A 57671-nucleotide genomic window follows, 5' to 3' on the forward strand; every position below is an offset into this window, starting at 1 on the left:
TCGATCATTTCCTGGCTACCGCCTGCATCTTTTGGCCCAGGCATCAGCAGTACATTGAGTGAAGGGTGAGGGGGATGATCGATCAGGTATCGGCCGGGTTGGTAACCCATTTGAAACCAGGGTACGCCCACCCGGGAGCGGGTAGCCGCAAAGTTCAGCTCATTCACTACGGCAATCACCGGCGTGTCGCCAACGGAAGCCGCCAGATCGGGGAATTGAGCCAGGCTGCTGCCAAGCAAAATCGCATCGGCCTGCCATTGGCGACAGAGCGTTAATTGCTCGCGCTGGGCTTCAAGCTGCGAATACCCGCCGGCTTCAAATATCTTCAGCGTCACATTGGTGCGTTGGGCTTCCTGCACCATGCCGTAGTTGATGGAGAGCCAGTAAGCGTCTTTCAGACTGGGATAGAGGGCGCACAGTTTCCAACGACGTTCCGCCTGCAATACTGGCGTGGCGGCAGTTGGCTCAGATTGACGCTCGTTTAGCCAGCGCACCAGAGGGGCCGGTGAGACCGCCAATGCCGAACAGGTTATCGTGCCGCAGAAAAACGATACAAGAAAACGGAAAATCGCGTTGCGCATAATAGCCTCATAATTAATAAGCCTTTATGCTAGAGGTTTCGTCACTGATAAAACAACTTTAATTTCATCATCAGGATACCTATGGGGCACCCTTCGTTAACACGGCGACTTTGGTTGGCTTTTTTGCTGATGGCAGGGTTAGCGTTGATCAGTTCGTTGATAGGCTGGTTGGGCTTTCGCTTTATTGGCGAAGTCGAACAAAACAATACCCGGTCAGTGATCCCAACGATGAATATAGCTCGTCAACTCAGCGAGGCCAGTGCTTACGAATTGTTTTCCGCTCAAAGCCTGACGAATGCCGATACGCACGCAGATTGGATCGAGCAAGGGAAAATGCTCACGGTACAAAGTTTGCGTATCAGCCGGCTCTTGGAACGTTTACGCAGTCAAGGATTTGATACGGCGGCGATAGAGCAACAGGAGTCCGACATTACACACAGTTTAGGCCTGCAGGGCGAATTGGTGGGCCGGCGCCTGGCATTGCGCAAGCAGCAACGCGATCTTTCCCGTGAAATTATGGATGCGGCGGCCCGCATTGCCGAGTTGGCCAAAGGGCAGTTAAACAATGCTGCAACTGCCGCAGGCGTCACGCAGGCAGGGATTTACGATTTGATTGAGCAGCATCGCAATCATGCCGCAGAGCAGGCATTGGATCGCCTGATTGATATCGATTTTGAATACCAAAACCAAATGGCGGAGCTGCGGCTTAATGCGATACAAATTGAGCATCTGATTTTGCTGTTGGAGAAGCAACTTGCCGAGCGTGCGCCAGCCGAATTAATCTCCCGTATCGGCAGCTACGTTCGCATTCTCCAGCGCAGGCAAGAGCGCGTCGAAGATCCCCTCACCAGCGAGAAGATAGCGCGTGAATTGCAGACTCTGACACGTTATCAACAGCTTGCGACACTGTATAAGCGGGAAAGGGATATCCGCGCGCAGCTTCAGGCACTGTCACAAAACAACCTGGATATGTTTACTCGTTTCAGTGCTGAAATCAGTCGTCAGGTCGGTGATATTGAACGGCGCAATAGTCAGGCGTTAGAGACCCTTCGACAGGCTCGAGAAACGGGTAAGTTCTGGCTGATTATCTTGAGTTTGTTTTCGTTGGTGGCACTGTCGCTAATCTTGTGGCGCGTGGTTTGGCATTCGGTGACGTTGCCATTGGCGAAGCAAACCGCAGCTTTGCAAAGGTTATTGGAGGGCGATCTCAACTCTCCCTTCCCCGCAACATCCGGCGTGCGTGAATTAAATACCATGGGGCAGTTGATGGAGGCTTTCCGCGCAAATGCCGACGCCCTGCAAAATCAGCGGCAATATCTTGCGGCACAAGTTGAATTACGTACGGCCGAATTGGAAGCAATGGTGGTAGAGCACCATCAGGCTCGTGCTGAGGCGGAAAAGGCCAACCGGGCTAAGTCGGCCTTTTTGGCCGCAATGAGCCATGAAATTCGAACCCCGTTGCACGGTATTCTGGGCACGGCTCAGCTGTTGTCGGAACAGCCGCTATCGCTAAAGAACCTTTCCTACGTACAGGCGATCAATGACTCCGGTGAGAGTCTATTGGCGATCCTCAACGATATTCTGGATTATTCAGCGCTAGAGGCGGGTAAGGGCAGCGTGACGCTCAACGACGAGGCATTCGACCCACGTCAGTTACTGGCGAGTATCATGAGGTTAATCTCCGGGCGGGTACGTCATCGTGAGATTACATTGGTTCTCACTTGTGCTGATGAATTGCCGCAATGGCTGAAGGGTGATCCGCGGCGTATTCGCCAAATTGTGATGAATTTGCTGGCTAACGCCCTGCGTTTCACCGATCAAGGCCGGGTGGAGATTCGCTGCCATATTGATGGGCCGCGCTGGCAAATTGACGTTGCAGATACGGGGTGTGGCATTGCCGGTGAAGCACTGGCACAGATTTTCAAACCCTTTGTACAGCTGACGGCCAAGCGCGGTGGCACCGGGCTGGGATTGGCGATCAGCCGGGGGCTGGCGGAGGCACTGCAAGGCAGCTTAAGCGTCAACAGCACGCCGGGAAGCGGCAGTTGCTTTTCACTGAATCTGCCGCTGGTTGTTGCAGCCACGCCAATACAGCATCGGGCAGAAGAACGAACGGATCTTTCGGGTTACCGTCTGCTGCTGGTGGAAGATAACTTGGTCACCCAGCGTATTACTGCCGAAATGTTGCTGTCTTGCCATGCCATGGTTGAGGTGGTTGGCGATGGCCAAAGCGCATTGAACCTATTGGCAGTTGATGGCGCATTCAGCGGTGTACTGGTGGATTTGGATCTGCCGGATATGGACGGTGTGACGCTCTCTGGGCTGATTGCTGCGTTGCAGCCACAGTTACCCCTTATTGGTTTCAGCGCCCATGTTGCCGACGAAACGTTAAGGCTCCGCGTCGGCGAAATATTCTGCGGATTGATACAAAAGCCTATCGCCTGTGCAGCATTAAGCCGACTGATTGAGCACTATTTAACAGCAGAAAAACGCCCGATGCGGCTCGCTCCCAGTTTGGATTTCGTTCAGCTAACGCAGGATATGGCGGTGTTCGGTAAAGAGAAAATCAGCGAGTGGCGAGACTTGTTCGTAGAACATGCCTTGTTATGGGTTACTGAGCTTGAACAGGCCAGCGAAGCGGGCGATGTGCGCAGAGTTGTGCATTTGGCACATAAACTAAAAAGCAGCTGTGCCAGTTTGGGCATGCAGCGTGCGGTTGAGGCCTGTTCCGAGCTGGAGCAGACACCGGATAAATTGATTCCGCTGCGTCAAATCCTCACGGAGGAATTGACGCAGCTTTCGGCCTGGCTCGATGCGCAATAAGGTCGTGCCTTATCCCAGAAAGCAAAAAATCCAGCTATAGGCAGTTTTTTTAAATAGGGGTCATGATTATACGTTATCAAGTTTGAGTAATAATCTGTACTGGCTAGCTGAAGGTTCAACTTTCGGCCAGACTTCTATTTCATACCAGATATCTGCCCAGGGTCACCAGCGGCGTGGTTTCGAGGGGGCGAGATAATACAAAGGATTCACAGCGCTTGCTATCATGTTATTGATAATTGACAGCATCTGTAATTAAAAGACGATTAAATCGGTGTTTTGCTGCCAATGTGATCCTCGATAGCTATTTGTGCTAACCGATTTTGATAAAAGAATGTTTTTAAGTGGCTTTAGTGTGGCAACTGTATGAATGATAAATTAATGTCTCTGGATTTAAAAAAGTAATGTATTAGGTTCGTTTAGTTGATGACAAGGTATTTTTTGATCATCATACCTGCGGACGGTTTATCTACAAAAAATGTTGCGCACCCAGAAGCTTGAACGGCGGTTGAAAGAATTAATAAATAATCGGCTAGCCATTTACAGTGGGTTCACCGTTTTTATCGTAAGTTTCACACTGCCCCTGAATAAGGCACAAAAGTGTGAATGTCCGATAGCTATCATAATATTTTTTTCTCATTTCGGATTTCCCCTGTATCTATTCTTTTTGAGCTGGTTTATTAATAACAATCAGGCGGCAAATTATGAATGTTCATTGCGCCTTTTCCCCAGTCGAGCTTAATTCGCCACGTTAATACTTTATAAGGACTATTTCAACGACATGTATCGTCACCTTTCCCCCGTTTGTTATTTGTTGCCAGCCTGGCCGTGCTGCTCAGTGCCTGCTACTCCGATGGCAAGTCAGCCGATCAAACGCAACAACCGAAAGTCCCTGCCCCGCAACCATTTAACAGCGCCATATGTGTCAACGACAGTTGTGCCGTAATAGACCAGACGGCTGCGTTGCTGGTGCCATTTGATAGCGATCAGTATGACGCCTACGCCTCATTCCCCATGAACGACACCATGCTGCTGCAACAAGGCAACACATGGCAGTTGGCCGACGTCAAGACTAAGACGCCGATCAAGACGCTGGGTGAGAACATATATGACCTTGTACCCGGTTACTTCGCCTTCACCCATGACGGCAAGGTCGGGGCCATGGACTATCACGGCAACGAAGTGCAGCCCGCGCGTTACGACGATATGTTTTCCGTCCGCGACGGCCAGTACATTGGTTATGAGTTGAACGGCAAGAATGGCATCCTTGATGTTCACGGCAAGCACCTCACCGATGCGCTCTATGACTCCTTGACTTTACGCCAGGATTTCTCCAAACGTGGAGGTCTCGTCATAGGCAAGCGTGGAAACCAGAACTGGATCATTAACCTCAAAGACGGTTCGCAGAAAAAGGCCGATTACAGTGAAATAGGCGAGATGCAGGACGGCCATATGGTAGTGACTTCGCCCGATTTCAAGAGCAAAGGACTTATCGATGCCAGCGGTACACTCACTATACCTGCCAAGTACAACTGGTTAGGTATACCCAGCGAAGGCTTGGTGAGCTTTCGCGAAAAGTATGACAGCTCCTGCGGTTACATGGATTACACCGGCAAGATAGTGATCGAGCCACGCTTTGCCGACTGTATGCCTTTCAGCAAGAAAGGTGCGTTTGCCAAGGCCAGCGGGGGTGTCAACCGGGACAACTCCAAGTATGGCGTGATCGATCGTAGCGGCGCATGGATGATGCAACCCACCTATGACTATGCGCAGAAGGCAGGCCTCGGCACGTTGGGCATGATCAACTACGTACCGGGCTATGCCTCTGTGTTCAAGAAAGAGTCGACGTTCTCGTACACCGCTGGCATCTATGACCTGAACAACGGTCGCGAGTTGGTGCCCACTACCTACAAGCAGGTGGGCGTGCTTACGCCGGATCGTTTCGTGTTCAGCCGCGTTGATACACCGATGATCACCGTGACCATGTTGGGTCAGAGCGAATTGATTCCCGCCGTAGGTGTAATGGATGCCGCTGGTAAAGTGCTGGCTAAGCCGGAGCAGTTCATAAACATCAAACTCGATGAGAGCGGCCACTACTTGCGCGCGATTGACGGCCTGAACAAGAAGAGTCACGTAGCGCTATTGAATCTGGATGGTAAGCAGTTGATTGCCCCCGAGTGGCAGGAACTCGTCATCGACAGAGATCGCAATGTTGTCTTTGGGTACGACCAAGTGGGTGAAGGTGACAACGCCGTGAGAATGCTGCGTGCGGCCTACGACCTTCAGGGTAGGCCACTGTTCGCTATCAAGCATACCCATTGTGGCGCGGAACAATTGGTAGCCGGCAACGGTAAAGTGATCTGGCCAGTCGATCCTACACCTTATTGCCCGGTGGAGGAAACACAGGCCCAGGCTTCGAAGGCCGACTGAGTCCACGCGAGGTCGCTCTGCGTGGGGGCATGGCGGTACTGGCGCCGGGCAACATCGATTGTTCAACCGGCGCCAACTTAAACGCCCACGGGGATTTACAAAACTCGTTTTTAAATTGGTCAGAATTAAAAATAATTTATGGTTGATTTTTCGTGCTTTCTCGCGACTTTCAAACAGTTATTTAGGCGTTGAGATAAAAACTGAAAGTGTGTGTATCCATTGTCCCGAGCTCTCCAAGTCGCAGTCACGAAACTTCAACCTTTTGATCTATCAGTTCAAATGATGGTATTTCCATATTATTAACTCGGTGGACTACCAAAATAGTGTTGATGAGGTTTGCTGGTTTTTATTAAGTCGTGGGATCGAAGACAGGCGAATCATCTCCATTAAAGATCAGACATATCACTCCCGTGGCTAAGATTAGTGAACCAGGTTCCTTGTGCCATACCGAGTACATTCTCAAAAATCTGGATAAAGCATCAATTCCGGAAATTCGTTTTAAAGTATCGCGACACATGGTTGATATTGCCCCTAAGACAAGCCACTTTAGCAACTTCCGCTCTTGGCACATGCAACGGTCATAGTTTTCTTTAAGTGCAGGAGATGTGTCAATGCACGCCCATACTGTTTGCCAGAAGTGGCTGCGTCTATGCAAATAAAGCTCAGGTAAATGCAGAAGAGGGCCTGGCCAGATTCACTTGTTTCACATATCTGAAAGAGAGAGATGAAGCGAGTTTCCTAAGACCGGACAAAGATCGGATGCAGCCTGTCTTGATGATTTACCCAAAATATACACATCATGATGGGAATAATGGTTATTGGCAGTTTATAGCCGACCAGCTAAAGCCATAGAGACCGCAGGGGAGGGACACTAAAGAGAAATGCTCTGGCTGGATGGAAGAAGCAGGGTAGTGACTTCAGCGATCAACGCGACCAGAGATCTACCGAAACCCCAGAAAGCAAAAAACCGCCATAGGCGGGTTCTTCTAAATAGGGTGCCCGGACTCGGACAACAGGCGCTTGCGCCGGATTGAGCAACGCTTTAGCGTTGGCTCGCAGGGTGAGGCCTTTGGCCGAAAAATCGAACTTGTTCGATGAAGAGTCCTGTCTCAGAAAGCAAAAAAAACCGCCATAGGCGGGTTCTTCTAAATAGGGTGCCCGGACTCGGACAACGGGCGCTTGCGCCGGATTGAACAACGCTTTAGCGTTGGCCCGCAGGGTGAGGCCTCTGGCCGAATAATCGAACGTGTTCGATGAAGAGTCCTGTTTCAGAAAGCAAAAAACCCGCCATAGGCGGGTTCTTCTAAATAGTGGTGCCCGGACTCGGACAACGGGCGCTTGCGCCGGATTGAACAACGCTTTAGCGTTGGCCCGCAGGGTGAGGCCTCTGGCCGAATAATCGAACTTGTTCGATGAAGAGTCCTGTTTCAGAAAGCAAAAAACCCGCCATAGGCGGGTTCTTCTAAATAGTGGTGCCCGGACTCGGAATCGAACCAAGGACACGGGGATTTTCAATCCCCTGCTCTACCGACTGAGCTATCCGGGCAACGCGCAGCATTAAACCGTATTGGCCGAAGTCAGTCAACGGCTTTGTGAACGAAATAAGGCAAAACGCGTCCGGTTGCTGGCTTTTCAGTCAAAGGGAGCAAAAAAAGCGCGAGATGGGCGTAAAGTACCGTGGTTGCGCTCGCCGCCACGGTGTCATTCAGCTTAATGCGCCATTTCTGCGGCACTGAGCGACCTGCAAGATGTCTTCCGCCAAGCGCTTGGCAACGGATACGTCCTGGAGCTGACGTTTTATCAGCAGTTTGCTGAGGCAGCCCTCTTGGATCAGTTCCATCTGCTGCGCCACCATATCCGCATCGTCGGCGTCCATTTCTCGCAGCAGGTCACGGGTCAGTTCCAGCGAAGTCAGCTTCTGCTGCTCGGCCAGTTGGTGGATAGGGTGATCTACCTCAGGGAAGAAGCTACAGGCGGCAATAAACAGGCAGCCGGGATAGCGATCGTGTTGTACGTACTCTGCCAGCACGTCGTAGCGTGCCAGCAATTTTTGCTGTGGGCTCAGGGCTTCGTCCAGCAGCAACTGACGACGCCAGGTGTCAATTTGCTGGCCATGATAGCGCAGGCAGTCATACAGCAGCGCTTCGCGATCCGGCCAGAAGCGTTTAAGATCGCTCGGCTGTACGTCGAGTTTTTCTGCCAGCATTTCTAATGTGGTGGTTGCCAGGCCCTGTTGTTCCAACAGACCCAGTGCCGTATCAAGAACTTGTTCGCGTTGCACTTGTGCTCCCTCCAAATTCGGTTCTGAACTTCAGTGTTATTTATTGCACTACTTTCTGCAAATGCGCGTTGAACGTTGGAGCATCCATAAATCCAGTCACCCGCTGGGCCGTCAACTCTTGTCCTGCGCCGTTAAAAAATAGAATTGTCGGCAAACCCAGGACTTTCAAGTGCTTGAGCAGCGCTGCCTGTTCGGCATTGTTGGCGGTCACATCCGCCTGCAGCAGCACGGCATTGGCCAGCTTAGCCTGAACGGCCGCATCACTAAAGGTATACTTTTCGAACTCTTTGCAGGCGACGCACCAATCGGCATAAAGATCCAACATCACTGGTTTACCCTGTGCTTGCTGCAGCGCCAGGTTGAGCTGCTCCACATTACTGATCTGCGTAAAGTTCAGATGTGGTGCTGCCTGCTGAGTGCTGTTAACGCCAAAAGCCCAGTCTTGCAACGGCCGTGCGGCAATCACTGCCGCTGCCAGTAATAGCATCTGTAAAACACGGGCCCAGCCGCGGGAGGTTTTCAGGCTAAGGGCAAATGCCCAGCCGAAGAACGCCAGGCCCAGCAGGCTCCACAGCCGCAGCCCCCACAGATCGCCGATCACACGCTCCAGCAGAAATACCGGCAGGGCGAGGATCACAAAGCCGAAAGCCTCTTTGACATACTGCATCCATGGGCCGCTGCGCGGCAGCAGGCGGTTGCCGAACAGAGTGACGAGCACCAGCGGGATCCCCATGCCTAATGCGTAAAGGTACAAGGTACCGCCGCCGGCCCACATATTACCGCTCTGGGCAATGTAGAGCAGAATCGCGCTGAGTGGTGCGGTGGTACAAGGGGAACAGATCAATCCAGCCAGAGCCCCCATCAGGAACACGCCGGGCAGCGAGCCTCCTTTTTGGGTATTGCTCCAGCCCGCTAAACGCGTTTGCAGCGATGCCGGTAATTGCAAGGAATAGAGGCCAAACATCGACAATGCCAAGGCGATAAACAGCACTGAGAGGCCGATCAACACGTACGGATGTTGCAGTGCCGCTTGAAACTGCAGCCCGGCGGCAGCGACCACCAAACCCAGCAAGGTATAGGTCAGCGCCATACCCTGCACGTAAACCACGGCCAACGCCAAAATTCGACCGCTGCTATGCGGTTTTTCACGGCCCAGAATGATGCCGGAAATCAGAGGATACATCGGCAAAACGCAGGGGGTGAAAGCGATACCGATACCGATCAGCAATGCCCACAGCGGTGAAAACGGCAGATCATTGGGAGCCGGTACCGGCTCTGCCGCAGTAGGGAGTATCGGAGCGGCGGAGGCGCTCACGGCATTCAACGGGATCACGCGCGTTTCCGGCGGGTAGCAGAAACCGGCTTCCGCGCAGCCCTGGTAGGTCACGCTCAGGCTGGCATCTGCCGTTGCTTGTTGCAGCGGAATCTTCAGATTCAGCTGTTGCTTGAAAATGGCGACCTCGCCGAAAAATTCGTCTTTGTGGCTCAGCCCGGCGGGCAGTTCAAAGGCGCCCAGCGTGGCCTGCTTTGGCACCAGTTTGATCTGCTGGCGATAGAGGTAATAACCGGGACGAATTTGCCAGTCCAGCGACAGCTGATTGCCTTGCTGTTTGAAATCAAAGGGGAAGGCCTGATCGACAGGCACGAACTGGCTACCGCCGTTTTGGCCGAACAGCGAAGCCTGGGCCGCCTGCGGCAGAAAGAACAGGCTGCAAAGCAGAAAAATCAGTTTAATGAGGCGTTGATCCATAACAGGTAGTCTTTATCTCCGGCCATCACCGGCAGCACCAACAGTTCTGGCGTCTGGTAGGGGTGATGTTGTTTCAGGTAGCTGAGCAGGGCATCTTGATGGTGGCAATCGCTTTTGAACAGCATCTGCACTTCATATTCCTGTTCCAGTTTCCCTTCCCAGTAATATAACGACGTTGCGCCGGGTAACAGCGTGGCGCAGGCCGCCAGCTTTTCCCCCAGAACCCGGGCCGCCAGGTCTTGTGCCGTAGCCTCATCGGGTGCGGTGCAGAGTATGACGACAGCTTCGCAATCAGACATCTTCAGCCCTCTCATCCAGATTATCAGTGGGCACTATACCTTGAAGGGCGGTCAGCTAGAAGGCGAGTTTATCGCCAGTGGGGCAGGAGAGGGGAAACCGGGGCCGCAGCCCCGGGGTGAAGCATTACAGCATCACGCTGCCCAGCAGGAAGCCAAACAGCACCGCCAATATCACGCCGATGGTGCCGGGGATAAAGAACGGGTGGTTAAACACAAAACGCCCGATGCGGGTGGTGCCGGTATCATCCATTTGTACCGCGGCGACCAGGTTGGGTAGGTTGGCAGGATAAACAGGCCGGAAACGGCGGCGAAGGAAGCCACTGCGGTCAATGGCGATACGTTCAACGCCAGCGCCATCGGCATCAGCGCCTTGGCGGTGGCGGCCTGAGAATACAGCAGCGCCGAGCAGAAGAAGAAAATCACGGCCAACAGCCACGGATGCGATTGAATCACCGTGCCAGCAGTCTCTTTGATCCAGTCAATGTTGGCTTGAACAAAGGTATCACCCAACCAGGCTACACCCAGAATACAGATACAGGCGCTCATACCGGCCTTAAAGGTGCTGGAATTAAGCACCATATCGGTATCGACGCGGCACAGCAGGGTGGTCAGGGTAGCGACGCTAAGCATGATGATTAGAATGGCGTTGGTGGTGTTCATCAGCGGTTTTGCCACCAGGCCCAAGCCCGGGCTGTTGATGATGGCGTAGGCCACTACGCACAGCACACCTAGCAGGAACAGCAGCACCGACACTTTGGCGCGGGGTTTGATTTCCATGATCTTGTTGCCGCGCAGTGTTACCAAGCCTTCTTCCAGGCGTTTCAGGTAAACCGGATCGTCCGACAATTTGGAGTCGAACAGCCAGCTTACCAGCAGCGACATCACCAGTACGGCGCAGAAGGTAGACGGCATCACGACCATCAGCAGGTGCAGATAGCTGACGCCGTGTCCTTCCATCACTGAAGACATGTACACCACCGCGGCAGAAATTGGCGAGGCGGTGATGGCAATCTGGGCGGATACCACAGCGGTAGACAGCGGACGGCAAGGCTTGATGCCCTGTTCTTTCGCGACTTCAGCGATCACCGGCAGTGCGGAAAGCGAAATGTTGCCGGTACCGGCGAAGATAGTCAGAAAATAGGTGACGATCGGTGCCAGAATGGTGATGTGCTTGGGGTTCTTGCGCAGCAGTTTTTCCGTTTGCTGCACCAAATAGTCCATACCGCCGGCGACCTGCATCGCCGAGATCGCGGCAATCACCGCCATGATGATGGAAATGACGTCGAACGGAATACTGCCCGGTTTCACGCCAATCAACGCCAGGACCAAAACCCCCAGCCCGCCTGCAAATCCAATCCCGATACCGCCCAGCCTGGCCCCTAAAAAAATGGCCAGCAGAACGATAACCAATTCTACGGCTAACATAGTGTCTACTCCTTAAAATAAGTTTTTTTGAAAACGAAAAGTTAAAATTTTGTGGGCGATGGAAAGTAAAAAGGCACGCTATCCAGGGGGATTTAGCGTGCCTTTTTGGGCTACCGGGTGTGTCTGTTATTGTTCATTTTCATCCGTATAGCGTTTGGCTTTATAGGCCGGGTGCATCAGGTTCTCCACGGAGAAGATGTCATCCAGCTCGGCTTCGGTCAGCAGACCGCGTTCCAGCACGACTTCACGTACGCTCTTGCCGGTTTCGGCGCAGATCTTCCCGACGATGTCACCGTTGTGGTGGCCAATGAACGGGTTCAGATAGGTGACGATACCGATAGAATTGAAGACGTAGTGCTCGCACACTTCTTTATTCGCGGTGATGCCGTTAATGCATTTTTCCAGCAGGTTATAGCAGGCGTTGGTCAGGATGTGAATGGACTCGAACATCGCCTGGCCAATCACCGGCTCCATGACGTTCAACTGCAGTTGGCCCGCTTCGGCCGCCATGGTAACGCAAGTGTCGTTGCCAATCACCTTGAAACATACCTGATTGACCACTTCCGGTACGACCGGGTTGACCTTGGCCGGCATGATGGATGAGCCCGCTTGCAGTTCCGGCAGGTTAATTTCGTTCAGACCGGCGCGTGGGCCTGAAGACAGCAGGCGCAGGTCGTTGCAAATTTTAGACAGTTTAACTGCGAGGCGTTTCAGCGCACTGTGCACCATTACGTAGGCGCCGCAGTCGGAGGTGGCTTCGATCAAGTCTTCGGCCGGCACGACAGGCAGGTTGCTGACCTCTGCCAATTTTTGAACCGCCAGTTGCGGGTAGCCTTCCGGGGTGTTCAGCGCCGTCCCGATTGCTGTCGCACCCAGGTTCACTTCCAGCAGCAGCTCGGCGGTGCGATGCAGGTTGCGGGTTTCTTCTTTCAGCAACACGCTGAACGCATGGAATTCCTGGCCCAGTGTCATTGGCACCGCATCCTGCAACTGGGTGCGCCCCATTTTCAGGATGGTTTCAAACTCTTTTGCCTTGCGGTCAAACCCTTCACGCAGCTGGTTGATGGCGTCGATAAGCTTCTGATTGGAGGCGTAAACCGCAATGCGGAAACCGGTTGGGTAGGCGTCGTTGGTAGACTGGCACTTGTTGAGATGATCGTTAGGGTTCAGGTATTGGTATTCGCCTTTCTGGTGGCCCATCAGCTCCAGACCAATATTCGCCAGCACTTCGTTGGTGTTCATGTTCAATGAAGTGCCCGCGCCGCCCTGGAACACATCCACCGGGAACTGGTCCATGCATTTGCCTTTATCCAGCACTTCGTCACAGGCCTGGATGATGACATCAGCGATTTTACGTGGAATGGTTTTGAGTTCTTTGTTCGCCATCGCTGCGGCTTTTTTTACCATTACCATGCCGCGAACAAACTCGGGCACATCGCTGATTTTGCTGTTGCTGATATAAAAGTTTTCAATCGCACGCAGAGTGTGAACACCGTAATAGGCTTCTGCGGGGACTTCACGTGTTCCTAACAGGTCTTCTTCGATACGAATGTTATTTGACATGTGAACCTTCTTTGTATTGCTGCCGAATTAATTAATTGTCAGGGAACCAAATTATGTTGCCGAAGGCTTCAGGCATGAAACGATTAACCACTGTGCCCGTTGCTGCCCAGATCATATGCTGGTTAGTAATAAATGACTGAATCCAGATCACCTTCTGAGTCTTCTTAAATTGCCTGTTTCTGGTTCTGTGATCCCTTTCACGTTTATTAACTTTAGCAATAAAAAAGGGCCTTTGGTTGAAATGCACGCCGGCAGACCCCATTGTATTTAGGTCGGCCGTTAACCGGCCCCCTTTTCGCGCCGTCGCCAACGTGCGGTTGCGCAGATCTACCAGAGGAGAACCAGGTGCGCTGGTTACCGTTACTGCTGATATTTCTGTTGGCTTACATAGAGATATCCCTATTTATTAAAGTCGCCGCCGTATTGGGCGTGGCGATTACCCTGTTGCTGGTGGTGTTCACCTCCTGCGTCGGCATTTCGCTGGTGCGCAACCAGGGCATGAAGACCTTCATGCAGATGCAACAAAAGCTGGCTGCAGGTGAAAGCCCTGCGTCGGAAATGGTGAAAAGTGTTTCACTGGTATTAGCGGGCTTCTTGCTGCTGGTGCCGGGATTCTTTACCGATTTCCTCGGCCTGTTGTTGTTACTGCCCCCGGTGCAAAAATCGCTGACGTTGAAACTGATGCCGCATCTTTCCGTTTACCGCCCCGGCGGTTGGAGCCAGGGCGGTAATGCTGCCAACGGCAACACCTTCGACGGCGAGTTCCAGCGTAAAAACGACGATCGCTATACGCTGGATCATCAGCCCGACGATCATGACAAACGCAACGATCGTTGAAAAAACGCGGCCCAGGCCGCGTTTTTCGCATCAGTAGCTCAGTATTGCCATCAAAAGCGAAAATTTTTTTGGCCGCCCCCTTGAAGGGGGATGGAATGCCCCCATTTCAAATCCCACAAGCCGGTATTCACAATCCGGTGACAACCCTAAATCTGATAGAGACCTTCTTACAGGAGAGCGTTCAATGAGTATTCGTCCATTGCATGACCGCGTTATCGTCAAGCGCAAAGAAGTTGAATCAAAATCTGCTGGCGGCATCGTCCTGACTGGCTCTGCAGCGGGTAAATCTACTCGTGGCGAAGTTGTCGCAGTGGGTAAAGGGCGTGTTCTGGAAAGCGGCAACATCCAGCCGCTGGATGTGAAAGTTGGCGATATCGTGATTTTCAACGACGGTTACGGCGTGAAAGCAGAGAAGATCGACAATGAAGAAGTGTTGATCATGTCCGAAAGCGACATTCTGGCAATTGTTGAAGCGTAAGTGCGCTTTATCTTCTGAACTGAACGAGTTGAAGGGAAATACCAATGGCAGCTAAAGACGTAAAATTCGGCAATGACGCTCGCGTGAAAATGCTCCGCGGCGTGAATGTTCTCGCTGATGCAGTAAAAGTGACCCTGGGCCCGAAAGGCCGTAACGTAGTGCTGGATAAGTCCTTCGGCGCTCCTACCATCACTAAAGATGGCGTATCTGTTGCTCGTGAAATCGAACTGGAAGACAAGTTTGAAAACATGGGCGCACAAATGGTGAAAGAAGTTGCCTCTAAAGCGAACGACGCTGCGGGCGACGGTACCACCACTGCAACCGTACTGGCTCAATCCATCATCACCGAAGGCCTGAAAGCTGTGGCTGCCGGCATGAACCCAATGGATCTGAAGCGCGGTATCGACAAAGCGGTTATCGCCGCTGTTGAAGAACTGAAAAAACTGTCCGTACCTTGCTCTGACTCCAAAGCTATCGCTCAGGTAGGCACCATCTCTGCAAACTCCGACGAAACCGTCGGTAAACTGATTGCAGAAGCGATGGAGAAAGTGGGCAAAGAAGGCGTTATCACCGTTGAAGAAGGCACTGGCCTGCAAGACGAGCTGGACGTTGTTGAAGGTATGCAGTTCGATCGCGGTTACCTGTCTCCATACTTCATCAACAAGCCAGAAACCGGTTCTATCGAACTGGAAAGCCCGTTCATCCTGCTGGCTGACAAGAAAATCTCCAACATCCGTGAAATGCTGCCAGTACTGGAAGCCGTAGCGAAAGCCGGCAAACCACTGCTGATCATTGCTGAAGATGTTGAAGGCGAAGCGCTGGCTACTCTGGTGGTTAACACCATGCGCGGCATCGTGAAAGTGGCTGCGGTTAAAGCACCTGGTTTCGGCGACCGTCGTAAAGCCATGCTGCAGGACATCGCTACCCTGACTGCCGGTACCGTTATCTCTGAAGAGATTGGTCTGGAGCTGGAAAAAGCGACCCTGGAAGACCTGGGCCAGGCTAAGCGCGTTGTGATCAACAAAGACACCACCATCATCATCGATGGCGTGGGCGACGAAGCGACTATCCAAGGCCGCGTTACCCAGATCCGTCAGCAGATCGAAGAAGCGACCTCTGACTACGATCGTGAAAAACTGCAGGAGCGTGTCGCTAAACTGGCTGGCGGCGTTGCCGTTATCAAAGTGGGCGCAGCAACTGAAGTTGAAATGAAAGAGAAGAAAGCCCGCGTTGAAGATGCCCTGCACGCGACCCGTGCTGCGGTTGAAGAAGGCGTGGTTGCCGGCGGTGGTGTTGCACTGATCCGTGTAGCAAGCAAAATCGCTAACCTGAAAGGCGACAACGAAGACCAGAACGTCGGTATCAAGGTTGCACTGCGCGCGATGGAATCTCCACTGCGTCAGATCGTAATCAACGCCGGTGAAGAAGCTTCCGTGATTGCCAACAACGTGAAAGCAGGCGAAGGCAGCTACGGCTACAACGCTTACACCGAAGAATACGGCGACATGATCGCGATGGGGATCCTGGATCCAACCAAAGTAACCCGTTCTGCTCTGCAGTACGCGGCTTCTGTGGCTGGCCTGATGATCACCACCGAGTGCATGGTGACCGACCTGCCAAAAAGCGACGCACCTGATTTAGGTGGCGCTGGCGGTATGGGTGGCATGGGCGGCATGGGCGGCATGATGTAATCATCCCCCACGTTCGCGTGTGCAAAAGCCCCGGCCAATTGGTCGGGGCTTTTTTTTGCGTGCTTTGTCTCACTGCTTTTGATGATATTTATGCAGACCGGGCTGATTTAGCTGGTAAACTGATCTTTCATCAGCTGTCGCTCAAGACGTTGGCCAGCACCAGTGGCAACGGATGCTTAAGAGATAGCAACGCTTTCTGATAAGCTTTTGCGAAACTCTCAATATAGATGGGGAACAAGATGCGGATTAAAGCCTTACTGGGTCTTTCGGCAGCCTTGCTGCTGGCAGGTTGCAGCAGCACCAATGAACTTTCCGCCGCAGGTCAGCAGGTTAAATTTACCGATACCAAACCGGCGGCAGAATGCCAGCTGGTGGGCGAAGTGACTGGCACCCAGAGCAACTGGTTGTCCGGTAACGGTGGTGAAGGCAGCTCCATGCGCGGCGCGGCAAACGATCTGCGCAACAAGGCAGCGGCAATGGGCGGCAACGTGATTTATGGCGCGACCAGCCCAAGCCAGAACCTGCTTTCAAGCTTTGCCCCACTGGACAGCAAAATGGCCGGCCAGGTTTATAAGTGCCCGTAACGCAAGATTAATGCGTACGTCATAGCATAAAAAAGAGGCATGCCCAGGCATGCCTCTTTTGTTTTTGTCATTCCGCCGGTCAGTCAATCTTGCATCAGGCGCAGGTCGAGCGGCGTTTTGCTTGGCTTGCCGCCGACTTCACGGGTCAGACGCGGCACCATATATCCGGAAACCTTGCTCAGCAGCGCCTGCATAATGGCGCGCGCTTCATCGTCGCTGACCATAAAGTGTGCCGCGCCTTGTACCTTATCCAGCACGTGGATGTAATAGGGCAGGATACCGGCGTCAAACAGCGCATTGCTCAGCGCCGCCAACGTGTCGGCGTTGTCGTTGATGCCGCGCAGCAACACACTTTGGTTCAGCAAGGTGACGCCGGCCAGACGCAGTTGCGCCATGGCTCCCTGCAGTTCACGGTCAATCTCATTGGCATGATTGATGTGCGTGACCATCAGCACCTGTAGGCGTGAGGCCGACAGCCTGCGGCACAGTTCTGGCGTGATACGTGCCGGGATCACCACTGGCAAACGGGTGTGGATGCGCAGGCGTTTTACGTGCTCAATGGCTTCCAGTTCCTCGATCAGCCAGTCCAGCTCGTGATCTTTGGCCATCAGCGGATCGCCACCGGAGAAAATAATCTCATCCAGTTCCGGGTGTTGGCGGATATAATCCAACGCCTGACGCCAGTTGGCTTTATTGCCCTGGTTGTCCTGATACGGAAAATGGCGACGGAAGCAGTAGCGGCAGTTAACCGCACAGCCGCCTTTAACCAACAGCAAAGCACGATTACGGTATTTGTGCAGCAGGCCTGGCACCACGCTACGCTGTTCGTCCAGCGGATCGGTCGTGAAGCCGGGTGCATTGATGAATTCTTCGCTGGCGGTCAGAACCTGACGCAATAGTGGGTCATTGGCGTCGCCGGGACGCATGCGTGCGGCGAAGGCGCGGGGTACGCGCAATGCAAACAGCCGACGGGCTTCACGGCCCTGCGGCAGGTCCGGATGCGTATTCAGTGACAAAAGCTGCAGTAATTCATCGGGATCGGTAATAACATCGGCGAGTTGATGCAACCAATCTTCTCTATATGCCGTACTTTGGGTTATAATGTGTGCCATTTTTTTGGCTAAGCTACCAGTTTAAATATTCAGAGGGCCATCATGGCGACTTATTCTAGCAACGATTTCCGTCCGGGTCTTAAAATCATGTTCGAGGGCGAACCTTACGCTATCGAATCCAGTGAGTTCGTTAAACCGGGCAAAGGCCAGGCATTTGCGCGCGTTAAAATGCGTCGTCTGCTGACCGGCACTCGCGTTGAGAAAACCTTCAAATCTACCGACTCTTGCGAAGGCGCGGACGTGGTAGATACCAACATGAACTACCTGTACAACGACGGTGAGTTCTACCACTTCATGCACCCTGAGACTTTCGAGCAACACGGTGTTGAAGAAAAAACCGTTTCTGATGCGGCAAAATGGCTGCAAGACAACGCAGAATGTATCGTTACCCTGTGGGACGGTCGTCCAATCGCGGTTCAGCCACCGAACTTTATCGAAGCAGAAATCACTGACACCGATCCAGGTCTGAAAGGTGATACTGCCGGTACCGGCGGCAAGCCTGCCACCCTGAGCACTGGCGCCGTGGTTAAGGTTCCATTGTTCGTACAGATTGGTGAAGTTGTTCGCGTTGACACTCGCTCTGGCGAATACGTTTCACGCGTAAAATAAGTTTCAAAAGAAAGGAGCCCTGCGCGGCTCCTTTGTTTTACCTTCCGTATCTCGTTGGCAGAATCTACATAATGAAAAAAACTCTGTTAGCCGTTGTCTCCCTACTGTTACTGATGTCCCTCAGCGGCTGTAATACTTTCCGTGGTTTCGGTGAGGACGTTCAGCACCTCGGCGGCGCTATTTCGCGTACTGCCAGCTAATAACCATTAAAGCCTCTAATGTAATCGTGCGAAATAAAACCATTTTAAACAGCAACTCTCGCTAATATTTACTACGCTTAGAAAGCCGTACTTTTTCATCACTGACAAATAAGGACTTTCCTATGCTGAAGAAAAGTATTATCGCGATTTTCTCTTTGATGATCTTGACCTCATTGACCGCATGCAACACCACTCAGGGCGTGGGCGAGGACATCCAGGCTGGCGGCAAGGCTATCCAGCGTAGCGCGGAATAACTCCCTTTACTGACTTGCGGTATTCCGCGAAAAGCTGCCCAAAGGCATCGTTGTGGGATACCGCTTCCCCTGTTGACCTATCTCCTGCCGAAAGCTTTGTACTGTTATCCTCCCCGGCAGTGGGTATAATCCCCCGGCATATCACAACGCTAAATGGGACGACCCGTTTACGCATCTGCATTCGGGGACGACCCCACCGTTATGGAGCCTGTTTCATGGCTTGGATTATTCTGCTTATTGCCGGTTTGTTGGAAGTCGTATGGGCTGTTGGCCTGAAATACACCCATGGTTTTACTCGTTTGACCCCCAGCATTATTACTGTTGCCGCCATGGTGGTCAGCATGCTGCTGTTGGCACATGCGATGAAAACGCTGCCCGCCGGCACGGCTTATGCCGTTTGGACAGGCATTGGTGCGGTAGGCGCGGCAATTATGGGGATGGTGTTACTTGGTGAATCAACCAATATCGCACGCATCCTCAGCCTGTGCCTGATTGTTGTCGGCATACTTGGGTTGAAGTTCAGCAGTCACTGATGCTGCGTTTGTTTCACCCAGATTAGCTTATCCGTATCAAAGCCGTTGTTTTTCGCGGTTTGCACTAATCTGTCGCGCGTGGCGGCGTCCAGCGTCGGCGTGCGCGACAGTATCCACAAATACCCTCGGTTTGGGCCGCAAACCAGCGCGTAGCGATAATCTGCATCCAACTCAATCACGTTATACCCACCGTAGAAAGGCCCAAAAAAGGACACCTTGAGTGCGGCTACCTGCGGTGAGCCGGTAAAATAGGCCTTGCCCGTGCTTTCCTGCCATTGTTGTTTTTGCGTATTAAAACCCCGGTTCACCACTTTGAGGCCGCCGTCTTCGCGTGGGCTGTAGTTGGCGGTGACCTGTTCGAGGCCGCGTTCAAAACGGTGATCAAAACGCGCGATTTCATACCAGGTGCCGAGATAGCGCTGGCTGTCGAAATCATTCACTACTTTGATGTTCTTCGGCGGGGAAACGCTGCAAGCGGCGGAAAGGAAGGCGGGAATGATCGCGCATAGCTTTGACCGAAAACGCATTGGTTACTCCTGTTTACCGGGTTGGAATAAACAGTGTAGCCGAAAGGCAAAGCAGACGGCCAACGGGAGTTGGCCGCCAGAAGTGTTTTACAGCGTCACCACGCCGATAACGGTGACGACGCTGAGGATGGCCGCCAGGCCATAGAAGACCCATTTACCGGCCGGCACGTGGATTTTCAAATCGTGCATCGCATGGTGAATACGGTGCAGACCGCACCACAGCGGCAGAATAATCATCAGCAGCAGGAACAACCGGCCAATCAGGCTCTGGCAGAAAGCCAACACGCGGTCATAGCCCAGCGCATCGCCAGGGAACCACCCCAGCGGCAGCAGAATGCCGACCAGCAGCACGATAGCGGGCGCGATGATCGCGCCCCACATGCCGCCGGCGCCGAATAATCCCCAGAAAACCGGTTCGTCTGAGCGTTTAGGTGCTTGATTTATCATGTTTCCTCCGGATTACAGCAGGGCCACGGCCAGGATGACCACGCTGGCGACCAGCGTTACCGCCCACAGCGCTTTGACGATAGGCCCTGGCCCCATTTTTTCGCTGTTGACCACGATATTGGCGGCTTTCGGTGCCAAATCGAACCAGGTTTTGGTGTGCAGCAGCGCCGCCAGCAGGGCGACTACGTTAATCAGCAGCACCAGCGGGTTTTGCAGAAAACCGACGAACCCTGCCCAGCTCTCCGCACCGCCTTTCAGCGCAAAAACGCCGTAGATCAGCACGATGCTGAACCACACGGCCGGCACCGAGGTCCCTTCACGCAGCATATAGAAACGATAGAAGCCGAGCTTTTGCCACCAGGTTGGCGTCATGGTGCGCACATAGGGCTTACGTTGTGTTGTCATTGCGGTTTCTCTCCCTTATTGCGGCTTCAGCATGGCGATCATGAAGTCTTTGGCACTTTCCACCTTGCCCTGCTGGATAGCAGCGGCCGGGTCGACGTGCTTCGGACACACTTCAGAGCAGTAGCCGACAAAGGTACAGCTCCACACGCCGTTTTGGCCGTTGAGTTGCGCCATGCGCTGTTTCTGGCCGTGGTCGCGATTATCCAGGTTGTAGCGGTGCGCCAGGGTGATTGCCGCCGGGCCGATGAACTCTGGGTTCAAACCGAACTGCGGGCAAGCGGCGTAACACAGCCCGCAGTTGATACAGCCGGAGAACTGGTGGTACTTGGCCATCTGCGCCGGTGTTTGCACGTTAGGGCCGTCTTCCGGTTTGCGGTTATTGCCGATGATGTAAGGCTTAATCGCCTCCAGGCTTTCGATAAAGTGGGTCATATCGACCACCAGATCGCGTTCAATCGGGAAGTTACCCAGTGCCTCTACCTTCATGCCGTCGGTGTATTCGCGCAGGAAGGTCTTGCAGGCCAGCTTCGGTACCCGGTTGACCATCATGCCGCACGAGCCGCAGATAGCCATGCGGCATGACCAGCGGTAGGAAAGGTCGGGCGCCAGGTTATCCTTGATGTAACCCAGCGCGTCGAGCAGCGAGGTTTGTTCATCGTAAGGCACCGCGAAGGTCTCGAAATGTGGCTCTGCGTCGCATTCCGGGTTATAGCGCATGACCTCGATTTTCAGGGTGTTCATCTCAGCCATTTGCCTGCTCCTTATCCTTTTTGTCCTGCGCTTCGGCTTCAGCGCCGTACACACGTTTGGCCGGTGGCAGTTTGGTGATCTTCACGTCGCTGTATTCCAGGCGCGGTGCGCCGTTAGGGTTATGGAACGCCAGCGTATGCTTCAGGAAATTCACGTCGTCACGTTCGGTGCAGCCTTCATCCAGACGCTGGTGGGCGCCGCGGGATTCTTTACGGTTAAAGGCGGAGTGCGCCATGCATTCGGCGACGTCCAGGCCGTAGCCCAGCTCGATGGTGTACAGCAGGTCAGTATTGAACACGCTGGAGTTATCGGTGATTTTGACGCGCTTGAAGCGTTCTTTCAGCTCAGCCAGTTTATCGATGGTTTTTTGCATCAGTTCTGGCGTGCGGTAGATACCGCAGCCTTCTTCCATCGACAACCCCATTTCATCGCGGATCTTCGACCAGTTTTCGCTGCCTTCCTGCTTCATCAAATTGCTGAGTCGGGTTTCGACGTCGCGCCCTTGCGCATCAAGGGCACTGCCATTGGCCGGGCCAGATTCCAGCGAGCGACGAGCTGCATGCTCACCGGCCACCCGGCCGAACACCACCAGTTCCGCCAGCGAGTTGGATCCCAGACGGTTGGCACCGTGCAGACCGACGGAAGAGCATTCGCCGACGGCAAACAGCCCCTTGATGCGGGTTTCGCAGTTTTGATCGGTTTCAATGCCGCCCATGGTGTAATGCGCCGTTGGGCGTACCGGGATGGGGTCTTTTACCGGGTCGACGCCGACGTAGGCCTTGGCCAGTTCACAGATGAACGGCAGGCGTTCGAGCAGCTTCTTTTCCCCCAGATGGCGCAGGTCGAGATAGACCACGTCGCCGCGCGGGGTGGCGATGGTGCGACCGGCACGCCATTCGTGCCAGAAGGCCTGCGAAACTTTGTCGCGCGGGCCCAGTTCCATGTATTTGTTCTTCGGCTCGCCCAGCGGGGTTTCCGGGCCCATGCCGTAGTCTTGCAAATAACGGTAGCCGTCCTTGTTCACCAGAATACCGCCTTCGCCGCGGCAGCCTTCGGTCATCAGGATGCCGGAACCCGGCAGGCCGGTAGGGTGATATTGGACGAACTCCATATCGCGCAGTGGGATGCCGTGATGGAACGCCATGCCCATGCCATCACCGGTGACGATGCCGCCATTGGTGTTGTAGCGGTACACGCGTCCGGCACCGCCGGTGGCCATGATCACCGCATTGGCGCGGATCTGCACGCGGGTGCCTTCCATCATGTTCATTGCGACCAAACCGCGGACCTGACCGTCATCCACCAGAATATCCAGCACAAAGTGCTCGTCGAAACGTTGGATTTGCGGGTATTTGAGCGAGGTCTGGAACAGGGTATGCAGCATGTGGAAGCCGGTCTTGTCGGCGGCGAACCAGGTTCGTTCAATCTTCATGCCGCCGAAGCGACGCACGTTGACCGAACCGTCCGGTTTACGGCTCCACGGGCAGCCCCACTGTTCCAACTGGGTCATTTCCCGCGGGCAGTTGTGGACGAAATGGTCGACCACGTCCTGCTCACACAACCAGTCGCCACCGGCAACGGTGTCATTGAAGTGGTAGTCAAAAGAGTCATGATCCTGAGTGACGGCGGCGGATCCCCCTTCGGCGGCTACCGTATGGCTGCGCATCGGGTAGACTTTTGAGATGAGCGCGATTTTCAGTTGGGGGTTGGCTTCCGCTGCGGCTATTGCTGCACGTAAACCAGCACCCCCGGCCCCAATAATGGCAAGATCGGCGTTAAAGGTTTGCACTGCATTCCTCCAATATTCTTGTTAAGAACGGCAAATTAAATATCTATGCTTAATATTTATAAATATTCTTCGGGTGCTAACTAACTGAGTTCATTGTCGTTGCATAAAGCTTAAGGATAGATATCTCCCACCAATAATGTGGAATTAACTATACCTAAAGTTAAGTAGAAGAAATTTGATGTGATCGATTGTTTTGCCTTTTAACCGGCGGGCGGAAGGATAATTGCCTATGGGTTAGATTTAACGTTTATTCAACTTTTATTAACCTTTTTGCCAACTATTTATCAGGTAATGTCGAGGTTAAAGCGGCCGAGCTGTTAAGAATTTGTTTGCATGCCAGGATACGAGTAGACTGCATCCCCTGTTTGATTTCGGAGTAATTACCATGAGCGAAACGGCAAGCTGGCAGCCAAGTGCACCCATCGCCAATTTGTTGAAACGCGCAGCGATCCTGACTGAGATCCGGCGTTTCTTCGCCGATCGTGGCGTGCTGGAAGTTGAGACGCCAACCATGAGCCAGGCGACGGTCACCGATATTCACCTGTTCCCGTTCCAGACGCGTTTTGTCGGGCCCGGTGCGGCGGATGGCATGACGCTGTACATGATGACCAGCCCGGAATACCACATGAAACGTCTGCTGGCGGCGGGCAGCGGGCCGATCTATCAGATGGGGCGCAGTTTCCGCAACGAAGAGGCCGGTCGTCATCACAACCCTGAATTCACCATGCTGGAGTGGTACCGTCCGCACTACGACATGTACCGGCTGATGAACGAGGTGGATGATCTGCTGCAGCAGGTTCTGGACTGCGAGAGTGCAGAGACCCTGTCTTATCAGCAGGCTTTCCTGCGCCATCTGGATATCGATCCGCTGTCAGCGGAGAAGGTACAACTGCGCGAAGCGGCGGCCAAACTCGATCTGAGCAACATTGCCGATACCGAAGAGGATCGCGATACGCTGCTGCAATTGTTGTTTACCGTTGGCGTGGAGCCGTACATCGGCCGTGATAAACCGGCGTTCGTTTATCACTTCCCGGCCAGCCAGGCGTCGCTGGCGGAGATCAGCACTGAAGATCACCGCGTGGCGGAGCGTTTCGAAGTCTATTTCAAAGGTATTGAACTGGCGAATGGCTTCCGTGAACTGACTGACAGCCGCGAGCAGCGTCAGCGTTTTGATCAGGACAACCGCAAGCGAGCGGAACGCGGTTTGCCGCAGCACCCGATTGATAACAACCTGCTGGATGCGCTGCAGCACGGTATGCCGGAGTGTTCCGGTGTGGCGCTAGGCGTTGATCGGCTGGTGATGCTGGCGTTGGGCGCTGAAAGCCTGAGTGAAGTGTTGGCCTTCCCGGTCGGGCGCGCATAACCGCTAATTCAGTGCCATTGCGATAAAAAAAGGGTTCGGCCATGGCCGAACCCTTTTTGCATACGGCGGTTACAAACTGCCCGATTCGCGTTTGGTGTTGGGCGCCGGTGTGGAGGCCGGCGTGCGACCGTTGCTGGTCAGGCGGGACAGCGTCTCGCTGCGTACCTGGAATGGTGGGTACGGCAGCGTAATGCCGTGCTCGCGATAGCCGGACAAGATCAACTGATGGATCTCGTGGCGCAACGGCATGCGGTGGCCCATCTCGGCGGCGTAAATACGCAGTTCAAAGATCTGAATACCCTGCTGCAGATCGACCAGATAAACCTCCGGTGCCGGATTATCCAGCACCAGCGAACAGCGTTCGGCGGCATTGGTCAGGATCTTGGTCACTTCTTCGCTGTTGGCTTCTGCCGGTGCCGGTACGGTCAGTACCACACGAGTCAGGTTGTCCGACAGCGACCAGTTAATGAACTGCTCGGTGATAAACGCCTTGTTCGGCACGATGATCTCTTTGCGATCCCAGTCTGAAATGGTGGTGGCGCGGGTGTTGATCTTGGTGACGGTACCGGTCAGGTTGCGGATCGTCACGGTATCACCAATGCGGATCGGTTTTTCAAACAGGATGATCAGGCCGGAGATAAAGTTGGAGAAGATCTCCTGCATACCAAAGCCCAACCCCACGCTGAGCGCGGTCACTACCCACTGCAATTTCGACCATTCGATACCGATCCAGGAAAAGCTGAGGATGGCGCCGAACAACAACAACAGATACTTGGTAATAGTGGTGATGGCGTAGCCGGTGCCCGGCGACAGATCCAGGTGCTGCAGTACCGCCAGCTCCAGCAGGGCCGGCAGGTTACGCACCAACTGCATGGTAACGATCAGCACCAGGATGGCGATCAATACCGCACCCAAGGTGATTGGATGCGCGGTTTCCACGCCGTTGACCGTTGACGTCACGTCCCACAGGGAGATGTTTTCCAGGAAGGCGAAGGCCGAGTGAATTTCTGACCACAGCACGATCACCGACACCAGCGCGATCATCGTCAGGATCGAACGAACCAACCGGAGCGACTGGGCACTGATGGTATCCAGATCGATCTCTGAATCATCCATGTCCATCGATCCTTCGGTGCTGTTGGGCGTATGCGGCGTTTCTTCTTCACCGCGTGCGCGCTGAGCCAGAATATCGGCCCGGCGTTGCTTGGCGCGGTCAAAGGCGATACGTCGCCGTTGGATCAGCATCCAGCGGCGAATAATGTGGTAAATCACCAGCAGGAAGAACCAGATGGCCACCGACGTTTCCAACCGCGCCAACAGTGCCTGAGAGGTGGTCAGATAGCCGACGGCGGAGGCCAGCGCCGCCAGCAGCGGCGCGGACAGCAATAGCCCCCACAGCGCGGTGTTGACCATGTTCTCGCCGGAGCCTTTTTTATCCAGATACAGCGGAATGCCGGCGCGTTTCAGGCTATTGGTGACGATGGCCAAAGCCAGACACAGCAGGATAAAGCACAACCGCCCCAGGGTATTGGCAAACTCGCGTTCTTTCAGGCTGTCGAAGGTGATTAACGCCATGATCAGCGGCACTATCAGCCAGATCGACATTTTGTAATAGCGCATGGCGCGTGAAACCTGCTTCACCGGCCAGCGGAAATGCACGATAAACAACCCCTGCGGGTGGGCGAAGGCGGCGCAAATCATACATACCCACAGGATCGGCAGCGTGGCGGTGACACCCTTGCCGATCGCTTCGGCTACCGGGTAGTTCCAGGCGCTTTGCAGGCCAAAGCCGAGCGCTGCCCAGAGCACCGGCAGCGGCAGTGCCACCAAAATCGACCAGAATACGGTGCGCAGGGTCAGGAAGAATTCGTCCTGGGTCACTTTGCCAACCCGGCTGCTGGCGCGTGTCAGGAAGGCGTGGTAGTGCTTGCGAGAGCTGATGCTGAAAATAACCAGCAGCAGGGCGCCGAAGATGGGGATCAGCGTTTCGCGGCTGGTCACCATCATCATGAAGGCCCCACCGAGCTGTGACAGCGTATCCAGCGACAGCAGACGCGTCAGATCGTGCGCGACGTTAATCGGATAGGACAGGGTGATAGGATTGACGTCAGGCACCCAGAACAGATAGCGGTGGGTGGCGTCCTTGATTTCGTTTAACGCCTCGATCAACTGGGTGTTGGCCACTTTCAGCTTGGTCAGCTCGAGGATCTGCGTATCGCACCCGGACAGCAGTGAATTCAGCAGTTCCCTCTGAGTGCGTAACTGGGCGTCGACAATGCGTCTTTCCGCGCTGGTCAGTTCACTGCCGTCGTCACGTTTGAATTCGCGCTGTGACAGTTTTTCCAGTTGGCTTTCAAACTGCAGGCGCTGTACGCGCAGTTGGGCCATATCGCCATCGAGCTGCTGCGGCTTGGGCATTTCCGGCAGCGTGGCGACCTGAGCACGCAGGGTTTCTCCCAGCGCCGATGAGGAGCCGAGCCACTGGGCCTGTTCGATAATGGTGCTTAATGCCTGGCGCACCTGCAGCGTTTGCGCGGCGGCTTGACGTTGTTGGGATGAAATCAGATCCATGCGCTGGGCCTGATTGTTCAGCGCCGCAGACAGTTCACGGTTGATTTGCAACTGCTGACTGATACTTTTCGGCAGATCGCCATTTTGCTCGGCCAACTGCTCGGTTTTTTCCAGTGCCAGTTCGGCTTCGCGCTGTCGCTGGGCATTGAGGTTATTGCGCAGTGCCTGCAGTTGAACGTCAATCTTCTCGTGGCGCTTTTTGTAGACTTCGGCGCGCATCCGCGCCAGTTCCTGGCGGTTGTTGGCCGACAGCTGTGCCAGTTCGAGCTCATCGACTTTTGCTTTGCGTGCAGCGGCTTCCGCCTGCAATAACGCCAGCGCAGCCTGAGCATGCGGAGTGGTCGGGTTGGCGGGTTGGGCCTGCAGGCGACGTTGAATCTCGGTCAATGCACGGCGAGCGTCGGTTTGCTGCTGCGGCAATTGGCCGAGGGAATCGCTGATTTCCCGCGTGCGCTCCTGCTCTTGCTGCAGCAAACGCGCCTGTTCCAGCAGCAGGCTGCTGGTTTGCAGGATTTGCTGTTCCAAATCGCTGGCCGGCAGGTTATCGCCGTTCGGCAGGATTTTGCTGTCTTCCAGCGCTAACTGACGACGCAGTTCCTGCGTCATCTTGGGGAAATCGTCGATCACGCGCTGATACTGCTCAACGCGCGTTAGCGACTCTTTACGCTCCGACAGCCAGTTGAGGGCGCTTTGCAACGCCTCAGTGGTTTCCGCCTGATTAGGCGCGCTCTTGTTGCTCTCGGCCTGCTTCAGCTCCTGTTTGAGCTGTGTTTCGGTGGGCACCGTGGCGGCCAGCACCGGTTGAGCCAGTAAGCAACCGAGCAATAACGTGATAATCAGGCGCACAGCGTCAATTCCTTCAGATCTGCGGTGTTTCAACGGCAGCAGATGCGGCCGGGATTTCTGCGAAGGCTTCGCCCATGCGGGTCACGGTGCCGTTGTTCAGCTGCGGCGCGAACTGTACGCTGCCTGGGGTAAACAGGTTAATGACTGTCGAACCCAGCTTGAAGCGGCCCATTTCTTCGCCTTTCTCCAGCACGATAGCGCCTTCCGCACCTTCTTCAGGATAGGTCCAGCGTTTGATAATGCCTTCGCGTGGCGGGGTTACCGTGCCGGCCCAGACGGTTTCGATGCTGCCGACGATGGTGGCACCCACCAGGATCTGCACCATTGGCCCGACAGCGGTATCAAACACGCAGATCACACGCTCATTGCGCGCGAACAGGTTTGGCACGTTGGCGGCGGTCAATGGGTTAACGGAGAATAGGTCACCCGGCACATAAATCATTTCGCGCAGCACGCCGTTGCACGGCATATGTACGCGGTGATAATCCCGCGGAGCCAGGTAGGTGGTGGCGAACAGACCGTTACGGAACGGCTCTGCCAGCACATAGTTGCCGGCCAACAGCGCTTCCAGGCTGTAGTTGTGGCCTTTGGCCTGGAAAATTTGGTCGTCGTGGATCTGGCCGAGCTGGCTGATGGCACCGTCTGCGGGCAGGGCCAGCCAGTTGGCGTCGCTGATGATCGGGCGGGCGCCGTCACGCAGCGGGCGTACAAAGAATTCGTTGAAGCTGGCGTAGGCGCTCAGCTCTGGATGTTGCGACTCTTGCATGTTTACGCGGTAATAACGGGCAAAGCCCTTCAGAACCAATTGGGTCAACCAACCGGCCTGCTTGTCCGCACCCCAGCCCGCCAGGCGGGTCAGAGCCAGCTTCGGTAACCAGTACTGCAATTTAATTTTGATGCTATCCAGCACGTTTAACCTCTTGAATCAGGGTAAAGGGCGCGCATTGTAACGCTGGCTCTGCCACCGTCAACGCCGCCCGGCATTATCAGTCTGCGGCATCGGTGAAGTTCTTGCGAACCTTCACTTGCGCCATGCTTTCCAGAATACGGTGATAGTTGTCGAAACGTTCTTTGGCGATATCGCCTTTTTCCATTGCGGCACGGATAGCACAGCCTGGATCGGTATCGTGGCGGCAATCACGGAACTTGCAACCGCCTAAATAGTTACGGAATTCGACAAAACCTTGGGTGATTTGTTCCGGTTCCAGGTGCCATAGGCCAAACTCACGTACGCCTGGGGAGTCGATCACGTCGCCGCCGTGCTGGAAATGATACAGCCGTGCAGCGGTGGTGGTATGTTGCCCGAGCCCAGAGACATCGGAAACCTGATTTACCAGAATTTGCTCTTTGGAAGCTGGCAGCAGAGCGTTAAGCAGGCTGGACTTGCCGACCCCCGACTGCCCGGCGAAAATACTGATGCGGCCGACCAGCGCTTGTTCAAACGCTTCCATGCCTTCGCGCGTCTGGCTGGAGACTTCCAGCACCCGATAACCAATCTTGCGATAGGTATCCATCATGCCGTCGACCCGTTTGCGCGCTTCGGCATCCAACAGATCGATCTTGTTCAGTACGATCAGCGGCTCAACTTCCAGCGTTTCACAGGCCACCAGGTAGCGGTCGATGATGTTCAGCGAAAGCTCGGGTAATATCGCCGAAACGATAACGATTTGGTTGATATTGGCGGCGATAGGCTTCACGCCGTCATAGAAATCTGGGCGTGTCAGCACCGAGGTGCGTTCATGCACGGCCTCGACAATGCCTTTGACCCCTTCATGGGTACCGACGCCAGGGCGCCACACTACGCGATCGCCGGTGACCAGCGAACGCAGCGTACGGCGAATATTGCAGCGGTGTTGGGTGCCGTCCGCTGCCTCAACGTCGGCATGCATCCCGAAACGGCTGATGACGATACCGTCCTGCGGCTCGCCCAGTTGGGAATCATCCAGTTCCGGTTTTTTATCGGTGCGTTTCAGGCGACGTTGATGGTTCGCCTGTACACGGCGTTCTTGACCTTTGGACAGTTTGTTCTTGCTCACTGCGCCTCACTTGAATCCGCTTTATCGCTCATGGCGACCAAAAGGACTATGATACACGCTATTTTATATTAAATAACCGTTGTTAGCCGCCACGCGCAGCGCACCTTGGCCGCTGAACGGCCAGCGCCGGTCGCCGCCTTGCCTACAGTTTGTTTATCTTTTGGCTTTTACGCAGGAAATATCATGACAGGAAACGAAAATAACCTGATTTGGATCGATCTGGAGATGACCGGGTTGGATCCTGAACGCGATCGCATTATCGAGATCGCTACGCTGGTCACCGATGCCAATCTGAACATTCTCGCGGAAGGGCCGGTGATCGCCGTACACCAATCCGATGAACAGCTTGCCCTGATGGATGACTGGAACGTGCGCACCCATACCGGCAGCGGCCTGGTGGAGCGGGTGAAAGCCAGCCAGTTTGACGACCATGCCGCTGAGCTGGCCACCATCGCCTTCCTGCAGCAGTGGGTGCCGGCGGGCAAATCGCCGATCTGCGGCAACAGCGTGGGTCAGGACCGCCGTTTCCTGTTCCGCTATATGCCCGAACTGGAAGCCTACTTCCATTACCGTTATCTGGACGTCAGTACGCTGAAAGAACTGGCGCGCCGTTGGAAGCCGGAAATCCTCAGTGGCTTCAAGAAGCAGGGCACCCACCAGGCAATGGACGACATTCGCGAGTCGGTAGGTGAACTGGCCTATTACCGCGAGCATTTCATCCAGTTATAACGAATGCAGGGCCTCTTGATCGGGGCCCTACTGCCGAAAGCAGCCGATTCCGCCGCTTAATTAATCAGTTTGGCGCTTTAATCGGCAATCAAACAAAAATCGCGTTTTTTTGCTTTCAGGGGCTTGCGGCAAAAAGGATTTCTCGTATAATGCGCACCCCGTACCGATGAAGAATTTCGTTTAGTTCCGACATCGATACGCCGGGCGGGAATAGCTCAGTTGGTAGAGCACGACCTTGCCAAGGTCGGGGTCGCGAGTTCGAGTCTCGTTTCCCGCTCCAAATTCAACAATGCTGCTGATGTGGCGTGATGAATAAAAAAAGTATCAGGTAGTACCCATGCGACGCGGGAATAGCTCAGTTGGTAGAGCACGACCTTGCCAAGGTCGGGGTCGCGAGTTCGAGTCTCGTTTCCCGCTCCAAAAAATTCAAAGGCCATGTTGTTGTTTGATGGCCGGATGCCCAAAGCATCTCAATGCGGGAATAGCTCAGTTGGTAGAGCACGACCTTGCCAAGGTCGGGGTCGCGAGTTCGAGTCTCGTTTCCCGCTCCAATTTTCTCTTCGTTTTAAACTCAGTCCAACGCCTTTACCGGCGCGGTTCTTTGCCCCGTTATACATACCCTGTCGAAATGTTGTGAACAGACTTATCCACAGGTAGCGCTCATAATACCCGCAGCTCAAAAAATCAACGCCACACAAATGAAATATTTATCGCATTGATTTATATGCATATTTATTTATCCGAAAACGTTATACCGATCACTTGCTCTTTTTGTTGCAGTTGAAAGACAAAGCATTTTTATTTTTATGCACAAATCCACAGAGTGACTATCGGGTCTGAATGAAAGATTTCAGGCATCCCTCGGCAATCCTTTTTCCACAGCCCGTATCAATCGTTTTTTCTGCGTTGTCTGCACTTCTATGCCTTGCGCCTCACGCCGCGCCAACTGTTGCTCCAGTGCCCAGTGGATATGTTCGTCCAGCATTGCGTCCTGTTCCAGCCGGGAGCGCAATGCCACCACTGCCGCATCCTGGTAAGGGGCGTTGCCCAGCGCCACGGCAATATTGCGCAGCCAGCGTAAATGGCCGATACGCCGGATGGCGGAGCCTTCGGTGATGCGCAGGAATTTCTCTTCCGTCCAACCAAAGAGTTCGATCAGTTGCGGTGCATGCAGTGCGGCGCGTGGGCTGAAATCGTCTTCGTCGGTAAGTTGCGAGAAGCGGTTCCATGGGCAGATAAGCTGGCAATCATCACAGCCGTAAATACGATTGCCCAATAACGGCCGGAATTCTTCAGGAATGGCGCCTTCCAACTCAATCGTCAGATAGGAAATGCAGCGGCGCGCATCTACGGTGTAGGGGGCGACGATGGCGCCGGTTGGGCAAGTGGTGATACAGGCGACGCAGCGACCGCACTGTTCCTCTTGGGGCTTATCCACCGGCAGCGGCAGGTCGATCAGCAGTTCGCCAAGAAAGAACCAGGAGCCGGCTTCGCGGTTTAAAATAAGTGAGTGTTTACCAACCCAGCCAATCCCGGCTTTGGAGGCCAGTGCGCGTTCCATCACCGGCGCGGAGTCGACAAAGGGGCGGAAATTAAGTTCGCCGCAGTAGGCCTGGATCTGATCGCCGAGTTTTTTCAGCCGTTGGCGCAGCAGTTTGTGATAGTCCCGCCCGAGCGCATAGCGGCTGACATAGCCTAATTCTGGGTTGTTGAGGGTGCTGGCGAAGGCCGCTTTGGCAGGCAGGTAGTTCATGCGCACGCTGATCACGCGCAGCGTGCCGGGCAACAGCTCATGTGGCCGGGCGCGCAGCATGCCATGGCGTGCCATCCACTCCATTTCACCGTGGTATTGTTTGTCCAACCAGGCCTGCAGCTTGGGCTCTTCCGCGCTCAGATCGGTGTCGCAGATGCCTACCTGCTGGAATCCTAGCGATTGCCCCCATTGCTTGATATGTTGGGCGAGTTGATTGAGATCGAGGGGGTGAGTCATGACGGGCCACAGTGAAAAACGATACTCTGACAGTTTACCACACTCTGTCTGGTCTGCGGACTGGATCCAGCGAGCAGAAGCAAGCGCCGCCGCCTCGCAGGGCATTTCTCTCTATCAACTGATGCAACGTGCCGGTGAGGCGGCTTACACGCTGGCGTGCGACCAATATCCTGCCGCCCATCACTGGCTGGTGCTGTGCGGTCATGGCAACAATGGCGGTGACGGCTATGTTGTCGCCCGTTTGGCTGCGGCGGCCGGTGTCAAAGTCAGCCTGATTGCCTGCGAAGGCACACGGCCACTGCCCCCAGAAGCGGCTGAAGCCAGACAGGCATGGTTGGCTAGCGGCGGCGAGATCCATCCGGTCGACAGCCGCTGGCCGGAAGACGTGGATCTGATCATCGACGGCCTGCTCGGTACTGGGTTAAGCAGTGCGCCGCGGGCGCCGTACGATGCCCTGATTGAAGCTGTTAACCGCAGCCGCGCGCCGGTTATCGCACTCGATATCCCCTCGGGCCTGCTGGCTGAAAGCGGCGCCGCGCCTGGAGCCGTCATCCGCGCAACGCATACCATGACTTTCATCGCGCTTAAACCTGGCCTGCTGACCGGCCAGGCTCGCGATTGGGTCGGGCAACTTCACCAGAGTACGCTAGGATTATCGGGGTGGCTGGCAAAGCAACCGACGCAGATTCAGCGGCTTACTGCCGAATCGCTGTCCCAGTGGCTGAGACCGCGTCGTCCCTGCTCACATAAAGGTGAACAGGGGCGTTTGTTAGTGGTGGGGGGCGATCACGGCTTTGGCGGCGCGATACGCATGGCGGCAGAAGCGGCGTTGCGCAGCGGCGCAGGATTGGTGCGAGTACTCACTCACATTGAGCATGTCGGGCCCTTGCTGACCGCCAGACCGGAACTGATGGTGCAACCGCTGAGCGACGAGGGGTTGCAGCAGGCGCTCGACTGGGCGGATGTGCTGGTGATTGGCCCGGGGCTGGGTCAGGGCGAATGGGGTAGGAATGCGCTGAAAATATTGCAAGCCAGTGATAAACCGGCGTTATGGGACGCCGATGCGCTGAACTTACTGGCATTAAATCCCGAGAAGCGTCAGAATCGTGTGATTACCCCGCATCCTGGGGAGGCGGCACGCCTGCTGGGGTGCCGTACCGCCGAGATTGAGAGTGACCGCTTACTTGCAGTTCGTAATCTGGTCACGCATTACGGTGGCGTAGCCGTACTGAAAGGTGCGGGTACATTGATCGCCGATGATCAAGGCCAGATGGCGATCGCCGACGTCGGCAACGCCGGCATGGCCTCTGGTGGAATGGGCGATGTGCTGTCCGGTATCATCGGCGGTTTGCTGGGGCAAAAGCTCTCACTGTATGATGCAGCCTGCGCCGGTTGCGTGGCGCATGGCGCAGCTGCCGATCGCGTGGCGGCAAGACAAGGAATAAGGGGGATGCTGGCGAGCGATTTATTGCCGGAAATCCCTTATTACGTTAATCCTGAGTTGGCATAAATAGAAACTATCGAATGAAAGAACTCGTTTTACCTCTGCCGGATGAGGCAGCGACTGTCGCATTGGGTACCGCCTTGGCCAAGGCGTGCGATCGCGCCAGCGTAATTTACCTTTACGGTGACCTGGGCGCCGGTAAAACCACCTTCAGCCGTGGTTTTTTGCAGGCATTGGGCCACCAGGGCAACGTTAAAAGCCCAACTTATACGCTGGTGGAGCCTTATGCGCTGCAGCCGCTGGCGGTATACCATTTTGATCTGTATCGCTTGGCCGATCCGGAAGAACTCGAATTTATGGGCATTCGCGATTATTTTGCGCAGGATGCCATTTGCCTGGTGGAATGGCCACAGCAGGGGACCGGCGTCTTGCCGGAACCTGATTTGGAGCTGCATCTCAGCTACCAGGATCAGGGGCGCGAAGCAAAAATTCAGGCGGTTTCTGCCTACGGCAGCCAGCTTTTAGACCGTATTCACGGGCCACAGGAATGACGCCGCAATGACGTATGCGTTGAGAAAATTACTCGTAATCGCCCTGATCGCCGTATTGGGGCCTTTGGGTGCAGCCAGTGCGTTGGCCGCATCGTCGTTGTCTGATATTAAAGTCACCAATGCCCAGCGCGAAGCCACGGTATCGGTGAGCTTTACCGGTCCGCCGGACTATGCCTTCTTCCCGTTGCACGGCCCGGACCGCGTGGTATTGGATGTAAACCAGAAAGGCAAGGTGGGCGGTTTACCGTTGAATTTCAGCGGCCAGAACCTGGTGAAAAGCATTCGCTCCAGCGCGCCGAAAGACGCCCAGAGCGTAAGGCTGGTGTTTGATCTGACCCAGCGCGCGAAGACCCGGGTAGCCACACGCCAGAACGGCAGTGTCTATACCGTGGTGTTCACCATCGCCGCCGAGGGCAGCGCAAACACTACAGTACGAAAAGCCCCGACGCCGGCACCGGTGGTCGTGAACCCACCGACGCGTAAAGCCCCGGTGGTGGTGAGTGAGCCTGAACCAGAGCCTGCTCCGGTGCGTAGAGCGCCAAGTGGTTCCAATCCTTTCACCAATAAGCCTACCGTGGTTGCGGGTACCGCATCTGAGGTCACGCCACGCAGCAGCCGCGTTTCCGCCGGTTCCGGCGATCGGGTGGTGGTGGCTATCGATGCCGGTCACGGCGGCCAGGACCCAGGCGCCATTGGCCCGAACGGCCTGAAAGAGAAAAATGTAACTATCGCTATCGCTCGCCGCCTGCAGGCATTGTTGGATGCCGATCCCCAGTTTAAACCAGTGTTGACGCGCAACGGCGACTACTTCATCTCGGTGATGGGCCGCTCTGACGTGGCACGTAAGCAAGGCGCTAACGTGTTGGTCTCCATTCACGCTGACGCCGCGCCAAACCGCAGCGCCAACGGGGCTTCGGTTTGGGTTCTGTCCAACCGCCGCGCCAACAGTGAGATGGCCGGCTGGCTGGAGCAACATGAGAAGCAGTCCGAGTTGCTGGGCGGTGCGGGTGATTTGCTGGCCAACAGCCAGGCGGATCCTTACCTGAGCCAGGCGGTGCTGGATCTGCAGTTTGGTCACTCACAACGCGTGGGCTACGATGTCGCAGTAAAAGTGTTGCAGCAGTTGCAGAGCGTCGGCTCATTGCATAAACGTCGTCCTGAACACGCCAGTCTTGGCGTGCTGCGTTCGCCGGATATCCCATCCTTGTTGGTGGAAACAGGATTTATCAGTAATAGCACGGAGGAGCGGCTGCTCGGCAGTAGCGCATATCAGGAGAAAATTGCCCGGGCGATCCACAACGGCCTGCGCAGTTATTTCCTGGCGCACCCGCTACAAGCCGACCCAAAGGTGGAAAACCGACCGCTGGACGTCGCAGCGGCGGTTAACTCCTCAACACAAGACGTCAGTCAGCCCGCGCCGATCGTCAGTTCGGCCGGCAGCAGCCGCATTAGCGGTAAAACGCAGATCCACGTGGTGAAGCGAGCCGAAACGCTTTCCGGTATTGCCGACAGTTATGGCACCACCATGGCGGCGTTGCGTGACCTGAACAAGCTGAAAAAAGACGGCGTGTGGGTCGGCCAGCGCCTTAAAGTGCCGGCGGGTAAAACCGCCGCGACGGTCAGTACAGTCGCCAAGGCAAAACCCAGTGTGAAGAAGCCGTCCAGGCACAAAGTGACCCGCGGTGATACCTTATCCTCCATCGCTACCCGTTACGGTGTCAGCGTCAGCGACCTGAAACGCGTGAATAAACTGAAGTCGGACGTCGCACCGCTGGATCGGACGCTGACCATTCCGCAGGCCTAGCGCCACTATTAGTTAGAGGAGTCAGCATGCCCATCCAGGTGTTACCGCCCCAGCTTGCCAACCAGATTGCCGCCGGTGAAGTGGTCGAACGGCCCGCGTCAGTGGTAAAGGAACTGGTGGAAAACAGTCTGGATGCCGGTGCGACACGCATTGATATTGATATCGAACGCGGCGGTGCCAAGCTGATTCGCATCCGCGATAACGGCTGCGGCATCGGTAAAGACGATCTGGCATTGGCATTGGCGCGTCATGCCACCAGTAAAATCAGCACGCTCGACGATTTGGAAGCCATCGTCAGTCTCGGTTTTCGCGGTGAGGCGTTGGCCAGCATCAGCTCGGTTTCCCGTTTGACGCTCACTTCGCGCACGGCGGAACAAAATGAAGCCTGGCAGGCTTACGCCGAAGGCCGCGACCAGGCGGTGACGGTCAAACCAGCGGCGCATCCGATAGGCAGCACGCTGGAAGTGCTGGATCTGTTCTACAACACCCCGGCGCGGCGCAAATTCATGCGCACCGAGAAAACCGAATTCGGCCATATCGATGAAGTAGTGCGGCGCATTGCGCTGGCGCGTTTCGATGTGGCGATCAACCTCAGCCACAACGGCAAACTGATCCGCCAATATCGCGCAGCGAAAGACGAAAGCCACTATGAGCGCCGCCTGGGCAGCATTTGTGGCCCGGCTTTTTTGCAGCATGCGTTGAACATTTCCTGGCAGCATGGCGATCTGACCATTCGCGGCTGGGTGGCTGATCCTGCCGGGGCGCGTCAATTGGGCGAGATGCAGTATTGCTACGTCAATAGCCGCATGATGCGCGATCGTCTGATCAATCATGCCATCCGCCAGGCCTATCAGGATCAGTTGAAAGACGATCAGCAGCCCGCGTACGTACTGTATCTCGAGGTCGATCCGCATCAGGTAGACGTGAATGTGCACCCGGCCAAGCACGAAGTACGTTTTCATCAGGCGCGGTTGGTACATGACTTTATTTATCAGGCGGTAACTACCGTGCTGCAGCAGGTCGGCAACGCGCCGCTGCCGCTGGACGATGAGTCGGAACAACCGTCGGCGCCAACCTGGCAGCCGGAAAACCGCGTCGCCGCCGGCGGCAACCATTTCTCGCAGCCGGCGCCGCGCCGTGAACCTCAGCCGAGTGAACCGGGCGTCGCGCGCGAGCGCGCACCTCAACCGGCCTATCAGGCAGGCAACGGCTACCAAAAGCGCGAAGGCGAGCTTTACGGCAAACTGATGCAGGCTGCTCCGGTGGTGGAGCCAGCGCCAGAAACGCCGAAACAACCGCTGTTCCCACCGGTAAAGGCTGAGCGAGAAGTGCCGCTGGACGGTAGCCAGCAAAGTTTTGGTCGGGTGCTGATGATCCATCCGCCGTGCTTCGCCCTGATTGAGCGTCGCCAGCAATTGATGTTGCTCAATCTGCCGGTGGCCGAGCGCTGGTTGCGCCAGGCGCAGCTTAATCCGGCTGAAGAAGGCCTGCGGCCGCAGCCGCTGCTGATCCCCATCAAACTGACGCTGAATAAGCAAGAAGCGGCCGCCTGTGTGCGACATCAGCCGTTACTGGTCAAAATGGGATTGGATTTGCAGGCGGATCATCGGCGTGTGACGTTGCGCGCAGTACCTTTACCATTACGCCAACAAAATTTACAAAAACTGATACCCGAACTGTTAGGCTATCTGGCCGAGCATCAGGAGATGTCGCCCCCGGTGTTAGCCACCTGGTTCGCCCGCCACTTGGGCAGCGAACATGAGCAGTGGAACACCTCGCAAGCGATACAATTGCTGACCGACGTTGAACGACTTTGCCCGCAGCTGGTCAAATCACCACCGAGCGGACTTTTACAACCTGTTGATTTACAGGCTGCACTGGCAGCCCTTACGCATGATTGAAACTGAAATGACACCACGTCCCCCGGCTATTTTTATGATGGGGCCGACCGCCTCGGGCAAGACCGCGTTGGCGATCGCGCTGCGTGAACGCCTGCCTGTGGAACTGATCAGCGTGGATTCCGCGCTGATTTATCGCGGCATGGATATCGGCACGGCTAAACCGAGCGCTGAGGAATTGGCGCAGGCACCGCACCGGCTGATTGATATTCGCGATCCTGCCGAAGTTTACTCAGCAGCAGATTTTCGCGCCGATGCACTAAAAGAGATGGCCGCCATTACCGCCGCCGGGCGTATCCCGCTGCTGGTGGGGGGCACCATGCTTTACTTCAAGGCGCTGCTGGAAGGTTTATCGCCGTTGCCGCCTGCCGATCCGGCGGTGCGTGAGCGTATCGAACAGCAGGCTGCGGAGCAGGGCTGGGACGTTTTACACCGTCAGTTGCAAGAGATTGACCCGGTTGCGGCATTGAGAATTCATCCTAATGATCCGCAGAGACTGTCCAGAGCACTGGAAGTTTTTTTTATTTCGGGTAAAACTTTAACGGAACTGACTAAAATTTCGGGTGAATCGTTGCCGTATCATGTTCACCAATTTGCGATAGCGCCGACCAGCCGTGAGTTGATCCATCAACGCATCGCGCTGCGGTACCATCAAATGTTGGCGGCAGGTTTTGAGACGGAAGCGCGTGCACTTTTTGCACGGGGTGATTTGCATACGGATTTGCCTTCCATTCGCTGTGTCGGTTATCGCCAGATGTGGTCATATTTATCTGGCGAAATTAGTTACGATGAGATGGTTTATCGTGGTATTTGCGCAACACGTCAGTTGGCCAAGCGCCAAATGACCTGGTTACGAGGCTGGAACTCGGTACATTGGCTGGACAGCGAGAAGCCGGGAGAGGCTTTGGACTCGGTAATACAGGTTGTTAGTGCATAGGTCGAGTGATTGTGTACAATTGATGAGTATTCAGCGCGCAAATTTTTTAGGTCGTTTATTTTAGAGCCGACAGGTTCTTAGTTAAAAACAACAAGCAAATAAGGAAAAGATAGAATGGCTAAGGGGCAATCTTTGCAAGATCCGTTCCTGAACGCATTGCGTCGTGAACGTGTTCCGGTTTCTATTTATTTGGTGAATGGTATTAAGCTGCAAGGCCAGATTGAGTCTTTTGACCAGTTTGTCATCCTGTTGAAAAACACGGTGAGCCAGATGGTTTATAAGCACGCTATCTCTACCGTTGTCCCGTCACGCCCGGTTTCGCACCATAGCAATACCCCGAGCGGCGGCACCAGTAACTATCACCATGGTAACAATCCGTCTGCGCCGCAACAGCCGCAGCAGGAAAGCGATGACGCTGAATAAAGCGCGTTGCGAGTCAACCATGAAGGGGAGCATAAGCAGCCGTGGGCTGTTTATGTCCCCCAAACTCACGGGTTCCCGTTTGAGAGGTTGCACGCTTGTTTGACCGTTATGAAGCCGGTGAGCAGGCCGTCCTGGTTCATATCTATTTCTCGCAAGACAAAGACACAGAAGATCTCAGTGAGTTCGAATCCCTGGTGTCCTCTGCGGGTGTCGAAGCTTTGCAAGTGGTGACTGGTAGCCGCAAAGCCCCGCATCCCAAATACTTTGTCGGTGAAGGAAAGGCCGAAGAAATTGCAGACGCGGTAAAAGCCAGTGGCGCATCTGTTGTCCTGTTTGATCACTCCCTTTCTGCAGCGCAGGAGAGAAATCTTGAACGCCTGTGCGAATGCCGAGTGATCGATCGCACCGGGTTGATTCTAGACATCTTTGCCCAGCGCGCCCGTACCCATGAAGGTAAGCTGCAGGTAGAGTTGGCGCAGTTGCGTCATATTGCCACGCGTTTGGTGCGTGGCTGGACCCACCTTGAGCGTCAAAAAGGGGGGATAGGCCTGCGCGGGCCAGGGGAAACCCAATTAGAGACCGACCGTCGTCTGTTGCGCGATCGCATTAGCTTGATTCTACGCCGCCTGGAGCGGGTAGCTAAGCAGCGTGAACAGGGCCGACGTGCGCGTACCCGTGCTGAAGTGCCGACCGTATCGCTGGTAGGGTATACCAACGCCGGAAAATCCACCCTGTTTAACCGAATTACGTCCGCCGATGTCTATGCGGCAGACCAGCTATTTGCCACTTTGGATCCTACCCTGCGGCGCATTGACGTGGCCGATGTGGGCGATACCGTGTTGGCGGATACCGTAGGCTTTATCCGGCACCTGCCGCACGATCTGGTGGCCGCCTTCAAGGCGACGCTGCAAGAAACGCGTCAGGCGTCTTTGCTGTTACATGTAATCGATGCCGCGGATACTCGCGTCGATGAAAACATTGAAGCGGTCAATACCGTGCTGGCAGAGATTGAATCGGATGAGATCCCTACACTTTTAGTGATGAACAAAATAGATATGCTGGATGATTTTGTCCCGCGTATCGACCGCAACGATGAAAACTTACCGATCCGGGTGTGGCTGTCCGCCGCCAGCGGTGAAGGTATCCCGTTGCTGTATCAGGCGTTGACGGAGCGCTTATCGGGGGAAATCGCGCATTATGAGCTGCGCTTACCGCCAGAGGCAGGCCGTCTTCGTAGCCGTTTTTACCAGCTTCAGGCAATTGAAAAAGAGTGGAACGAAGAAGACGGCAGCATTGGCGTGGTGGTACGTATGCCTATCGTCGAATGGCGTCGCCTCTGCAAACAGGAACAGGAACTGATTAACTTTATAGTATGATCATATCCTGTTACATTTGAGCTTCGCGTAAGCCTGAAGTACCCAATCACAGAATATGGAGCTAAAACATGGCGTGGAATCAGCCCGGTAATAACGGACAGGACCGCGACCCGTGGGGGAGCAGCAATAATAATGGCGGCAACTCTGGCGGTAATAACAAAGGCGGTCGTGATCAAGGGCCACCTGATTTGGACGATATCTTCCGCAAACTGAGCAAGAAATTGAGCGGTTTGGGCGGGGGCAAAGGCTCCAACAGCAATAACAGCGGCGGCACCGGCACTTCTGGTCCGGGCCTCAGTGGTCGCATCATTGGCATTGCCGCGGTAGCGGTAGTGGTGATTTGGGCTGCCAGCGGCTTCTACACCATCAAGGAAGCCGAACGTGGTGTTGTGACCCGTTTTGGCAAGTTCAGCCACCTGGTACAGCCAGGTCTGAACTGGAAGCCGACCTTTATCGATGAAGTGCGTCCGGTTAACGTGGAGTCGGTTCGTGAATTGGCGGCGTCTGGCGTGATGCTGACCTCCGACGAGAACGTAGTGCGCGTAGAAATGAACGTGCAGTACCGCGTGACCAACCCGGAAGCCTATCTGTTCAGCGTGACCAATGCCGACGACAGCCTGAGCCAGGCTACCGACAGCGCCCTGCGTGGCGTTATCGGCAAGTACACCATGGACAAGATCCTGACCGAAGGTCGTACTATCGTGCGTAGCGATACCCAACGCGTACTGGAAGAAACTATTCGTCCGTACAACATGGGCATCACGCTGCTGGACGTCAACTTCCAGGCCGCTCGTCCGCCGGAAGAGGTGAAGGCCGCATTTGACGATGCGATTGCCGCACGTGAGAACGAGCAGCAGTACATCCGTGAAGCGGAAGCTTACGCCAACGAAGTTCAGCCACGTGCTAACGGCCAGGCGCAGCGTTTGCTGGAAGATGCCAAAGCGTATAAAGACCGTACCGTCCTGGAAGCTCAGGGTGAGGTTGCTCGCTTTGCCAAGCTGTTGCCGGAATACAAATCGGCACCGCAAATTACCCGTGAGCGTCTGTATATCGAAACCATGGAAAAAGTCCTGAGCCACACCCGCAAGGTGTTGGTGAATGACAAAGGCAACAATCTGATGGTGTTGCCGCTGGATCAAATGCTGCGTGGCCAAACCGGCGCGGCGGCGGACGGCAATAAAGACACCAGCCTGATTCGTCTCAACCCCGCTCCGTCTGCCAACAGCGGCGCCAGCTCCAGCAGCCAGCGCACCAGCAGCGGCTCGGTCATGGACCAGCGCCGGGCAAATGCGCAGCGTGACGACACCACTCGCGTAGGGAGAGAGTAATCAATGCGTAAGTCTTTTGTAGTAATCGTCCTCGCGGTGCTGGTGGCGTTATACGCTTCTTTGTTCGTGGTTCAGGAAGGTCAGCGTGGCATCGTGCTGCGCTTTGGCAAGGTTCTGCGTGACAGCGACAACAAGCCGCTGGTGTATGCGCCAGGCCTGCACTTCAAGATCCCGTTTATTGAATCAGTGAAGACGCTGGATGCGCGTATCCAGACCATGGATAACCAGGCTGACCGCTTTGTGACCAGCGAGAAGAAAGACCTGATTGTCGATTCTTACCTGAAATGGCGTATCAGCGATTTCAGCCGTTACTATCTGGCAACCGGCGGCGGTGATGTTTCACAGGCCGAAGTGCTGCTGAAACGTAAGTTCAGTGACCGTCTGCGTTCCGAGATTGGTCGTCTGGACGTGAAAGACATCGTCACCGACTCGCGCGGTAAGCTGATGTCCGACGTGCGTGATGCATTGAACACCGGTACCGTGGGTGACGATCAAGAAGTCACCACCACCGAAGCTGATGACGCTATCGCCTCTGCAGCGGCGCGTGTTGAGAAGGAAACCACCGGCAACCTGCCGAAGGTTAACCCGAACAGCATGGCGGCGTTGGGTATCGAAGTGATCGACGTGCGTATCAAGCAGATCAACCTGCCGGCGGAAGTGTCTGATGCGATCTACCAGCGTATGCGCGCCGAGCGTGAAGCGGTAGCCCGTCGTCACCGTTCACAGGGTCAGGAAGAAGCCGAGAAGCTGCGTGCGACCGCAGACTACGAAGTGACTCGTACCCTGGCGGAAGCTGAGCGTACTGCACGTATCACTCGCGGTGATGGCGATGCCGAAGCGGCCAAACTGTTTGCCAACGCATTCAGCCAGGATCCGGACTTCTACGCCTTTATCCGTAGCCTGCGTGCTTACGAAACCAGCTTCAGCAGCAATAACCAGGACGTGATGGTTCTGAGCCCGGACAGCGATTTCTTCCGCTACATGAAGTCGCCTGACTCCACGCGCAAATAATCACGACAGGTAATTGATCGAGGGCCCGTTTAAACGCGGGCCCTTTCTTTTTGGGAGTTTCTGATGAATTCAACGATCTGGCTGGCGTTAGGGCTGGTTTTGGTGCTGGAAGGCCTGGGGCCGATGCTGTTTCCACAGGCCTGGCGTAAAATGATACTGGCGATGACCCAGTTGCCTGACTCTACCTTACGGCGGTTTGGCGGCGGAATAGTGGTTGCGGGCTGTGTGATCTACTACATGTTGCGTAGTCGCACGGGGGTTTAAAGGTTAGCCTAAAAAATACGCAACTCAACGCTAAAAGTGCTGAAACTCACGAATTACGGTGGTAGAATCCATTTTTAAGCAACCGGTGATTTTTAAAATGGGTAAGAACGTCGTCGTACTGGGCACTCAATGGGGTGACGAAGGTAAGGGCAAGGTCGTAGACCTGCTGACCGAACGGGCTCAATATGTAGTGCGCTATCAAGGTGGTCACAACGCTGGCCATACTCTGGTAATTAACGGTGAAAAAACCGTCCTTCATTTAATTCCTTCAGGCATTCTGCGTGAAAACGTGACCAGCATCATCGGCAACGGTGTAGTTCTGGCGCCAGACGCGTTGATGAAAGAAATGGGTGAACTCGAAGCGCGCGGCATCCCGGTACGCGAACGTCTGTTACTGTCCGAAGCCTGTCCGCTGATCCTGCCTTACCATGTTGCGTTGGATAACGCGCGTGAGAAAGCACGTGGCGCGAAAGCTATCGGTACCACCGGTCGCGGTATCGGCCCGGCTTACGAAGATAAAGTAGCTCGTCGCGGTCTGCGCGTCAGCGACCTGTTCAACAAAGAAACCTTCGCCGTTAAGCTGAAGGAAATTGTTGATTATCATAACTTCCAGTTGGTTAATTACTACAAAGTCGAAGCCGTTGATTACCAGGCGACTCTGGATTACGTGCTGTCTATCGCCGACATCCTGACTGCAATGGTTGTTGACGTTTCTGAACTGTTGGACGGCGCGCGCAAGCGTGGCGACCTGATCATGTTCGAAGGCGCACAGGGCACCCTGCTGGATATCGACCACGGTACCTATCCGTACGTAACCTCTTCCAATACCACTGCTGGCGGCGTTGCTACCGGTTCAGGTATTGGTCCGCGTTACGTGGATTACGTGCTGGGCATCGTGAAAGCCTACTCCACCCGCGTGGGTGCAGGTCCGTTCCCAACCGAACTGTTCGACGAAACTGGCGAATACCTGTGCAAACAAGGTAACGAATTCGGCGCCACAACCGGCCGTCGCCGTCGTACCGGCTGGTTGGATGCCGTAGCGGTTCGCCGCGCAGTGCAGATCAACTCCCTGTCTGGCTTCTGCCTGACCAAGTTGGACGTGCTGGATGGCCTGAAAGAAGTGAAAATCTGTGTGGGCTATCGCATGCCAGATGGCCGCGAAATGACCACCACGCCACTGGCGGCTGAAGGTTGGGAAGGCATCGAACCAATCTACGAAAGCATGCCTGGCTGGAGCGACACCACTTTTGGCGTGAAAGAACACAGCAAACTGCCACAGGCAGCGCTGGACTACATCAAGCGCATTGAAGAACTGACTGGCGTACCGGTAGACATTATCTCTACTGGCCCGGACCGTAGCGAAACCATGATCCTGCGCGACCCGTTCGACGCATAATCTGACTTTGCTGCAATAAAACAAACCGGGCGTGTCCCGGTTTGTTTTTATCCTGATTTTCCCCGATTGCGGTTTCACGTCCAAAAATCCTTTCTTTAACCTGTCCCAGAGCTCGACATGCGCTAAATAATTAGCGGCGAACTCTCTGGCTGGTTTATTATCCAATAAGTAATCTTTTGAATAGTGCCGAAAATCGGCGTATCAGACGGGTAAAATGATACCCAGAGGTAGATGTGCAGTTAACAAGTTTTACTGATTATGGCCTGCGGGCGTTGATCTACATGGCCTCGCTGCCACCGGACAAAATGACCAGCATCTCGGAAGTCACCGAGGTCTACGGCGTGTCCCGAAACCATATGGTAAAGATCATCAATCAGTTAAGCCGGGTTGGGTTTGTCACCGCAGTGCGCGGTAAGAACGGCGGCATCCGTTTAGGCAAACCGGCCGAAACCATTCGCCTCGGCGACGTGGTCAGGGCGCTGGAGCCGCTCTCACTGGTTAATTGCAGCAGTACGTTTTGCCACATAACCCCTGCCTGCCGCCTGAAGCAGGTGCTCCAACAGGGCGTACAGAATTTCCTTGAAGAGCTGGATAACCACACGTTGGCCGATATGGTCGAAGACAATCCATCGCTCTACAAGCTATTGCTTGTCGAATAAAGCGTCGCTGAGAAGACAAGGCTCAGCGGCACCCTGCTGATGACAACGGAGGAACCGCAATGTCACAAGATCCATTCCTGGAACGAGAAGCAGAAAAATATGAATCCCCCATTCCGAGCCGTGAATTTATTTTGGCCCATTTGGCGAAAAGAGAAACGCCGGCCAGCCGCGAAGAGCTGGCCAAAGAGCTGAATTTAACCGGCGAAGAACCCCTGGAAGCGTTACGCCGTCGCCTGCGGGCGATGGAACGTGATGGCCAATTAATCTTTACTCGCCGCCAGTGCTACGCGCTGCCGGAACGTCTGGACCTGCTGCGCGGCACCGTGATCGGCCACCGCGATGGCTTTGGCTTCCTGCGTATCGAAGGCAGTAAAGACGACCTGTATCTGTCAGCTGAACAGATGAAGATGGCGATCCACGGCGACGTGGTGTTGGCACAGGCCATGGCTGCCGATCGCAAGGGCCGCCGCGAAGCGCGTATCGTCCGTGTGCTGGTGCCGAAAACCAGTCAAATCGTCGGCCGCTTCTTCATGGACGCCGGTACCGGCTTCGTGGTGCCGGATGACAGCCGCCTGAGCTTCGATATCCTGATCCCGGCCGACGCCGTCAGCGGTGCGCGCATGGGCTTTATGGTGGTGGTTGAACTGACCCAGCGCCCAACCCGCCGTACCAAAGCGGTTGGCAAGATTGTCGAGATCCTCGGCGATAAAATGGGGACCAGCATGGCGGTAGATATCGCGCTGCGCACTCATGAAATCCCACATGTTTGGCCGCCGCAGGTGGAAAAACAGGTTGCCGACCTCAGTGAGCAGGTACCGGAATCCGCCAAAAAAGGCCGCGTTGATCTGCGTAAACTGCCTTTGGTAACGATTGATGGCGAAGATGCCCGCGATTTCGATGACGCAGTCTACTGCGAGAAAAAACGCGGCGGCGGTTGGCGCCTGTGGGTTGCCATTGCCGACGTCAGCTATTACGTGCGTCCGCGCACGGCACTGGATGACGAAGCCCGTAACCGTGGGACTTCAGTGTACTTCCCATCGCAGGTTATTCCGATGCTGCCGGAAGTGCTGTCTAACGGCCTGTGTTCGCTTAACCCGCAGGTAGACCGTCTGTGCATGGTGTGTGAGATGACCATCTCCGCCCAGGGGCGCCTGTCGACGGCCAAATTCTATGAAGCGGTCATGAGCTCTCACGCCCGCTTAACGTATAACAAGGTCTGGCATATTCTGCAGGGCGATCAGGAGCTGCGTGAGCATTACCACCCGCTGGTCAAACACCTGGAAGAATTGCATGCGATGTACAAGGTGCTGGATCAGGCGCGTGCTGAACGTGGCGGTATCGCTTTCGAAACTGAAGAAGCCAAGTTTATCTTTAACGCCGAACGTCGTATTGAGCGCGTCGAACCTACGGTGCGTAACGACGCTCACAAACTGATCGAAGAGTGCATGATTATGGCGAACGTCGCCGCTGCACGCTTTGTCGAGAAAAATAACGAACCGGCGCTGTTCCGCGTGCACGATCGCCCAAGTGACGATCACATCAGTGCACTGCGCAGCGTGCTGGGCGAGTTGGGCCTGACGCTGGGCGGTGGCAACAAGCCGCAGCCGAAGGACTACGCCACACTGATGGATGAAGTGTCCGAACGTCCTGACCATGAAATGCTGCAAACCATGCTGCTGCGTTCGATGAAGCAGGCGGTTTACGATCCGGAAAACCGCGGCCACTTTGGTTTGGCGCTGGCTTCTTATGGCCACTTCACCTCACCGATCCGCCGTTATCCGGATCTGGCGATGCACCGTGCGATCAAGTACCAACTGGCCAAAGAGCACGGCGAACCGAAAGAGCGCTGGACGCCGACCGGTGGTTGGCACAGCGAATTCGAAGAAATGCTGCAGTTGGGCGAGCACTGTTCAATGGCTGAACGCCGCGCCGATGAAGCGACGCGCAACGTTGCCGACTGGCTGAAATGCGACTTTATGCAGGATCACGTCGGTGAAGTGTTCAGCGGCATTATTGCCAGCGTGACCGGCTTCGGTTTCTTCGTGCGTCTCAACGATCTGTTTATCGACGGCCTGGTGCACGTATCGTCGCTGGATAATGATTATTATCGCTACGATAATATCGGCCAGCGTCTGATTGGCGAATCCTCAGGCGTGGTTTATCGCTTGGGCGACACGGTAGAGATCCGTGTGGAAGCGGTGCATATGGATGAGCGTAAAATTGATTTCGCTCTGGTCTCCAGCACCCGCAAACCACGCGGTGAAGGCAAAACTGAACGCGATCGCGCCAAGAAAGGCGGTCAGCGCACCTTGCGTGATGGCGCAGGCGCAGGCCGCACCTCGTCACCGCGCAAACGCCGGGGCGGCAAACCGCCAGCCAATTTTGAGCCTGACAGCGCCTTCCGCAAGGATGAAGCCAAGCCCGCTGACAAGGTGAAGAAAGACAAAAAGGCGAAAGCCAAGAAAGTGTCCGACAAAACCCGGAAAATAGCGGCGGCGACCAAGGCCAAACGCGCCGGCAAGAAGAAAGGTGCTGAGCAGGCTTAACCTGCCACACGTCATTATCACCGGCAGGCGTTTGCCTGCCGCACAGTAAAAAGAGCATCATGAGCGAAATTATTTACGGTATTCATGCCGTCAAAGCCCTGTTAGACAACGATCCGCAACGCTTCCTGGAAGTGTTTATCCTCAAAGGCCGCGACGATCGTCGGCTACAGCCGTTGATTGCCGAGCTGGAAGCGACCGGCATTGTTATCCAGGTGGCGAACCGCCAGTGGCTGGATGAGAAGGTCGAGGGTGCGGTGCATCAGGGGATCATTGCCCGGGTACGCGAAGGACGCCAGTATCAGGAAAATGACCTGCCGGCGCTGCTGGAAAGCGTGGATACCCCGTTCCTGCTGGTGCTGGACGGCGTGACCGACCCGCATAACCTCGGTGCCTGCTTGCGCAGCGCCGACGCGGCCGGTGTGCACGCGGTGATTGTCCCGCGCGATCGTTCTGCCCAGTTGAACGCAACGGCCAAGAAAGTGGCCTGTGGCGCGGCGGAGAATGTGCCGTTGATTCGCGTCACCAACCTGGCGCGCACCCTGCGATTGTTGCAGGAGATGAACGTCTGGATCGTGGGCACTGCGGGTGAAGCCGACCACACGCTGTTCCAGAGCAAAATGACCGGCCCGATGGCGCTGGTGATGGGGGCGGAAGGCGAAGGTATGCGTCGTCTGACTCGCGAGCACTGCGACGAGCTGATCAGCATTCCGATGGCCGGTACGGTTTCTTCACTGAACGTTTCGGTGGCGACCGGTATCTGCCTGTTTGAAGCGGTGCGTCAACGCAGTTGATTTATCCGTAAGGGCGCAGCTTTTGCGCCCTTAATTCCTTTCTCAATGCCTACCCTGTGATCTCGCCTGCGGCAGAATTCCCCCTGACGACCATAATTACTCCTGACGCTTTTATCAGGGAGCAAGCCAATGGTCTGGAATACACACACCGTTTTTAATCAGCCGAAGCCGCTGGGCAACAGTAATCTGTTCCTGTCCGATACGCCATTGCATGAAGCCATTCAGCGTGAGCAGGCCGGTTGGGATGCGGACGTGCTGGCCTCGTTGGGCCAACAGTTGGGCACTCAGGAGTCGCTGGAGTTGGGGCGGCTGGCCAATGCCAACCCACCGGAATTGCTGCGCTATGACGCCACCGGCCAGCGATTGGACGACGTCCGTTTTCATCCCGCCTGGCACATCCTGATGCAAGGGCTGATAGCCAACCGGGTGCATAACCTGCCGTGGCAGGAGGACGCCCGAATCGGCTCTTTTGTGGCGCGGGCGGCGCGGTTTGTATTACATGCGCAGGTCGAGGCCGGTACTTTGTGCCCGGTGACCATGACCTTTGGCGCAATTCCTTTGCTGCAGCGCTCGTTGCCTGCGGAGTTCCAATCCTGGCTAACGCCGCTACTGTCCGATCGTTACGACGCGCATTCATTGCCCGGCGGGCAAAAGCGCGGTTTGCTGATCGGCATGGGAATGACCGAAAAGCAGGGCGGTTCCGATGTGCTGAGTAATACCACCACCGCCAGCCCGCTGGGTGCACGCGGCCCAGGAGAAGCCTACCGTTTGGTCGGCCACAAGTGGTTTTTCTCGGTACCGCAGAGCGATGCGCACCTGGTGCTGGCGCAGACCGAAAATGGGCTGTCCTGTTTCTTCCTGCCGCGAATTTTGCCTGACGGCACACGCAATGCCATAAGGTTGGAACGGCTGAAGGATAAGTTGGGCAACAGGTCCAACGCCAGCAGCGAAGTAGAATTCCAGGATGCCAGCGCCTGGCTGGTGGGCGAGGAAGGGGATGGTGTACGACATATCCTGAAAATGGGGAGCCTGACGCGTTTTGACTGCGCACTGGGTAGCCACGGGCTGATGCGGCGCGGACTGTCGGTGGCGTTGTACCATGCTCTGCAGCGGCAGGCGTTTGGTAAGACGCTGATTGAACAACCGATGATGCGGCAGGTGCTGGCGCGAATGGCCCTGCGCCTGGAGGGGCAGACGGCGGCCCTGATGCGTCTGGCGCGTGCTTATGACAGCGCAGGTAGCACGCCCCTGGAGCAGGCGTTATGCCGAGTGATGACGCCTGCGGCGAAGTTTGAAGTCTGCCGGCAAGGCATTCCTTTTATTGGTGAAGCCATGGAGGCGCTGGGCGGTATCGGCTATTGCGAAGAGAGCGAACTGCCGAGGTTGTACCGTGAAATGCCGGTAAACAGCATCTGGGAAGGCTCCGGCAATATCATGTGTCTGGACGTCATGCGCGCCTGGGGCAAGCTGCCGGCGGTGCAGGAGGCGCTGGAGCAGGAACTCGGTGAAGTGAGAGGGCAGAACCGCCATTATGATCACCAATGGCGACGGTTGCTTCAACTGATGCGCAAACCTCAGGAAGAGCAAGGGCGTGCGGTGACCGGCGCCTTGTTTAATCTGTTCGCGGCGGCGCAGCTTCTGCGTTACAGTTCACCGCCGTTGGCGGAAGCCTGGTGTCAAATGATGCTTGATGCCCGTGGTGAGCGGACATTGCCGGAAAGGCTGTGCGAAACGCTGTTTACCCGCGCGATGGGCGGTTAGGGAAAACGGTGGCGCCGCAGCCGGAAAAGCTTTTTAATTCAGCTCTTGGCCCGTAAGGGATACTGACCTCTGACCAGGAAACATGACATGGATATTCTCAGCGCGTTGGCGGCATTCGCCTCTTATTTTTTCAGTGGCTTTGCCATGGTTCTGGTGTTTTTGTTCGTTTATACCCGCATTACGCCGCATGACGAATGGGCGTTGATCAAGGCTGACAATCAGGCCGCCGCTTTTGGATTCGTCGGTGCCTGCCTGGGGTATGTCATCCCGCTGGCGAGTGCAGCGATCAACTCCGTCAGCCTGTTGGACTATCTGTTGTGGGGCGTGGTGGCGCTGGTGGTACAGCTGCTGCTGTTTGCGGCGGTGAAAATCTATATGCCGCGAATTAGCGACAAGATTGAGTCCAATCACGTGGCGGCCGGGATTTTCCTCGGCGGCGTGTCGATCAGTGGCGGTGTGCTGAATGCGGCCTGCATGACCTACTAAAGGTAAAGTATTGCGGAGGCGCGCCAGCCTGGCTGATGCGCCTGTTCTTCCATTCGCAGGATGCGGTAATAGCTTGCCCCATGCTCATCCGCCTTTTGGGCGATCAATTGTTCTACGTCCTGAGGGGAGCCGGAGAGGTTGTTCAGGGTGATTTCCGCAATTTCGCTGAGTGGCGTAACGCGGTCTGCGGGGGCCAGTTCAGCGGACTGGGCGCTGGCGCTGAGTAACCCCATAGAAAGCAGGAGGGCGGTGAGTGCGGCGGAGCGTGTCATGGCGTTCCCCTTCGTCGGATCCTGGATTCACGGCCGCGGGCTGCGGCGCGCTGTTTGCCAGTGTGCTCTATCCAACTTCAGTCTGTGCAAAGCCAATGTAAATCTTATTAAAACTCCAGCAGTTACCGATACAGGATCGCCTGCGAATACCACTGGCCGGGAACCACGGTTTCGCTGTTCATGATGATCATGTAATAGCGCGCGCCGCTGGCATTGGCCTTCTGCTGAATTTCCGCTTCCACATCCATCGGGCTGCCGCGCACCAGGGCGCTGGTGGTGCCTATTTTTTCCAGGCTACCGGTTTGTGCCCGGGTGATCTCCTGCGCCTGTCCGGTCGGCGGTGGGGGCGCTTTGGGCGTCGTGGTCATCATGCCACAGGCGCTAAGCAGCGTGACCAGCGTCAAGGAGAGCAGCAGGCGGGACATTTTCATAGATACCTCAAGAAAGCGGATAGCGTGATTTGAGTGTAACCCATTATAAATTGGAACAGATTGAGCTAATGCTTTTTAGCGCAAGTTTGCCATTATGAAGGCAATGGCGATGCAGAGGGAAAATGAATGATTGAAATTTATGACGAGCGAGCAGGAGATATTGCGGTCATCCATGCCGTGCCGCAGGGGCAGTATCACCAGCCGTTGCCGACGGTATTTTTCTACCATGGCTATACCTCGTCGAAAGAGGTCTACGCCTACTTTGCCTACGCGTTAGCCAGGGTGGGATTTCGCGTGGTGCTGCCGGATGCCGATTTGCACGGCGAGCGCTTTGACGGCGATGAACAAAAGCGGTTGTCCCGCTTTTGGGAGATCCTGCGCAGCAATATCGATGAGTTACCGGCGTTGAAGGCGGACTTTGAACGGCGCGGGCTGATTGCCGAAGGGCGCATCGGCGTCGCGGGCGCGTCCATGGGGGGGATGGCGACGTTGGGAGGCTTTGCTCGTTATCCGTGGGTGAAAGCTGCGGCGAGCCTGATGGGGGCCGGTTATTACAGTTCCCTGGCGCAGACGCTGTTCCCACCGCTGGATGAACAGGGAAACCCCTTGACGGCGAGCGGTTTTGATACGCGCATTGCCGCGCTTGCGGATTATGGCCTGGAACGCCAGTTGGAAAAAATTGCCGATCGTCCGCTGCTGTTATGGCACGGCGAAGCGGACGATGTGGTCCCGGCGGCTGAAAGTCGACGCCTGGCAACCGAGCTTCGCCAGAGTGGTTGGGACCGGCAACTGACATTTTTGACTGAACCGGACGTCAAGCACCGCATCACGCCGTTAGCGCTTGACGCAACGGCCGAGTTCTTCGTGAAAACCTTATAAAAAAAGCCCCCTGCGGGCAGGGGGCTGACGACATTTTCACATTTTAATTTGCCGCTTTTGGGCGCGGCTTGCTTCCCTGGCACTGCATGCAGGCTTAACGATACAGTTCCGCGCTGACGTGAATGGTGCTGTTGTTTTCCGGTTCGTGCAGCGCAATGATCCGGTAAGCGGTCGCGCCGCGCTGATCGGCTATTTTGCTCACCTGGCTGCTGGCGTCATCCGGCGATACCACATTCTGGTTCAACGTGACGAATCCCACGCTCTGGCGTTGGTCAGCCTGATGCGAGGTGATTTCGGTAGCGGCCATGACGTTGGCGGAAAACAGTAAAGCAATGGCGGTGGCGATGGTAATGCGTTTCATAAGTGCCTCTCTTAACTGTTTGCTTCAACGGCCTGACAGCAGGTGCCAGTGCAGCAAAAAGTTATTTGTCTGTATTGAATAACCTCAAATCTTTTTCGTCGCGCTGTCTGCGGCGGATAACAACAATTTTAGACCTTCCGGCAGGATTAAAAAGGGGGGCTTTTTGATGTCATCATTCAAAAAAAATGAATGAATTTTGCGGATCAGTGATGATTTCATTGAAAGATTTTTTGAACTGATGGATCTGTGTACATAGGTTGTACAGATAGCAAATCGTGCTATTTACGCATCGGGCCCGCATTACCGATAATAAATACCCTTCCGTCCTTGAGTTTCCCAGCCTGCGCAAGTATGATTACGCGTCATTTTTTCAGCCGCACACACATACACGTTCCTTGCTTCCATGGGCCGCGGTTGACCCTGACAGGAGGCTGAATAATCCGTAAGGAGCAATTCGATGCGTCATTACGAAATCGTTTTTATGGTCCATCCTGACCAAAGCGAACAGGTTCCGGGCATGATCGAGCGTTACAGTGCTACCATCACTAACGCTGCTGGTCAGATTCACCGTCTGGAAGACTGGGGCCGCCGTCAACTGGCTTACCCGATCAACAAACTGCACAAAGCTCACTACGTTCTGCTGAACGTTGAAGCTCCGCAGGAAGCGATCGATGAGCTGGAAACTAACTTCCGCTTCAACGACGCCGTTATCCGTAGCATGGTTATGCGCGTTAAGCACGCGGTAACTGAAGCATCTCCGATGGTTAAAGCGAAAGACGAACGTCGTGGCGATCGCCGCGAAGACTTCGCTAACGAAACCGCAGATGATGCAGATGCTGGGGATTCTGAAGAGTAATTGCCGCCGTGACATCTAATCGTCTGGTTTTGTCGGGCACTGTGTGCAAGGCGCCGGTTCGAAAAGTGAGTCCTTCCGGGATCCCCCACTGCCAATTTGTGCTAGAGCACCGTTCGCAGCAAATGGAAGCCGGATTTAGCAGGCAAGCATGGTGCCGAATGCCCGTGGTTGTCAGCGGACAACAGTCACAAGCACTAACTCAAAGATTAACGGTCGGCAGTCAGATAACCGTGCAAGGCTTCGTAAGCTGCCATCAAGGGCGCAACGGGCTGAACAAACTGGTTCTGCATGCCGAGCAGATTGAATTGATAGATTCTGGAGACTAGCCTAATGGCACGTTATTTCCGTCGTCGCAAGTTCTGCCGTTTCACCGCGGAAGGCGTTCAAGAGATTGACTATAAAGACATCGCTACGCTGAAAAACTACATCACTGAAAGTGGTAAAATTGTCCCGAGCCGTATTACCGGTACTCGTGCAAAATATCAGCGCCAGCTGGCCCGTGCTATCAAGCGCGCGCGCGCTACCTGTCTTTGTTGCCGTACACTGATCGTCATCAGTAATCGGCCACTGTCCATTAACGACTTTGAGAGGATAAGGTAATGCAAGTTATTCTGCTTGATAAAGTAGCAAACCTGGGCAGCCTGGGTGATCAAGTTAACGTTAAAGCGGGCTACGCCCGTAACTTCCTGGTACCACAGGGCAAAGCTGTTCCTGCTACCAAGAAAAACGTAGAGTTCTTCGAAGCACGCCGTGCTGAACTGGAAGCCAAACTGGCTGACGTTCTGGCTGCTGCTGAAGCTCGCGCAACCAAGATCAACGAACTGGGTTCAGTCACCATCGCGTCTAAATCAGGCGACGAAGGTAAACTGTTCGGCTCTATCGGCACCCGCGACATCGCTGACGCAGTTACTGCGGCAGGCGTTGAAGTTGCCAAGAGCGAAGTTCGTCTGCCGAACGGCGTTCTGCGTACCACTGGTGAACACGAAGTTCACTTCCAGGTACACAGCGACGTGTTCGCACAGCTGAATGTAGTTGTGGTTGCAGAAGCTTAATCGCTCCTGCCAGCCAAGTTAAAACGCCAGCCTCGTGCTGGCGTTTTGCTTTTCTGCGTCCGGTAAAACGCGCTACCCTGCTATCACAGCTTGAATGAGGAGCAGCGGAAATGGCGGAGATTATCTTGCAGCGCGTTTATGATTTTACCGGCCCTGCACCGGAGCACTGCTATTTGATTGATCGTTTGTGGCCGCGAGGCATCAGCAAGGAACGATTGCAGGGCGTGCAGTGGCTAAAGCAGGTTGCGCCGGATAACGCGCTGCGGCAGTGGTTTCATCAACATCTTGACCGGTGGGACGAGTTCGAAAGCCACTACCGCTTGCAACTGGCTCAAAACGACGCCTGGCAGCCATTGGTGGCTTTACTAAGACAGGGGCAACCCTTGACCTTACTTTATGGCAGTAAAGACACACAGCACAACCATGGCATCGTGCTGCGCGACTTTCTGTTAGGGCAGTTAGTGGATTAACGCTCGCGGCGATAGCTGCCGTCGGCCTGGCGGCGGAATAACACCTGACTGTTGTCAGCGGTGGTGACAGATAGCGCGGTGATCACGCCGTTGGTATCACGTTCGATACGCACTTCCTGGCCGGCCTTCATGTTGCTGAGCGGCTTATCGTTACCTTCCACCTGCGCCATGGCGAAAACTTCGTTCACCGGCAGGTTGTTGTCACGGAAAAGCTGCGCCAGCGTCTGGCCCGGTTGGATCTGGTAGCGTTGCCAGTTGCCCGCCGGTTCCGGCTCTACAGCGTGCTGCTGCTGAGTGTCGATTTGCAATTCGGCCTGCAAGGGAACGCTGTTTTCCTGCTGGGTGACAGGGAATGGCTGTTTTTCCGATGAATACGGCCACAGCAGCGCCAGCAGCAGGATGATGCCAAAAATCAGGGTCCAGCGACGATGAAAATAAGGCAGTGGCTCCATCCAACCGAAGCCGTCCGGCAGGTGCCAGATCTTCAGCAGTAACGCTTTGATGTTTTGCCCCTTACCGCTTTCCGGTGGTTGTTCTGAATCCGGGTCTTCTACCGACGCTGGCGCGGAGCCGGGCTTCAGGCGCTGACTGAAATTCAGCCAGGTACGCAACAATGGCTGGTAGATACGGGTGGTCTTCCTTCTCCTGGGCGAGATTCTGCCCATGGTAACCTCTCTTCAACGGCGTAAAAATATCACGGTACAAAAGGGTGTACCGCCGACCCGATACCCTGTTTTCAGTATAGTCCGCTAACTGATTGAAGTGAAAGGCAGCAGCAAACCTATACCTGTTGCGGCAGGCGATTCGCCTGGGCGCGCGGGAGCGGGTGTTAACTGAGGGTTATTGTTTCTTTTTCTACGACAAAAGTCATCATTCTCCACACAAGATTTTACCCGGCATTGCGGCGCTGTTATGCTGCGCTTTCGACTTTTTACAGACTAAAGGAAAACCCCATGACAACCCCTTCTTTTGACAGCGTTGAAGCGCAGGCGAGCTACGGGATTGGTTTACAGGTCGGCCAGCAGCTGCAAGAGTCCGGTCTGGAAGGTTTACAACCGGAAGCTTTGCTGGCAGGTTTGCGTGACGCGCTGGAAGGGAATGCCCCGGCGGTTCCGGTAGACGTGGTGCACCGTGCGCTGCGCGAAATCCACGAACGTGCGGATGCCGTGCGTCGTGAGCGTCAACAGGCGATGGCCGTTGAAGGCCAGAAATTCCTGGAAGACAACGCCAAACGCGACGAAGTTACGCTGACCGAATCCGGTCTGCAGTTCTCCGTGCTGGAGCAGGGCAACGGCCCAATCCCGTCCCGTCAGGATCGCGTGCGTGTGCATTACACTGGCCGCCTGATTAACGGCGACGTGTTCGACAGCTCCGTAGAGCGCGGTCAACCGGCAGAATTCCCGGTTAGCGGCGTGATCCCTGGCTGGATCGAAGCGCTGACCCTGATGCCGGTCGGTTCCAAATGGCAGCTGTATATTCCACACGATCTGGCCTACGGCGAGCGTGGTGCCGGCGCATCCATCCCGCCATTCAGCGCGCTGGTGTTCGACGTCGAACTGCTGGAAATCCTGTAATTCTCTAACAGATTTCTCTGGGCGCCTTGATGGCGCCCTTGTTTTATGCGCCGTTCAGCGCGCGGGGGAACAACAGGTTGTTCTCCAGATTGATGTGTTCCATCAGGTCATCAATAAACTCGTCGATACCACCATACAGCGCCTGCCAGGTATTACAGGCACCTTCCGGTGGCGTCACGTTGTGGGTGAGGAACTTCACCA

At 55.1% G+C, this 57671-nt stretch carries 54 protein-coding genes, 4 tRNA genes and 2 pseudogenes (2 of these 60 only partly in view); 38 read left to right on the plus strand and 22 right to left on the minus strand.

Annotated elements, in window-relative coordinates; translation table 11 throughout:
• On the minus strand, nt 1-581 hold the 5' portion of the coding sequence (gene torT, locus M495_RS01285; RefSeq protein ID WP_020824874.1) for a TMAO reductase system periplasmic protein TorT. Its footprint begins 538 nt before the window's first position; only the first 581 of its 1119 coding nucleotides appear in the window; the start codon lies at nt 579-581; the stop codon falls past the left edge of the window.
• An 81-nt stretch (nt 582-662) separates the two neighbouring features.
• Between torT and torS the strand changes: the two genes are divergently transcribed.
• Nucleotides 663-3404, plus strand: coding sequence for a TMAO reductase system sensor histidine kinase/response regulator TorS (gene torS / locus M495_RS01290; RefSeq protein WP_041414131.1), 2742 nt, complete (start codon nt 663-665; stop codon nt 3402-3404).
• A 1023-nt stretch (nt 3405-4427) separates the two neighbouring features.
• Nucleotides 4428-5831, plus strand: a complete 1404-nt coding sequence (locus M495_RS01295) for a WG repeat-containing protein (protein ID WP_169534187.1) — start codon at nt 4428-4430, stop codon at nt 5829-5831.
• A gap of 1470 nt (nt 5832-7301) precedes the next feature.
• On the opposite strand, the gene M495_RS01310 is transcribed toward M495_RS01295, so the two are convergent.
• From M495_RS01310 to aspA, 6 genes and pseudogenes are all read right to left on the minus strand, one after another.
• A tRNA-Phe gene (locus M495_RS01310) sits at nt 7302-7377 on the minus strand.
• Between the two features lie 159 nt (nt 7378-7536).
• Nucleotides 7537-8112 (minus strand): division control transcriptional repressor DicD, encoded by a 576-nt coding sequence (dicD, locus tag M495_RS01315; RefSeq protein WP_020824878.1) that lies wholly within the window; start codon nt 8110-8112, stop codon nt 7537-7539.
• Between the two features lie 40 nt (nt 8113-8152).
• Nucleotides 8153-9862: a protein-disulfide reductase DsbD gene (locus M495_RS01320; protein ID WP_020824879.1), complete on the minus strand. Its 1710-nt coding sequence runs from the start codon at nt 9860-9862 to the stop codon at nt 8153-8155.
• Entirely contained in the window at nt 9838-10161 is a 324-nt protein-coding gene (gene cutA / locus M495_RS01325) for a divalent cation tolerance protein CutA (RefSeq protein ID WP_020824880.1), read from the minus strand. Before cutA ends, M495_RS01320 begins: the two co-directional genes overlap by 25 nt.
• 124 nt (nt 10162-10285) lie before the next feature.
• Nucleotides 10286-11586 (minus strand): annotated as a pseudogene (locus tag M495_RS01330) (anaerobic C4-dicarboxylate transporter).
• Between the two features lie 126 nt (nt 11587-11712).
• The gene (gene aspA, locus M495_RS01335) at nt 11713-13149 is read right to left on the minus strand and encodes an aspartate ammonia-lyase (RefSeq protein ID WP_020824881.1); all 1437 of its coding nucleotides are present in this window, start codon (nt 13147-13149) and stop codon (nt 11713-11715) included.
• Nucleotides 13150-13494: 345 nt separating this feature from the next.
• Between aspA and M495_RS01345 the strand changes: the two genes are divergently transcribed.
• The 4 genes from M495_RS01345 to M495_RS01360 all read left to right on the plus strand — a co-directional run bounded on the left by M495_RS01345 (nt 13495) and on the right by M495_RS01360 (nt 16739).
• Complete coding sequence (locus M495_RS01345; RefSeq protein ID WP_020824883.1) at nt 13495-13986, plus strand: FxsA family protein; 492 nt, start codon at nt 13495-13497, stop codon at nt 13984-13986.
• Nucleotides 13987-14170: 184 nt separating this feature from the next.
• Entirely contained in the window at nt 14171-14464 is a 294-nt protein-coding gene (locus M495_RS01350; protein ID WP_004952634.1) for a co-chaperone GroES, read from the plus strand.
• A 44-nt stretch (nt 14465-14508) separates the two neighbouring features.
• Nucleotides 14509-16155, plus strand: coding sequence for a chaperonin GroEL (groL, locus tag M495_RS01355; protein ID WP_020824884.1), 1647 nt, complete (start codon nt 14509-14511; stop codon nt 16153-16155).
• Nucleotides 16156-16394: 239 nt separating this feature from the next.
• Nucleotides 16395-16739 (plus strand): DUF4156 domain-containing protein, encoded by a 345-nt coding sequence (locus M495_RS01360; RefSeq protein WP_020824885.1) that lies wholly within the window; start codon nt 16395-16397, stop codon nt 16737-16739.
• Nucleotides 16740-16822: 83 nt separating this feature from the next.
• On the opposite strand, the gene epmB is transcribed toward M495_RS01360, so the two are convergent.
• On the minus strand, nt 16823-17851 hold the full coding sequence (epmB, locus tag M495_RS01365; RefSeq protein WP_041414135.1) for an EF-P beta-lysylation protein EpmB: 1029 nt from the start codon (nt 17849-17851) through the stop codon (nt 16823-16825).
• A 42-nt stretch (nt 17852-17893) separates the two neighbouring features.
• Here epmB and efp point away from each other — a divergent pair, with 42 nt between their 5' ends.
• The 4 genes from efp to sugE all read left to right on the plus strand — a co-directional run bounded on the left by efp (nt 17894) and on the right by sugE (nt 19447).
• Nucleotides 17894-18460: an elongation factor P gene (gene efp / locus M495_RS01370; RefSeq protein ID WP_020824887.1), complete on the plus strand. Its 567-nt coding sequence runs from the start codon at nt 17894-17896 to the stop codon at nt 18458-18460.
• 71 nt (nt 18461-18531) lie between these two features.
• The gene (locus M495_RS24745) at nt 18532-18660 is read left to right on the plus strand and encodes an entericidin A/B family lipoprotein (protein WP_232103375.1); all 129 of its coding nucleotides are present in this window, start codon (nt 18532-18534) and stop codon (nt 18658-18660) included.
• Nucleotides 18661-18782: 122 nt separating this feature from the next.
• A complete protein-coding gene (locus M495_RS01375; protein WP_020824888.1) occupies nt 18783-18914 on the plus strand; it encodes an entericidin A/B family lipoprotein in 132 nt (43 codons plus the stop codon).
• 215 nt (nt 18915-19129) lie between these two features.
• Complete coding sequence (sugE, locus tag M495_RS01380; protein WP_020824889.1) at nt 19130-19447, plus strand: quaternary ammonium compound efflux SMR transporter SugE; 318 nt, start codon at nt 19130-19132, stop codon at nt 19445-19447.
• Here sugE and blc read toward each other — a convergent pair.
• The 5 genes from blc to frdA all read right to left on the minus strand — a co-directional run bounded on the left by blc (nt 19441) and on the right by frdA (nt 23365).
• The gene (gene blc / locus M495_RS01385; RefSeq protein WP_020824890.1) at nt 19441-19974 is read right to left on the minus strand and encodes an outer membrane lipoprotein Blc; all 534 of its coding nucleotides are present in this window, start codon (nt 19972-19974) and stop codon (nt 19441-19443) included. The genes sugE and blc overlap by 7 nt on opposite strands.
• Nucleotides 19975-20061: 87 nt before the next feature.
• On the minus strand, nt 20062-20421 hold the full coding sequence (frdD, locus tag M495_RS01390) for a fumarate reductase subunit FrdD (RefSeq protein ID WP_020824891.1): 360 nt from the start codon (nt 20419-20421) through the stop codon (nt 20062-20064).
• A gap of 12 nt (nt 20422-20433) precedes the next feature.
• Complete coding sequence (gene frdC / locus M495_RS01395) at nt 20434-20826, minus strand: fumarate reductase subunit FrdC (protein WP_020824892.1); 393 nt, start codon at nt 20824-20826, stop codon at nt 20434-20436.
• 15 nt (nt 20827-20841) lie between these two features.
• Complete coding sequence (locus M495_RS01400) at nt 20842-21576, minus strand: succinate dehydrogenase/fumarate reductase iron-sulfur subunit (protein WP_020824893.1); 735 nt, start codon at nt 21574-21576, stop codon at nt 20842-20844.
• The gene (gene frdA / locus M495_RS01405) at nt 21569-23365 is read right to left on the minus strand and encodes a fumarate reductase (quinol) flavoprotein subunit (RefSeq protein WP_020824894.1); all 1797 of its coding nucleotides are present in this window, start codon (nt 23363-23365) and stop codon (nt 21569-21571) included. Before frdA ends, M495_RS01400 begins: the two co-directional genes overlap by 8 nt.
• Before the next feature lie 385 nt (nt 23366-23750).
• Between frdA and epmA the strand changes: the two genes are divergently transcribed.
• A complete protein-coding gene (gene epmA, locus M495_RS01410; protein ID WP_020824895.1) occupies nt 23751-24728 on the plus strand; it encodes an elongation factor P--(R)-beta-lysine ligase in 978 nt (325 codons plus the stop codon).
• 69 nt (nt 24729-24797) lie between these two features.
• Here the strand turns inward: epmA and mscM are convergent, their stop codons facing one another.
• From mscM to rsgA, 3 genes are all read right to left on the minus strand, one after another.
• Nucleotides 24798-28145, minus strand: coding sequence for a miniconductance mechanosensitive channel MscM (mscM, locus tag M495_RS01415; RefSeq protein ID WP_020824896.1), 3348 nt, complete (start codon nt 28143-28145; stop codon nt 24798-24800).
• 13 nt (nt 28146-28158) lie between these two features.
• Nucleotides 28159-29055 carry an archaetidylserine decarboxylase gene (gene asd / locus M495_RS01420; RefSeq protein ID WP_020824897.1) on the minus strand — a complete coding sequence of 299 codons (897 nt, stop codon included), beginning with the start codon at nt 29053-29055 and terminating at the stop codon, nt 28159-28161.
• A gap of 76 nt (nt 29056-29131) precedes the next feature.
• Nucleotides 29132-30181, minus strand: a complete 1050-nt coding sequence (gene rsgA, locus M495_RS01425; RefSeq protein WP_020824898.1) for a small ribosomal subunit biogenesis GTPase RsgA — start codon at nt 30179-30181, stop codon at nt 29132-29134.
• Between the two features lie 183 nt (nt 30182-30364).
• Here rsgA and orn point away from each other — a divergent pair, with 183 nt between their 5' ends.
• The 4 genes from orn (at nt 30365) to M495_RS01445 (ending at nt 31461) form a co-directional block, all read left to right on the plus strand.
• Nucleotides 30365-30910 carry an oligoribonuclease gene (gene orn, locus M495_RS01430; RefSeq protein ID WP_020824899.1) on the plus strand — a complete coding sequence of 182 codons (546 nt, stop codon included), beginning with the start codon at nt 30365-30367 and terminating at the stop codon, nt 30908-30910.
• A 204-nt stretch (nt 30911-31114) separates the two neighbouring features.
• A tRNA-Gly gene (locus M495_RS01435) sits at nt 31115-31190 on the plus strand.
• 64 nt (nt 31191-31254) lie between these two features.
• Nucleotides 31255-31330: transfer RNA gene (locus tag M495_RS01440), tRNA-Gly, on the plus strand.
• 55 nt (nt 31331-31385) lie between these two features.
• Nucleotides 31386-31461, plus strand: a tRNA-Gly gene (locus M495_RS01445).
• Nucleotides 31462-31760: 299 nt separating this feature from the next.
• Here M495_RS01445 and queG read toward each other — a convergent pair.
• On the minus strand, nt 31761-32900 hold the full coding sequence (queG, locus tag M495_RS01450; protein ID WP_020824900.1) for a tRNA epoxyqueuosine(34) reductase QueG: 1140 nt from the start codon (nt 32898-32900) through the stop codon (nt 31761-31763).
• On the opposite strand from queG, the gene nnr reads away from it, so the two are divergent.
• The 16 genes from nnr (at nt 32899) to M495_RS01530 (ending at nt 51575) form a co-directional block, all read left to right on the plus strand.
• Nucleotides 32899-34410 carry a bifunctional ADP-dependent NAD(P)H-hydrate dehydratase/NAD(P)H-hydrate epimerase gene (nnr, locus tag M495_RS01455; RefSeq protein ID WP_020824901.1) on the plus strand — a complete coding sequence of 504 codons (1512 nt, stop codon included), beginning with the start codon at nt 32899-32901 and terminating at the stop codon, nt 34408-34410. The two genes, queG and nnr, sit on opposite strands and share 2 nt — an antisense overlap.
• Nucleotides 34411-34424: 14 nt before the next feature.
• Complete coding sequence (gene tsaE, locus M495_RS01460; protein ID WP_020824902.1) at nt 34425-34895, plus strand: tRNA (adenosine(37)-N6)-threonylcarbamoyltransferase complex ATPase subunit type 1 TsaE; 471 nt, start codon at nt 34425-34427, stop codon at nt 34893-34895.
• A gap of 7 nt (nt 34896-34902) precedes the next feature.
• Entirely contained in the window at nt 34903-36699 is a 1797-nt protein-coding gene (gene amiB, locus M495_RS01465; RefSeq protein WP_020824903.1) for an N-acetylmuramoyl-L-alanine amidase AmiB, read from the plus strand.
• A 26-nt stretch (nt 36700-36725) separates the two neighbouring features.
• Nucleotides 36726-38600, plus strand: a complete 1875-nt coding sequence (gene mutL / locus M495_RS01470; protein WP_020824904.1) for a DNA mismatch repair endonuclease MutL — start codon at nt 36726-36728, stop codon at nt 38598-38600.
• A complete protein-coding gene (miaA, locus tag M495_RS01475) occupies nt 38593-39534 on the plus strand; it encodes a tRNA (adenosine(37)-N6)-dimethylallyltransferase MiaA (RefSeq protein ID WP_020824905.1) in 942 nt (313 codons plus the stop codon). Before mutL ends, miaA begins: the two co-directional genes overlap by 8 nt.
• A 114-nt stretch (nt 39535-39648) precedes the next feature.
• A complete protein-coding gene (gene hfq, locus M495_RS01480; RefSeq protein ID WP_012004894.1) occupies nt 39649-39957 on the plus strand; it encodes an RNA chaperone Hfq in 309 nt (102 codons plus the stop codon).
• Nucleotides 39958-40052: 95 nt separating this feature from the next.
• A complete protein-coding gene (hflX, locus tag M495_RS01485; protein ID WP_020824906.1) occupies nt 40053-41333 on the plus strand; it encodes a ribosome rescue GTPase HflX in 1281 nt (426 codons plus the stop codon).
• Nucleotides 41334-41401: 68 nt separating this feature from the next.
• Nucleotides 41402-42661, plus strand: a complete 1260-nt coding sequence (hflK, locus tag M495_RS01490) for an FtsH protease activity modulator HflK (RefSeq protein WP_020824907.1) — start codon at nt 41402-41404, stop codon at nt 42659-42661.
• A 3-nt stretch (nt 42662-42664) separates the two neighbouring features.
• Nucleotides 42665-43672 carry a protease modulator HflC gene (gene hflC, locus M495_RS01495; RefSeq protein WP_020824908.1) on the plus strand — a complete coding sequence of 336 codons (1008 nt, stop codon included), beginning with the start codon at nt 42665-42667 and terminating at the stop codon, nt 43670-43672.
• Nucleotides 43673-43735: 63 nt separating this feature from the next.
• Entirely contained in the window at nt 43736-43936 is a 201-nt protein-coding gene (locus tag M495_RS01500) for a DUF2065 domain-containing protein (protein ID WP_020824909.1), read from the plus strand.
• A 97-nt stretch (nt 43937-44033) separates the two neighbouring features.
• Nucleotides 44034-45332, plus strand: coding sequence for an adenylosuccinate synthase (locus tag M495_RS01505; protein ID WP_041415174.1), 1299 nt, complete (start codon nt 44034-44036; stop codon nt 45330-45332).
• Between the two features lie 233 nt (nt 45333-45565).
• Nucleotides 45566-45991 carry a nitric oxide-sensing transcriptional repressor NsrR gene (nsrR, locus tag M495_RS01510; RefSeq protein ID WP_020824911.1) on the plus strand — a complete coding sequence of 142 codons (426 nt, stop codon included), beginning with the start codon at nt 45566-45568 and terminating at the stop codon, nt 45989-45991.
• Nucleotides 45992-46050: 59 nt separating this feature from the next.
• Nucleotides 46051-48537: a ribonuclease R gene (gene rnr, locus M495_RS01515; RefSeq protein ID WP_020824912.1), complete on the plus strand. Its 2487-nt coding sequence runs from the start codon at nt 46051-46053 to the stop codon at nt 48535-48537.
• Between the two features lie 59 nt (nt 48538-48596).
• Nucleotides 48597-49328, plus strand: a complete 732-nt coding sequence (rlmB, locus tag M495_RS01520; RefSeq protein WP_020824913.1) for a 23S rRNA (guanosine(2251)-2'-O)-methyltransferase RlmB — start codon at nt 48597-48599, stop codon at nt 49326-49328.
• Between the two features lie 129 nt (nt 49329-49457).
• Nucleotides 49458-51089 carry an isovaleryl-CoA dehydrogenase gene (locus M495_RS01525; protein WP_020824914.1) on the plus strand — a complete coding sequence of 544 codons (1632 nt, stop codon included), beginning with the start codon at nt 49458-49460 and terminating at the stop codon, nt 51087-51089.
• An 87-nt stretch (nt 51090-51176) separates the two neighbouring features.
• Nucleotides 51177-51575 (plus strand): DUF350 domain-containing protein, encoded by a 399-nt coding sequence (locus tag M495_RS01530; RefSeq protein WP_020824915.1) that lies wholly within the window; start codon nt 51177-51179, stop codon nt 51573-51575.
• On the opposite strand, the gene M495_RS01535 is transcribed toward M495_RS01530, so the two are convergent.
• Nucleotides 51572-51847 (minus strand): YdgH/BhsA/McbA family protein, encoded by a 276-nt coding sequence (locus M495_RS01535; protein WP_020824916.1) that lies wholly within the window; start codon nt 51845-51847, stop codon nt 51572-51574. The two genes, M495_RS01530 and M495_RS01535, sit on opposite strands and share 4 nt — an antisense overlap.
• A 122-nt stretch (nt 51848-51969) precedes the next feature.
• Complete coding sequence (gene bsmA, locus M495_RS01540) at nt 51970-52278, minus strand: biofilm peroxide resistance protein BsmA (protein ID WP_020824917.1); 309 nt, start codon at nt 52276-52278, stop codon at nt 51970-51972.
• 126 nt (nt 52279-52404) lie between these two features.
• Between bsmA and yjfP the strand changes: the two genes are divergently transcribed.
• On the plus strand, nt 52405-53157 hold the full coding sequence (yjfP, locus tag M495_RS01545) for an esterase (protein WP_020824918.1): 753 nt from the start codon (nt 52405-52407) through the stop codon (nt 53155-53157).
• A gap of 94 nt (nt 53158-53251) precedes the next feature.
• Here yjfP and M495_RS01550 read toward each other — a convergent pair whose 3' ends face one another.
• Nucleotides 53252-53518: a YdgH/BhsA/McbA family protein gene (locus M495_RS01550; RefSeq protein ID WP_020824919.1), complete on the minus strand. Its 267-nt coding sequence runs from the start codon at nt 53516-53518 to the stop codon at nt 53252-53254.
• Nucleotides 53519-53975: 457 nt separating this feature from the next.
• Between M495_RS01550 and rpsF the strand changes: the two genes are divergently transcribed.
• The 5 genes and pseudogenes from rpsF (at nt 53976) to M495_RS01570 (ending at nt 55896) form a co-directional block, all read left to right on the plus strand.
• Nucleotides 53976-54374 (plus strand): 30S ribosomal protein S6, encoded by a 399-nt coding sequence (gene rpsF, locus M495_RS01555; RefSeq protein ID WP_006317459.1) that lies wholly within the window; start codon nt 53976-53978, stop codon nt 54372-54374.
• A gap of 8 nt (nt 54375-54382) precedes the next feature.
• On the plus strand, nt 54383-54700 hold the full coding sequence (gene priB, locus M495_RS24750; RefSeq protein ID WP_006317460.1) for a primosomal replication protein N: 318 nt from the start codon (nt 54383-54385) through the stop codon (nt 54698-54700).
• Between the two features lie 4 nt (nt 54701-54704).
• Nucleotides 54705-54934: pseudogene (rpsR, locus tag M495_RS01560) on the plus strand (30S ribosomal protein S18).
• Nucleotides 54935-54973: 39 nt separating this feature from the next.
• A complete protein-coding gene (gene rplI, locus M495_RS01565) occupies nt 54974-55426 on the plus strand; it encodes a 50S ribosomal protein L9 (protein ID WP_004933629.1) in 453 nt (150 codons plus the stop codon).
• A 110-nt stretch (nt 55427-55536) separates the two neighbouring features.
• A complete protein-coding gene (locus tag M495_RS01570; protein WP_020824920.1) occupies nt 55537-55896 on the plus strand; it encodes a DUF488 domain-containing protein in 360 nt (119 codons plus the stop codon).
• On the opposite strand, the gene M495_RS01575 is transcribed toward M495_RS01570, so the two are convergent.
• Nucleotides 55893-56561: an OapA family protein gene (locus M495_RS01575; protein WP_041414142.1), complete on the minus strand. Its 669-nt coding sequence runs from the start codon at nt 56559-56561 to the stop codon at nt 55893-55895. The genes M495_RS01570 and M495_RS01575 overlap by 4 nt on opposite strands.
• Before the next feature lie 288 nt (nt 56562-56849).
• On the opposite strand from M495_RS01575, the gene fklB reads away from it, so the two are divergent.
• Entirely contained in the window at nt 56850-57470 is a 621-nt protein-coding gene (gene fklB / locus M495_RS01580; RefSeq protein ID WP_020824922.1) for an FKBP-type peptidyl-prolyl cis-trans isomerase, read from the plus strand.
• Nucleotides 57471-57513: 43 nt separating this feature from the next.
• Here fklB and ytfE read toward each other — a convergent pair whose 3' ends face one another.
• Nucleotides 57514-57671, minus strand: partial view of an iron-sulfur cluster repair protein YtfE gene (gene ytfE / locus M495_RS01585; RefSeq protein ID WP_020824923.1) — the 3' portion only. The gene runs 508 nt beyond the window's last position; 158 of the gene's 666 nt are visible here — the last part of the coding sequence; its start codon lies off the right edge, out of view — the gene reads right to left on this strand; its stop codon occupies nt 57514-57516.

This window comes from Serratia liquefaciens ATCC 27592 (assembly GCF_000422085.1).
Lineage (GTDB): Bacteria > Pseudomonadota > Gammaproteobacteria > Enterobacterales > Enterobacteriaceae > Serratia > Serratia liquefaciens.

Coding starts and splice junctions, on each gene's coding strand:
- M495_RS01375 (WP_020824888.1), top strand. CDS start 18,783: ATGCTGAAGAAAAGTATTATCGCGATTTTCTCTTTGATGATCTTGACC.
- epmB (WP_041414135.1), bottom strand. CDS start 17,851: ATGGCACACATTATAACCCAAAGTACGGCATATAGAGAAGATTGGTTG.
- yjfP (WP_020824918.1), top strand. CDS start 52,405: ATGATTGAAATTTATGACGAGCGAGCAGGAGATATTGCGGTCATCCAT.
- tsaE (WP_020824902.1), top strand. CDS start 34,425: ATGAAAGAACTCGTTTTACCTCTGCCGGATGAGGCAGCGACTGTCGCA.
- groL (WP_020824884.1), top strand. CDS start 14,509: ATGGCAGCTAAAGACGTAAAATTCGGCAATGACGCTCGCGTGAAAATG.
- sugE (WP_020824889.1), top strand. CDS start 19,130: ATGGCTTGGATTATTCTGCTTATTGCCGGTTTGTTGGAAGTCGTATGG.
- M495_RS01360 (WP_020824885.1), top strand. CDS start 16,395: ATGCGGATTAAAGCCTTACTGGGTCTTTCGGCAGCCTTGCTGCTGGCA.
- queG (WP_020824900.1), bottom strand. CDS start 32,900: ATGACTCACCCCCTCGATCTCAATCAACTCGCCCAACATATCAAGCAA.
- cutA (WP_020824880.1), bottom strand. CDS start 10,161: ATGTCTGATTGCGAAGCTGTCGTCATACTCTGCACCGCACCCGATGAG.
- hfq (WP_012004894.1), top strand. CDS start 39,649: ATGGCTAAGGGGCAATCTTTGCAAGATCCGTTCCTGAACGCATTGCGT.
- M495_RS01295 (WP_169534187.1), top strand. CDS start 4,428: ATGCTGCTGCAACAAGGCAACACATGGCAGTTGGCCGACGTCAAGACT.
- M495_RS01500 (WP_020824909.1), top strand. CDS start 43,736: ATGAATTCAACGATCTGGCTGGCGTTAGGGCTGGTTTTGGTGCTGGAA.
- fklB (WP_020824922.1), top strand. CDS start 56,850: ATGACAACCCCTTCTTTTGACAGCGTTGAAGCGCAGGCGAGCTACGGG.
- M495_RS01400 (WP_020824893.1), bottom strand. CDS start 21,576: ATGGCTGAGATGAACACCCTGAAAATCGAGGTCATGCGCTATAACCCG.
- epmA (WP_020824895.1), top strand. CDS start 23,751: ATGAGCGAAACGGCAAGCTGGCAGCCAAGTGCACCCATCGCCAATTTG.
- M495_RS01505 (WP_041415174.1), top strand. CDS start 44,034: ATGGGTAAGAACGTCGTCGTACTGGGCACTCAATGGGGTGACGAAGGT.
- bsmA (WP_020824917.1), bottom strand. CDS start 52,278: ATGAAAATGTCCCGCCTGCTGCTCTCCTTGACGCTGGTCACGCTGCTT.
- miaA (WP_020824905.1), top strand. CDS start 38,593: ATGATTGAAACTGAAATGACACCACGTCCCCCGGCTATTTTTATGATG.
- M495_RS01575 (WP_041414142.1), bottom strand. CDS start 56,561: ATGGGCAGAATCTCGCCCAGGAGAAGGAAGACCACCCGTATCTACCAG.
- frdC (WP_020824892.1), bottom strand. CDS start 20,826: ATGACAACACAACGTAAGCCCTATGTGCGCACCATGACGCCAACCTGG.
- aspA (WP_020824881.1), bottom strand. CDS start 13,149: ATGTCAAATAACATTCGTATCGAAGAAGACCTGTTAGGAACACGTGAA.
- M495_RS24745 (WP_232103375.1), top strand. CDS start 18,532: ATGAAAAAAACTCTGTTAGCCGTTGTCTCCCTACTGTTACTGATGTCC.
- frdD (WP_020824891.1), bottom strand. CDS start 20,421: ATGATAAATCAAGCACCTAAACGCTCAGACGAACCGGTTTTCTGGGGA.
- amiB (WP_020824903.1), top strand. CDS start 34,903: ATGACGTATGCGTTGAGAAAATTACTCGTAATCGCCCTGATCGCCGTA.
- hflK (WP_020824907.1), top strand. CDS start 41,402: ATGGCGTGGAATCAGCCCGGTAATAACGGACAGGACCGCGACCCGTGG.
- rnr (WP_020824912.1), top strand. CDS start 46,051: ATGTCACAAGATCCATTCCTGGAACGAGAAGCAGAAAAATATGAATCC.
- M495_RS01530 (WP_020824915.1), top strand. CDS start 51,177: ATGGATATTCTCAGCGCGTTGGCGGCATTCGCCTCTTATTTTTTCAGT.
- rlmB (WP_020824913.1), top strand. CDS start 48,597: ATGAGCGAAATTATTTACGGTATTCATGCCGTCAAAGCCCTGTTAGAC.
- hflC (WP_020824908.1), top strand. CDS start 42,665: ATGCGTAAGTCTTTTGTAGTAATCGTCCTCGCGGTGCTGGTGGCGTTA.
- M495_RS01550 (WP_020824919.1), bottom strand. CDS start 53,518: ATGAAACGCATTACCATCGCCACCGCCATTGCTTTACTGTTTTCCGCC.
- nnr (WP_020824901.1), top strand. CDS start 32,899: ATGACGGGCCACAGTGAAAAACGATACTCTGACAGTTTACCACACTCT.
- mutL (WP_020824904.1), top strand. CDS start 36,726: ATGCCCATCCAGGTGTTACCGCCCCAGCTTGCCAACCAGATTGCCGCC.
- blc (WP_020824890.1), bottom strand. CDS start 19,974: ATGCGTTTTCGGTCAAAGCTATGCGCGATCATTCCCGCCTTCCTTTCC.
- M495_RS01535 (WP_020824916.1), bottom strand. CDS start 51,847: ATGACACGCTCCGCCGCACTCACCGCCCTCCTGCTTTCTATGGGGTTA.
- M495_RS01350 (WP_004952634.1), top strand. CDS start 14,171: ATGAGTATTCGTCCATTGCATGACCGCGTTATCGTCAAGCGCAAAGAA.
- M495_RS01525 (WP_020824914.1), top strand. CDS start 49,458: ATGGTCTGGAATACACACACCGTTTTTAATCAGCCGAAGCCGCTGGGC.
- orn (WP_020824899.1), top strand. CDS start 30,365: ATGACAGGAAACGAAAATAACCTGATTTGGATCGATCTGGAGATGACC.
- M495_RS01320 (WP_020824879.1), bottom strand. CDS start 9,862: ATGGATCAACGCCTCATTAAACTGATTTTTCTGCTTTGCAGCCTGTTC.
- M495_RS01570 (WP_020824920.1), top strand. CDS start 55,537: ATGGCGGAGATTATCTTGCAGCGCGTTTATGATTTTACCGGCCCTGCA.
- rplI (WP_004933629.1), top strand. CDS start 54,974: ATGCAAGTTATTCTGCTTGATAAAGTAGCAAACCTGGGCAGCCTGGGT.
- efp (WP_020824887.1), top strand. CDS start 17,894: ATGGCGACTTATTCTAGCAACGATTTCCGTCCGGGTCTTAAAATCATG.
- torS (WP_041414131.1), top strand. CDS start 663: ATGGGGCACCCTTCGTTAACACGGCGACTTTGGTTGGCTTTTTTGCTG.
- rpsF (WP_006317459.1), top strand. CDS start 53,976: ATGCGTCATTACGAAATCGTTTTTATGGTCCATCCTGACCAAAGCGAA.